Source organism: Streptomyces sp. NBC_01237 (assembly GCF_035917275.1).
GTDB lineage: Bacteria > Actinomycetota > Actinomycetes > Streptomycetales > Streptomycetaceae > Streptomyces.
Genome location: NZ_CP108508.1, coordinates 6,991,906 through 7,049,232, shown reverse-complemented (window position 1 = coordinate 7,049,232; position 57,327 = coordinate 6,991,906). Strand labels below are relative to the sequence as shown.

Here is a 57,327-nt window from a genome sequence, read left to right as displayed (position 1 = left end):
CGGTCTCGGCCCGCTCGCCCGGGTGGTCGAAGTGCCCCGCCCGCAGAACCACGAGTTCGCGCGGCCCGGCCAGTGCGTTGTGCACCGCGAACTGTCCGGGTGGGGGCACCGATGGATCGAACAGGGCGGCACCCACATGTACGGGGATCGTGAGGTGCCGGGCCGCCGTCGCGGCGTCGAAGTACGCGAGGACATCCAGCACCGAGGGTTCCTCGGCGAGCCGCGTACGCACCGACTCACCGCTGCCCGTGCAGGGAAGCGTCACCCGGAGCGGATGGTTTCCGAAGGTCGGCACGGTCAGGCCGGCGGCGTGGAAACGGTCGTCCCAGGGGAGTGCCAGCGCCCCGATGCCGCCGCCGAAACTCGTGCCCAGGTACGTCAGCCGTCCGGCAGCCTCCGGCACCAGTTGCCGCAGTGCGGTGGCCGCGCACCAGACGTCCGCCACGCATCCGCCGATGAGGTACGACTCCCTGGCGCCGATGCCGTGCAGGACGTGCCCCGCCGACTTGGAGGGAACGCCGGGCAGCAGGCTCCGCGTCCCGAGCCCGCGCAGACAGGGCCAGATGGTCGCGGTCTCCGGCGGGCACTGCCAGGGGTCCGGGGCCTCCCGGCCTCCGTATCCATGGGTCGCCACACAGCCCTGGGTGACGGGTCCGTCGGCGGGGACGGTCAGCCACCCGCCGATGCGGACGCCGTCGGCGGACGTGTACGTGACGTCGGCGATCCGCATGCCGTTCACCGTGGCCCAGGGCCCCTCGATCCGGGGCGCCGTGCCGATACGCAGCGCACTCGCATGGCGCTCTCGCCAGAAGTCGGCGAAGTCGTCCGGGCCCGGCGGCGCCTTCACCGCGAGGAGGCTCCGCAGGTCGTAGCCGTGGGCAGGATCGAAGGGAAAATCGTGGGGCAGCGAGCCGAGTTCGCCGGTGTCCGTCGTGAGTGGATGGGTGGACAAGATCTCTCCTTGTTCGATGTGCGAAGTGACCAGCACGTCTACCGGAAGGGCTCGCGGCGCGACGCGCCCTGACCTGTCGGCGCCGAACCCCCTACCGGGCCCGACCCGCCGACTCGACGGGTCGCGTCCCGCTGGGCGGTGTGGTCACGGGCGGCTGGTCCGATGCGAACGGCGCCGGTCGCTACAGGGCGGCGGTGCGGCGGAGGGCGGGACGACGCAGGTCCGTCGTTCGCTCTCCCGGTGCAGGCAGGACGGGCGCGGCCGTCGGCCCGCCGTGCGGCGAATCCGTCGCCGCCCATCGGCCCGAGGACTTCGCGGCGCCCGCCGGCGGAATCCCCGTCGTGATCTCCGTCGCCCGCGAGACCATACGGTGATCGACCCGCGCCTTGCAATAAGGAGACGCAGCGGCTGAGACACGTGGTTTCGAGGCTGCGTCGACGTCGGCGCGCTTCCCGCTCCGTCCTTGCACTCCTCCGCGTAGACCTCGTACCCGGTGGCGAGCAGCGGGCCCGGAGAGAGCCTTGTTCTCGGCGAGGGCATGCGCGCGGGCCCGGTCGGTGCACGTGCGGACCTCTCCGTGAGGTACCGGCGCCGTCCGCGAGGATCGCGTCGGCGGCCCGCGCCCTTCCTCGTTGGCCTAGAGTGCCGGGGTGCCTTCGTACAGCATTGGCCAGGCCGCGGAGCTGCTGGCTGTCAGTCCGGAAACCGTTCGCCGATGGGCGGACGGCGGTCACCTCGTGATGGACCGGGGCGGGTCGGGCAACCGGATGATCGACGGGGTCAGCCTGGCGGGTTTCGCCACGGAGCGGGCGGCGGGTCTGCATCCGGTGCCCGGTGGGGTTCTGACGTCCGTGCGGAATTCGTTCGCCGGCATCGTCACCGCGGTGACGGTCGACGACATCGTGGCTCAGGTGGAGATCCAGTCGGGGCCGCACCGGCTGGTATCACTGATCAGCCGCGAGTCCGTGGAGGAACTCGGCCTGGAAGTAGGGGTCCTGGCGACGGCACGGGTCAAGTCGACGAACGTGCACATCGACCGCCCGGGAAGCCAGGGCTGAGCCGCGTCCGACGCGGTCAACGGCAGAGCAGGGCCGCTCGCAGGTCGAGTTTGTGGTCGAGGCGCGACAGGTCGCGGCCGGTGAGCGTCTCGATACGCCGGACCCGGTAGTGGACGGTGTTGACGTGCAGGTGGAGGGCTTCGGCGGTGCGGGCCCAGGAGCCGTTGTGGGCCAGGAAGACTTCGAGGGTTTCCAGGAGCATGCGCTGCGAGGCGCCGTCACCGTCGACGAGCGGGCCCAGGGTGCGGGCGCTGAAGACCTCGCGTACGGACAGCGGCACTCCGGCGAGCAGGGCGTGCAGGGTGGTGAGGTCGTCCACGGAGGCCGGCGCGGTCGCCGCGGGTGCGGTCTCGTGGGCCGCGGCCCACGCGTACCGGGCCTGCGCGAGGCTGCCGCGCAGGCCCCCGGGCTCCGCGGCGACCGCTCCCACGCCGCCGTGGAGTGGGGCGGCGGGGTGGCAGGAGCGCAGGAGCGGCCACACGGCCTGGAGCCGGTCCCCTTCCGTGCCGGGTTCGCCCTGGACGACCGCCACGGCTTCGCCCCCCTCGGACGCACCCACGGCGAAGGGGCGGTCAGGAGTGTGGCGCAGCGCCTCGGACAGGGCGTCCACCGCTGCGCGGGCGTCGTCGTCGTGCGCCGAGCGCGCCGTGATGACGTGGTACGGACCCTGGGCGGGCAGGCCGCAGCCCAGAAGTGCGCGGCTCAGTGACGTGGCATCCGTCCCCGGGGCGTCGATCGACGAGATGAGGGCGCGGGCCCTTTCGCGTGCCGCCTCCTCGCCGCGCGTACCGCGGTGCTGGTGCTGGGCGAGGACGTCGGCCATCTCGTGCAGGACGCGCGGCGGGGCCCCTTCGGTGTCGAGCAGGTGGAGGTGTCGGACCGCGTAGGGGGAGCCGTCCGTTTCGACGCGCAGCGTGACTCCGGTGGAACTCCGCAGGCGCTCCACGCCCTGTTCCGCCGTCAGGGGCACGGTGGACGAGGTGCGCGCGAGGGTTCGGCCGGTGGCGCTGAGGACGTAGCAGGCCGGGGTTCCCAGGTGGGCGAAGGCGCGGTCGAGCAGGGTGTCCAGGTCCGCGTCGGCTTCCAGGAGGGAGCTGAGTTCCCTGCGTACGTTCTCGGGCAGCGCGTGGTGGTGGGCGGGGCGACGGCTGAGGTCGCCCCACTGTCTGAGGTAGACCGCCTCGGTGATGGCCCGGAAGCCGGTGTGCGCGGGTACGGCGATGAGCGCGACGCCGCGTGCTCGGCAGGAGTCGGTGAGGACGTCGGGGACGGTGCCGTGCGTCTCCTCGCCGGCGAGGAGGGCCGCGACCCCGGCCGACTGAAGCGCCGCGACGAACCGGTCCGCCTTCTCGGGGCGGTCGGTGGGGTTCCACCAGACCAGGCCGCTGAGGACGACCTCGCCCCGCTGGAGAAAGCGCGTGGGGTCCTCCAGGTCGGTGGCGGTGACCCCGCTGATCTCCCGGGCCAGGAGCCGGCTGTCGCCCCACACCAGAGTGAGGTCGAGAGCGTCGAGCTGGAGGAGATTTTCGACGTGCATGGTCTTGCTCCTTGCGCGGCTGACGAGCTGCACCCGTCATCTCACATTCACGAGGCGAATACGAGTCGAGTCATCGTAAATGCCAGGTGATGCAAGCGATACATCTCTTGGGTGATCCTCCAGCGCGGGAGGCGGCGGCTTGTCCTTTCTCGTGTTCCGCACCAGTCGTGCGCGGGGTCGCCCTCTTGCTTCACTGAGCCCGTCGGTGGCCGAAGACGCAACGGCCGGAGCGGAGTGCACGATGGATCTCCATACAGTGCGGGATGTACGCGATGCCCGGATCCCCGCACCCTGGCGGCCTGGCGATGCCTGGCTCGCGGGCGGCACCTATCTGTTCTCCGAGCCTCAGCCGCACCTGCGGCGACTGGTGGATCTGAGCCGGATGGGCTGGGAGCCGGTCCGGCGCCTCCCCGACGGTTCGGTGGAGATCGCCGCGACCTGCACCGTCGCGGAGCTGTCCCGCTTCGGACGCGGGTGCGGAGCACGGGCGGCTCCGCTGTTCGAGCAGTGCTGCCGCGCGTTCCTGGCCTCGTTCAAGATCTGGAACATGGCCACGGTCGGCGGGAACCTCTGCAACGGCCTGCCGGCCGGTCCGATGATCTCGCTCACCGCCGCGCTCGACGGCGAGTGCCTGCTCCAGGCGCAGGACGGTTCGCTCCGCCGTCCGCGGGTGGTGGACTTCGTCGTCGGTGCCGGGCTGAAGGACCTGGGCGAGGGTGAGTTGCTGCGCTCCGTCACGCTGCCCGCCCGTGCCATGGCCTCGCGCACCGCCTTCCGCCAGGCGTCCCTGTACGGTCTGGGCCGGTCCGGCGCTCTGGTCATCGGGGTGCTCGACCCGGTGGACGGCTCGCTGTCCGTGACGGTGACCGCGGCCACGGTTCGCCCCTTCCGCCTCTGGTTCCCGTTGCCACCGGACGCGCGGGAACTGAGAAACGCCCTCGAAGGGGCCGTCGGGGACGCCGACTGGTACGACGACATCCACGGACTGCCCGCCTGGCGGCGCCACATGGCCTTCCGCCTGGCCGAGGAGATCCGCCGCGAGCTGACCACGAGGGGCGACCGATGAGCTTCGGGATCCACGTCAATGAGCGGCCTTTCGACGCCGAACCGCGACCGGGCCAGTGCCTGCGGACCTATCTGCGCGAGCGCGGCTGGTTCGGTGTGAAGAAGGGGTGCGACGCGGGCGACTGCGGGGCCTGCACGGTTCATGTGGACGGCAGGCCCGTGCACAGCTGCCTCTTCCCCGCCCTCCGCGCCGCGGGCCGGTCGGTGACCACCGTCGAAGGTCTGGCCACCGACGGTGAACTCCACCCGGTGCAGCAGAAGTTCCTCGATGCCCAGGGGTTCCAGTGCGGCTTCTGCACGGCCGGATATCTGATGACCACCGCGGCGCTGGACGACGAACAGCTCGGTGACCTGCCGCGTGCCTTCAAGGGGAATCTCTGCCGCTGCACCGGATACCGCGCCATCGAGGACGCCGTACGCGGTGTGAAGCACGTCGAGGCTCCGTGCGCGGGTGCCGCGGTGGGCCGGAACCTTCCCGCGCCCGCGGGCCCGCAGGTGGTCACGGGAACGGCCCGGTACACCTTCGACATCGACGTACCCGGTCTGCTGCACATGAAGCTGCTGCGCTCCCCGCACCCGCACGCCCGGATCACCGCCATCGACACGGCCGCCGCGCTGCGCGTACCGGGGGTGCATCTGGTCCTCACCCACCACGACGCCCCTGAACGGCACTATTCGAGTGCCCGGCACGAGCACCCCACCGAGGACCCGGACGACACCCGGCTCCTCGACGACACCGTGCGCCATGCCGGCCAGCGGGTGGCCGCGGTCGTCGCCGACAGCGAGGCGGCGGCGGAGGAAGCCTGCCGGCGCGTCGAGGTGACGTACGAGGTGCTGCCCGCGGTCCTCGACCCGGAGGAGGCGATGCTTCCCGGTGCACCGGTCGTGCACGCCAAGGACGCCGGAACCGCACGTATCTCCCGGCCGCAGAACAACGTCGTGGGTGAGGTGCACGGGGAGACCGGGTCGGTGGAGGAGGGCTTCGCCGAGGCGGACGTGGTGTACGAGGAGACGTTCCGTACCCAGCGGGTCCAGCACGCGAGCCTGGAGACGCACGGCGCCGTGGCCTGGTTCGAGGAGACGGACGAGGGGGCCGAGCGCATCGTCGTGCGCTCCAGCACACAGACGCCCTTCCTCACCCGCCGGGCCCTGTGCACCCTGTTCGATCTGCCCATGGAGCAGGTCCGTGTGCTGGCGGGGAGGGTGGGCGGTGGTTTCGGCGGCAAGCAGGAAATGATCGTCGAGGACATCGTCGTACTCGCCGCGATGCGTCTGCACCGGCCCGTGAAACTCGAGTACACCCGTGCCGAGCAGTTCTACGGGGCCACCACCCGGCACCCGTTCACCGTCCGGGTGAAGGCCGGTGCCCGGAAGAACGGCACCCTGACCGCGATCCAGCTGCGCGTGGTCTCCAACACCGGGGCGTACGGCAATCACGGCCCGGCGGTGATGTTCCACAGTGTCGGTGAGTCGCTGGCCGTCTACCGCGCTCCGCACAAGAAGGCCGACGGGTATTCCGTCTACACCCATGCGGTACCGGCGGGCGCCTTTCGTGGATACGGGCTCGGACAGGTCGTCTTCGCCATGGAGTCGGTGATGGACGAACTGGCCCGGCTGCTCGGCATGGACCCTCTGGCGTTCCGGGAGCGCAACATCATCGGTCCCGGCGAGGCCATGACCGGTCCGGGCGGCGAGGAGGAGGACCTGCACATCGCCAGCTACGGACTCGACCAGTGCCTGGCCGTCGTGCGCGACGCGCGGAGGGAGTCCGCACAACCGGCGCCCCCTGGCTGGCTCGTGGGTGAGGGGACAGCACTGTCCATGATCGCGACCGGGCCGCCCGGGGGCCACATCGCCGATGCCCGGATCGGTCTCCGGGCGGACGGTACCTACGACCTGGCCGTGGGAACCGCGGAGTTCGGCAACGGCACCACCACCGTCCACCGCCAGATCGCGGCCGGAGAGCTGGCGGCCACGGTCGACCGGATCACCGTGCGCCAGTCCGACACCGACGTCGTGAAGCACGACACCGGGGCGTTCGGATCGACGGGAACCGTGGTGGCCGGCAAAGCGACCCTCCGCGCCTCCCGGGCCCTCGCCGCGAAGATCCTGGACTTCGCGGCGGAGCACCTCGGTGCGGCCCGCGAGGAGTGCCGCCTCGACGAGGACGCTGTCGAGTGCCGTCGTCGGCGCGTCCTGCTGAAGGAGCTGTACGCGGCGGCCCGGACGGCCGGACAGGAACTCGCGGCGGACGGCCATTTCGGCGGTACGCCGCGTTCCGTCGCCTTCAACGCGCAGTGGTTCCGGCTGGCCGTGGACCCCGGGACCGGGGAGATCAGGGTGCTGCGCAGTGTGCACGCGGCGGACGCGGGCAAGGTGATGAACCCCATGCAGTGCCGGGGACAGATCGAGGGCGGCATCGCGCAGGCGCTGGGCGCCACACTCTTCGAGAACGTCCGTCTGAACGATCGCGGCGAAGTCACCACCACCGCGTTCCGCCAGTACCGGCTCCCCCAGTACGCCGACATCCCCCGTACCGAGGTGCACTTCATGGAGACCTCCGACGCGATCGGTCCGCTCGGGGCGAAGTCGATGAGCGAGAGCCCCTTCAACCCGGTCGCACCGGCGTTCGCCAACGCTCTGCGCGACGCCACCGGCATCCGGTTCACCGAACTTCCCCTGACCCGCGACCGTGTCTGGCTCGCCCTGGACCGACGCGCGGGGACGGCCGCCGGCTGATCCCCCGGCGGGCTGCGGGCACGGTGGGCGGGCTGCGGGCTCGCGGGCTCGCGGGCTGCCAGATATGAAGGGAATCCCCTGTGTCGATTCCCAGAAGCCAGGTAAAGGAGGTGGATGTCCTCGCATGCACGATTCCGTCGAACAGCTGCGGGGCATACCTTCTGACAGCCGCCCCGCGGGCCGTTCGACTGGGGGATCCCATGAGCCGACTCAGTGCGCAGTCCCGTACTCCCCCGGCGCGCTTCGCCTCGTTGACCGTGCTCGGGGAGGTCGTCCGGCCGGCGACGCTGACGGTGGGTGATCTACGGGCCGGATGGGAGCAGCACCGGGCCGAGGTGGTCTTCGACTGCGCCACCGGCGGCCCGCGGCGGCACCGGTTCGAAGGGCCCCTGCTGCGTGAGGTGGTCCTTGACGCGCAGCCGCTGTTCGATGTCCGTCGGCGCAAGGACCGTTCCCGCTTCGTACTCGCGGTGTCCGGTGGGGACGGGCACCGCACGGTGCTGGCCTGGGCGGAGATCGACGCCGATTTCGGCAACGCCCCGGTCCTCCTGGCCACCCGGATGGACGGCGAGGATCTCGACGTGGCCGGGAGCCAGTTGGTGGTGCCCGTCGACCGGTGCGGGGCGCGGTACGTCAGTGCCATCACCCGTGTGCTGGTCGGCGTGTGGCCCGAGCCGGGGCGGAAGGCGCGGCCCGGCTGAGGTTCGGCGGGCTGCCGAGCCCGCTCAGGGCCGATGAAGGGCGCATCGAATTTGTACGGAATTGCCAGCTATTTTCTGGTCTGCATTTTCCTGGAGAGCCCTCGGGCACCGCTTTCGGATCATCCTCCAGGTGGCGGCGCATTTACCATGGAGGTTCGCATTAAGCTTTGTAAATACGAGCTAAGTTCCTCTAACGTGTCGCACATGCAGTCCTACACCATCGGGCAGGCCGCTCGTCTGCTCGGCGTCAGCCCCGACACAGCCCGCCGCTGGGCGGATGCCGGACGGGTCGCGACCCACCGCGAGGAGAGCGGTCGCCGCCTCATCGACGGCCGGGACCTGGCCGCGTTCTCCATCGAAGTCGCCCAGGCGGGCACCGGTGAGGACGACGCGTCCTACACCTCGGCCCGCAACGCCTTTCCCGGCATCGTCACCGCCGTGAAACTCGGCGACGTCGCGGCCCAGGTGGAGATCCAGGCCGGCCCGCACCGCCTCGTCTCGCTCCTGACCCGGGAAGCGGTCGAAGAGCTGGGGCTGGAGGTCGGCATGCAGGCCACCGCCCGCGTCAAGTCGACCAGCGTGCACATCGATCGCACCTGATCCACTGCTCCACCCAGCGGCGTCGCCCGTCCCCGGCGCGGCTCACCATCATCCGCTCGGGCGGCACCGGCCGACCGCGTCCCCAAGGAGTCCCACCCTCATGTCCCTCACCTTCACCGGGCGGCGTACCGCGGCCGCGATCCTCACGGCCGCTCTCCTCGTTCCGCTGGCCGCCTGCGGCAGCGACGACGACAAGAAGGACTCGGGCGACAAGGCCACCTCCTCGGGCGCGCCGAAGGCCGACCTGACGGTTCTGGCCGCCTCCTCGCTCACCGATGTCTTCAAGACGGCCGGTGCGGCCTACGAGAAGGAACACCCCGGCACGAAGGTGACGTTCTCCTTCGCCGGTTCGCAGGAGCTCGCCGCCCAGGTCAAGCAGGGCGCACCTGCCGACGCTCTGGTCACCGCGGACACCAAGACGATGGACGGGCTGAAGTCCGACACCGGAGCGCCGACCGTCATCGCCAAGAACCGCCTGGTGATCGCCACGGGCAAGGGCAACCCGGAGAAGGTCGAGAACCTCAAGGACCTCGCGGACCCGAAGCTGAAGGTGGTTCTCGCCGCGCCCGAGGTTCCGGTCGGGCGCTACAGCCAGCAGATCCTGGACGCACAGAAGATCGACGTGAAGCCGGTCTCCCAGGAGCCCAACGTCCGCGCCGTCCTCAGCAAGGTCGAACTCGGCGAGGCCGACGCCGGTCTCGTCTACAGGACGGACGCCGCCACGGCCACCGACAAGGTCGAGGCGATCGACATCCCGGACGCGCAGAACGCCGTCGCCTCCTACCCGGCCGCGACGCTGAAGACCTCGAAGCACAGCGAGGCCGCGACCGCGTTCGTGGCGTGGCTGTCCACCCCCGAGGCCCAGAAGATCCTCGCCGCCGCCGGCTTCCAGAAGCCGTAACAGGCCACCGACCCGTGCGGGCGGCCCGGTTCGGGGGCCGGGCCGCCCGCACGGCACTTCGAGCATCAGGGACCTTCGATGAGACGCCTTCGCCACCGCGCCACCGGCCCCCGCGCACCGATGGCCCTGGCGATCCCCGCGCTGCTGGCCATCGCCTTCCTGCTGCTGCCGCTGATCGGGATCCTCGCCCGCACCTCATGGGCCGACCTGGGCGCTCACCTCACGAGCCCCGGGACGACCGAGGCGCTGAAGCTCTCCCTGATCGTCTCGGCCTGGGCACTGGGCCTCTCCCTCGTCCTCGGTGTTCCCCTGGCCTGGCTGCTGGCCCGGGTCGACTTCCCCGGCAAGGCGTTCGTCCGGACCCTCGTGCTGCTGCCCATGGTGCTGCCGCCCACCGTCGGCGGTGTCGCCCTCCTGCTGGCCTTCGGCCGCCGCGGGCTGCTCGGGCCGTGGCTGGAGGACGCGTTCGGCATCACGCTGCCCTTCCACACCTCCGGCGCCGTCCTCGCCGCGACGTTCGTCGCGATGCCGTTCCTGATCATCAGCCTCGAAGGAGCACTCGGCGGGCTGCGCCCCCGTTACGAGGAGACCGCGGCCTCCCTGGGAGCTTCGCCGGTACGGGTGTTCCTCACCGTCACCCTGCCGATGGTCGCCCCCGGGCTCGCCGCGGGCGCCGCCCTCACCTGGGCGCGCGCACTCGGTGAGTTCGGCGCGACCATCACCTTCGCGGGCAATCTCCCCGGCACCACCCAGACGCTGCCCCTCCAGGTCTACCTGCTGCTCCAGGACGACCCGGAAGCCGCCACGTCGGTCTCCCTGTTCCTCCTCGCCATCGCCATGGTCGTCCTCATCGCCCTGCGCGGACGCTGGACCGGCACCCCGGACAGGGCCGCCGCCCGGCCGCACGTTCCGGCGGACGAATCCGGCTCCGCCCCGCAGGACACATACGCCACCGCGGCGGTCGCGCCCCACCTCGACGGCGACGGGGGGAGCTGGCCGCTCCACGCCACGGTCACCGGATTCAACGAACTCACCCTCGACGCGGACGCCGGAACCACCATCGCCGTCGTCGGCCCCAACGGCGCCGGCAAGACCACCCTGCTGCGCGCCCTGCTCGGCCTCACCCCGCGCGCCCACGCCGAACTCCGGCTCGGCGACACCGACGTCACCGCGCTCCCCCCGCACCGCAGGGGCGTGGCCTGGGTGCCGCAGGACGGTGCCCTCTTTCCGCACGTGAACGCACTGGCCAACACCGCCTACGGGCTTCGTTCCCACGGTGTCCCGCGCGCCGAGGCCCGTCGCCACGCCCAGGAGTGGCTGGACCGTCTCGGCGTCGGCCATCTCGCGCACCGCAGGCCGACCCAGATCTCCGGGGGCCAGGCCCAGCGCGTCGCACTCGCCCGTGCGCTGGCCGCCCGCCCCCGGCTGCTCGTGCTCGACGAACCGCTCGCCGCCCTCGACCAGACGACCCGCGCCCAGGTGCGGCACACCCTCCGCCGCCATCTCGACGGCTTCGGCGGCGTATGCCTGATCGTCACCCATGACCCCGTGGAAGCGATCGCACTCGCCGACCGGGTCCTGGTCCTGGACGACGGGCGCGCCCTCCAGGACGCCCCGCCCGCCGATGTCGCCCGCCACCCCCGCTCCCCCTGGGTCGCCCGCATGCTCGGCCGCAACGCCTGGCCCGGCACCGCCACCGACAACGGGCTCCGGCTCCGGGGCGGAGGCCGCCTCATCGTCGCCGACCCCCTGCCGGCGGGCACTCCCGCGCTCGCGGTCATCGCCCCGGAAGCCGTCTCCGTACACCGCGACAAGCCCACCGGCAGCCCGCGCAACGTCTGGTCCGGGACCGTACGGGAGATCACCGCCAGCGGGAGCCGGCTCCGGGTCCTGATCGTGTCGGACCGGACACCGGACCTCGTCGCCGAGATCACCCCGCAGTCCGCCGCCGAACTCGGCCTGGCCGACGGAGTGCCGGTGTGGACGAGTGTGAAGGCCACCGAAGTCACCGCCGTGGCCCTCTGATCGGGCCCCCGCACCCCCGAACTCGCCACTGGGTGCGGGCACGGCTGCGCCCGACAGGCATGCGGCTCACCCGCCGATCGGACGGGAGGACACATCCTCCAGGACCGCATCTGTGGGGTTTTCGGTCGATAGAACAAGCATTTGCCATCCGGTTTACGGAACAGCCCTCTCGGATGCAGGATGAACGAGGGTGCGTCCGGTACCCGGAGGCGGAGGGAGCCGTGCATGACCACGGGCTCGAAGTGCGGTGACGGCAGCGCCCGGGACATCCGCGCCGGAGACATCGGCCACGGCTCCACCGGCTCCGGCCGCACCGCCCGCCGACGGCCCGACCCCCGTATCGCCCAGTTCCTCGCCGAGGCCCTGGACGGCGCCGGCCATGTCCTCCACGTCGGTGCGGGAGCCGGGTCCCCCGGGAGCGCCGCCGACACGGTGACAGCGGTCGAACCGTCCGGCCCCCCGCGCGCCCGGCGCCCCGCCCGGCTCACCCGGGCCGTCGATGCCGTCCATGCCGTCGGTGCCGTCGCGGAGAACCTGCCCTTCGCGGACGGGGAGTTCGACGGAGCGATGGCCCTCTTCGGCGTCCACCAGTGGAACGACCCGGGAGCCGGTCTGCGCGAGATCCGGCGCGTCACACACGGCCCGGTCGTCGTCCTGACCCGCGCCCCGGATCTCGTACGCGACTTCTGGCTGTACGGGTACGCGCCCGAGGTCCTCGACATCGAGGCCCGCCGCCACCCTCCCGTCGAGGAGTTGACCGCCGCGCTCGGCGGCACCGGCACCATCCGGACCGTTCCGATTCCGCTGGACTGCACCGACGGCTTCGACGAGGCTTACTACGGCCGGCCCGAGATGCTTCTGGATCCCGCCGCCCGCCAGGGCTGCTCGGCGTGGAGCTTCGTCGACGACGAGGTGCGGGAACGCTTCGACGTGACACTGCGCCGCGACCTGGCCTCCGGGGCCTGGGACCGGCGATTCGGTCACCTGCGCACGCGGCCCGCCTACGACGGTTCGCTCGTCATCGTGCGCGCAACCCGCTAGTGAGGAAGAGGAACAGCACCATGGGAGTACCCGACCGTATGGACGAGCAGTTGCGCGCCCTCGGCCTGGTGGAGGCACAGCGCAAGGCCGAGGCCCTGTTCGCCGAGGTCGAACGACGGGGCCTGGTGGCACCCGGGGCGGGAGAGCGGGAGGTCAGCGACCGGATCCGGGACCTCGCGAACGAGATGTTCGGCACCACGAAGCACTGGCACAAGCGGATCGTCCGATCGGGCCCGAACACGCTGTTCCCGTACAAGGAGAACCCCCCGGACCGGATCATCGGCGAGGACGACATCGCGTTCGCCGACTTCGGACCGATCTTCGAGGAGTACGAGGCGGACTTCGGCCGCACCTTCGTCTTCGGCGACGACCCGGACAAGCACCGGCTCCGCGACGACCTGGCCACCGTCTTCGCCGCGGGCCGGAGCGCCTTCCGGTCGGACCCGCACATCACCGGCCGCCGACTGTACGCCGAAGTGGAGCGCCTGGCCGCCGAGGCGGGCTGGGCCTTGGGCGGATGGCACGCGGGCCACCTGGTGGGCGAGTTCCCCCACGAGATGATCGACGGCGCGAGGACCGACTCCTATGTCACCCCGGACAACGGCCATCCGATCCGGCGCACCGACCGGGCCGGATGGCGCTGCCACTGGATCCTGGAGATCCACCTCATCGACGAAGCGCACGGCTTCGGCGGTTTCTACGAGCAGTTGCTGGACCTGGCGTAGCGGCTGGGCGGCTACTCCTGACCGGAGCAGGGGTCACAGCAGGAGGGGGCGCGTTCGACGCAGATGGTCACGGCGTCGGAGTTGTTCGTCGGGTCGGGGTCCTTCTCGTATGCGGTGGCGGTGGCGGTGTTGGTGATCGAGCCGGGGGCGGTCGCCTTGGCCCGCAGCACGAGGGTGGCGGTGGCGCCGACGGCCAGGTCACCCACCGTCCACTGCCCGGTCGCCGGATCGTAGGTTCCGGAGGAGGACTTGGCGGTCAGGAAGGTGAGGTGGTCGGGGAGCCGGTCGGTGACGGTCACACCGGTAGCCCGGTTCGGCCCGGTGTTCCGCACGGCGATCCGGTAGGTCACGGTCTGTCCCTCGGTGACCGTGGTCGCGTCGGCCGCTTTCACCACGGCCAGGTCGGCAGCCGGATTGACCTCCGTGACCGCGTCGTTGGACGTGGCGGTCAGCGGTTCGGGGGTCGGGCCGAGGCGGTTCTCGTAGGCGGCGGTGGCGCTGTTGATGACCCGCCGGCCACCCGCGCTCCGGCCGATGGTGACCCGGTACTCCACGGTGGTGCCGCCCGGCAGGGTCTCGGTGTTGGGCAGGCTGCCCGCCTGCGTGCCGGAAGCGCCGTTGCCCGGGTGGAAGACCACCTTGTTGCCCTGGGCGTCGAAGGACGCCTGGTCATCGCCGGCCCGGTCGCTCTTCGGCCCGGCGTTGGGACCGTCGACGATGCGCAGGGATCCGGGCACGTACGTCGTACCTGGGGGAATGACATCGGTCAGGACGACCGCTTCGGCCGCGCCTCCGCCCTCGTTCCTGGCCGTGATGCGGTAGGTGAGGACGTCCCCCACCTCCAGCGGTCCCATGGGGATGGCGGTCTTGGTGAGCACCAGATAGGGGGCGGTGCCGAAGAAGACGCCGTCCAGGAAGTTCCCGATGCCCTGGTTTCCGCCGGCGGCGGAGATGGAACGGAACGCGAACCGGGTCAGCGTCTGGCCCGCCGGGACGATATAGGTGCCCGTGTAGTAGCCCCAGGCGCTGTTGCCGTCGGTGAAGCGCCGCTGCTCGACCGCGGAGCCCGGTGTGCCGATGTCCAGTGCCATGGTGTCCTGGCCCTGCCGTCCGCGGTGGTACAGCCTCCAGTACAGCTTCGAGCCGGGCGTGGTCGGCAGGTCCTGGTAGAGCGTGGCGACCTGGCGCGCGTTCAGCTCGGCGAACTGGGAGCCGTGCACGGCCGGCACGCCGTTGAAGCCGGAACGCCACAGCTCGATCATGTGATCGGTCGAGGTGGTGCGCCAGCCCGGTACACGCTTGACTGCCTGCGTCTGTGACGCGTCCGGAAGAATCTCGAAGCCGGTGACGACGGGCTCTTCGAAACTTCCGTTGACCAGTGCGACCCGGAGCGGAGCCGGTGGAGGTGTGGTCACTGAATTCCCCTAGGTTCGGCGGCGGTCGGCATCCTCCGCCGACCGGACCAGGGGTCTGCGCCTCGGCGGAGGGGTAACCACCGAAAGCACAACGCAATTCAAGCGATACGGAAAGCAAATGCCCTTGGGTCCGGGCCAATCCGGCACGGCCGGTTTGCCGGACCCGTCCGCCGGGGCCGACGGCGCCACGTCCGCCCCGGCAGCCATACGCACATCACCCAGAACGCACCGGGCACACCTGTACCTGCCGCCACCCCTCCAACGGCCGAAAAGAGTGTCGCAACCACCCTTGTCCGCCTCCCGTGAGGGTGACGCGCTCCGCAGCGGGTTGACACCCTCGGCGGCCATTCCGCAGACCTCCGGCTCCACCTCCGCCGACGGGGAATCAGGCGTCCTTCTCCTCCGGCACGGTGTAGATGTTCTCCTCGATCCGGTCGATGAGTCCGCCCTCGAACCGGAAGTGCACCACCGCGTGGACCTCACTGCGTGACCCGTCGGCCGTGACCAGGTGGAGCAGGTACTGCAGGAGCACCTCGTCGGCGTCCCGGAACTGACGGACCACGTCGAACCGCAGCGAATCGACCGTGGCCGCGAAGGAACCGAACTGCCGCAGCCGCTCGTCCACCGGCTGCTCACCCTGGCCGTCGTTCTGCCACACGGTGGCCCTGTCGGTGCACATCGCCCGGGCGTCGGCGAAGTCGTACACCTCCAGACGCCGCAGAAACCGTACCGCCGTGCCGCTGATGGTCTGCTCCATATCGAAGTCTCCTTCCCTGTGTCTCGTCGGAATGCGGGGCAGCCGTCAGAGCAGGCCGAGCCGGCGGAGGTCGGTGACGTACTTGCGGATGAGGGCCGGTGACACATGGGGGATGTCCTGGGCGGGACCGATCTTCGCGGCCCGCACGGCGGCGTGGAACCGTTCGGCGGGGATCACCGAGCCCGGGACGCCCTCCTCGGGCCGGGCCAGGGCGTCCAGCAGGGGCAGTAGCGAGTTCCGGCGCTGCTTCTCCGGCAGGGCGCGGATCGCGGCCGCGATGCGGGCGAGCCAGGTGTCGTAGTCGTCGATCCGCTGGATCGGGTGACCTGCCTCGGTGAGCCAGTCCACGAAGGTGTCCAGCGAGATGCCGTCGTCGTGCGGGTTCAGGACGTTGTAGGTCCGGTAGCCCTCGGTGGCCCGCGCGCCGAGCGAGGTGATGGCCTCGGCGGTGAAGTCGACCGGCAGGCCGTCGTAGTGCGCACGCGTCCCGGTCCGGTAGAACGAGCCCGGTGCGATGCCGGTGGCGACCAGGCTGAGCACCAGGCGGGTGAACATGTCGGGCACGTTCAGCTGCCCCTGGTAGGTGCTGTGCGCGAGGATCATGTCCGAGCGGAGGGTCACGACCGGCAGGCCGCACAGGTCGTGTGCCTCCCGGAGCAGGACCTCGCCGGCCCACTTGCTGGTCGCGTACCCGTTGGCGTAACTCCGGTCGATCCGCCGCACCGGGCTGGTGCCGCGGATGTCGGCGTCCTCGTCCAGAGCCCCGGCCGCGGCGCCGGACCGCACGGCGACGGTGGACACATAGGTGACGGGCTTGAGCCGCGTGGTGAGCGCCAGCCGGATCAGTTCGGCCGTGCCGACGACGTTGGGTCCGAACAACTGGTCGTAGGGCAGCACATGGTTGACCAGGGCAGCCGGGTGGACGATCAGGTCCACGGTGTCGGCCAGCGCGTTCCACGCGCCCCCGTCCAGGCCCAGGTGCGGTTCGCCGAGGTCGGCCGCGAGGACCTCCAGGGTCCCGTCGGCCAGCTCCCGGTAGCGCCGGAGCAGTTCGGCGTCGCCGTTGTCGAAGGCCCGCTCAAGCCGTTCCGCCGCGGCGGCCGCGTCGCTTCCGCGTACGACGCAGATCAGCTTGCCGCCCGCGGGCGCCAGCCGCTCCAGCCATTCCAGGCACAGGAACCGGCCGAGATAGCCGTTGGCTCCGGTCAGCAGGACGGTCCGTACGGCACCGTCGGGGCGGGGCAGCGTCGGAGCGGCGGCGAGCGTCGCGGGGTCGACGAACTTCTCCAGGGTGAGGTCACCGGCGCGGACCTCGGAGCTGTTCTCGCCGTGTACGGAGGCGAACGTCGGCCGGGTCGCCCCGGAGGCGCGCTCCGCCTCGATGTATCTCGCCACCTGGGCCAGGTCGTTGGCCGGGCTGATGACCACCCCGACCGGAACCTCGATGCGGAAGATCTCCTTCATGAGGTGGGAGAAGGACAGCGCGGACAGGGAATCCCCGCCCAGGTCGGTGAAGTGCGCGTCGGCGCGCAGGTCCGTGTCCGGGCAGCCCAGCAGTGCCTGGGCTCCCCGGCCGACCGTTTCCAGCACCGGCCGGTCCGGCCCGGACCGGCGCAGCTCGCGCAACTGCGTGACCTGGCCGTCGGCGAGTTCGGCGTACAACCGCTCAAGGGCCTCGCCGTAGCGCTCCTTGAGCCGGGGGCGCAGCAGTTTGTGGCTGTCGGCGAGCAGCCCGTTCCCGGCGCTGAAGGGTTCGGTCTCGATCAGGAAGTCGCGCGGGATCTCGTAGGAGTTGAGCTCGGCCTCCTTGGCGATCAGCTGGAGCGACTCGCTGAGCAGCGGCTTGAGCGACTCGATGTCCTCCCCGCCCCTGGCCAGCACGTCCGGGGTGGGCACCACCACCGCGAGGAGGTGGGCGCGCTCGCTGTTGCCGTACACGAAGATCTGCCGGACGAGGGGGCTGCCGAGAAGGGCGGTCTCCACGCGGGAGACGGCCACGAACTCGCCCTGGGACAGCTTCAGGACGTCCTTGGTGCGGTCGACGTAGGCCAGTCGGTCGGGTCCGAGCTCGGCCATGACGTCGCCGGTGCGGTAGTAGCCGTCCTCGTCGAAGACCGCGGCGGTGATCTCGGGCCGCTTGTAGTACCCGGGGATGATGGCACTTGTCTTGAGCAGCAGTTCCCCGCGCGGGTGCGGCAGGTCCGTGGAGAAGTAGCCCAGTTCCGGGACGTCGGCCAGTTTGTAGTCGATCACCGGCGGGCGCTGCACCACCGAGTCGAGCAGCAGGCCACCGGCTTCGGTGGAACCGAAACCGATGTGGAGGTGGACGTCCAGGCAGGACGCGACGAAGGCCGCGATCTCGGCGGACAGCGGTGCGGTCCCGACCAGTGCCTTGGTGACGCGCCCGCCCAGGAAGTTCTCCCGCAGGTCCGTCTTGACCGCTGTCTCCAGGTCACCCGGCTCGCCGGCCCGCCGGTCCAGTTCGCTCTGGTACTGCTGGAAGAGCATGTCGCACACGCGCGGAACCATGGTCAGTTCCGTGGGGCGGACCAGCGCGATGTCCTCGAACAGGGTGGACAGGTCGCTCCTGGCGGTGAAGTAGCCGACACCGCCCCGGGCGAGCGAGCCCATCAGCGCATAACAGCCGGCCAGGTGGCTCTGCGGCATGTAGTGGATGCAGACCACGGGCCCGTCCGCCGCCCCGTAGGTGAACCCGTACCACGCGGTGCCGACCAGCCGCTGTGTGTACATGGCCCCCTTGGGGGTCCCGGTACTGCCGGAGGTGTAGATGAGCATGGCCAGCGGATCGTCGCCCGGCTCGGCGGTGAACAGGGGAGGTTGTGGCAGCCCGGCTCCGTCCTCGGTCACGGCGGCCAGCGTGTCGATGACCACCTGACTGCCGGCTTCGGCCAGGCGACGCCGGGCGGACGCGAAGGCGTCGCGCTGGTCCTCGACGTCGGGGTGGTAGTCGAAGACGAGCAGGCGCTCGATCGCGGTTCCCTCGATCACGGCTTCGACAGCGGTGTCCAGGCGCTCGATGCTCGCGGCGAGGACGCGCGGCTCGGTCTCCGCGATGATCGGCCGCAGTTGGGACAGCGGCGCGCTGGGCTGCAGGGGCACGGACACGACGCCCAGGTGGATGCACGCCAGGCTGAGCGTCGCGTAGTCGATGCTGGTGAAGCCGAGGATGCAGATCCGGTCACCCGCGGCCAGCGGATAGTCCGGGTCGTGGTACCACTTGCCGGCGACCGCGCGGACGCGTGCCCACAGCTCGCGGAAGCTGACGGTGTCGAACCTCGGGAGCAGACGCGCCGTCGAGGGTTCCCGGGCGCGCTCGCCGAGGGCCGGCCGGTCCCCGTAGCCCTCCATGACGGTCGCCATGACCTCGGCGAGCCCCTTGTCCGGATCACGCACCGCCGCGGTGATCGCGTCCAGTGGTACGGCCATGAACAGCCCTCCGTAGCGTCCCAGTGATGTCGGCGCGCCACGCATATGGACGTCGCCGAGCCGATAGCAGATACATCGCATGTGCCGACCGAGTGTGAAGCCGTATGCCGTCGCTCACGGAGACCACGGTGTCGACGCGCGCCGCGTCGGCACCGTGGCCCGTGGAACTCCTGAGGGGGTCCCGCTACCAGGTGACCGGCAGCGCGGCCACCCCGCGGATGAGGCGTTCGGTCCGCCACGACATCTGGTCGACCGGCACCGCGAGGCGCAGGCCGGGCAGGCGGCGGATCAGGGTCTCCAGCACGATGCGCAGCTCCATCCTGGCCAACTGGGCGCCGAGGCAGTGGTGCACACCGTGCCCGAAGGTGAGGTGCGGAACGGCCCCCCGGTGGAAGTCGATCTCCTCGGGGTGGTCGAACACCTCGGGGTCCCGGTTGGCCAGTCCCAGCTCGGCGACCACCGCGTCGCCGGCGCGGACGATCTGCCCGCTCAGTTCCACGTCCTCGGTGGCGATGCGGGTGAAGCCCGCGGTCGCGCTGATCGGGATGATCCGGGAGAGTTCCTCCACCGCGTCCGGTATCAAGCCGGGATCGTCGACGAGGTCCTGCCAGAGGTGGGGGTTGGTCAGCAGCGTGTAGACGAAGTTGCCGAGCTGGTTGGCGGTGGCCTCCTGCCCGGCGGACAGCAGGCTGACCCCGAGGCTGACCAGGTCATCCTCGGCGAGCAGGTCCTTTTCCTCCCGTACGGTGACCAGCTCGCCGAGCAGGTCGTCGGTGGGGTCGGCGCGGCGGACGGCGATCAGACCGGCGAGGTATTCGTTGAGATGGCCCCGGGCCTGCGCGGACTGCGCCGGGTCGGACAGCATCAGCAGGCCGTCGACCCAGTCGTTGAACCGGTCGCGGTCGGCGACGGGTACACCGAGCAGTTCGCAGATCACCGTGATCGGCAGCGGCCAGGTCAGTGTCCTGGTGAGATCGGCGGACGGTCCTGCGGCGATCATGGTGTCGACCAGGCCGTCCACGATCTGCTGGGCGCGCGGGCGCAGCGCTTCGATACGGCGCACGGTGAACGCGTTGGCCACCCGGCGCCGCAGCCTGCTGTGCTCCGGCGGGTCCATGCTCAGCATGGAGGTGCTGGGCAGACCGACGGCCACCGTGCGGGGCACATGATCGCCCACGGCGGCGGCCCGGCTGAACCGGGGGTCGGCCAGTACCACCTTGACGTCCGCGTGCCGCGTGACCAGCCAGGCGTCGCCGCCGAAGGGCAGGCTCACGCGCAGTACCGGCTGCTCGGCACAGATCTCGGCCAGCTTCGGGTCCACGTCGAGTCGGTCGATCGGACCGAACGGGTAGGCCCGAACCCCTTCCCCTGTCGCGGTCATCGTGTCAGTCCTTCCAGTCCTGGCAAACGGATACCGATGAATGCGTGGTGATGGTCCAACGGTGTTCGTGGTTCTGGTGGTTCGTCCAAGGGCTGTCCCGTCATCCCTGGTGGATCGGCGCGCGGCGTCGGATGCGGTGCGTCGCAGGGCGGAGGGAGGTCCGCATACGGGTTGCATGCGGGCGTTCCGACAACGCCGCGAGGTGCCGTAGCCGCCGTCGCGCGCCCGCCAGGGATTTCGGGACAGTCCTCGGGGCGACCGCTTCGCCGCAGGTCACAGGGCGGCGATCCGCCCGCCGTCGATGACGAGGGTGCTGCCGGTGATCCACGAGGCGCGCGGGGAGACGAGGAAGCCGACCGCGTCGGCGATGTCCTGCGCCTGGCCGAGCCGGCCGAGCGGAATTTCATCGGCCCAATCGGCCGCATCCGCATCCGCGTCGCTGCCGAGATAATCAACAATCCTGTCGCGCGCCTCGTCCGCTCCCGGTGTCATCACATTCCCCAGGGAGAGCGCGACGACACGGATGCCTTGCGGCGCCAACTCGACCGCGAGGCCTTTGCTGTATGTCTCGAGTGCGGACTTGGCGGCAGCGTAATGCAGGATCATCGGGTAGGAGGAAATCGTGGCGATGGACGAGACATGTACGACGACCCCGCCCCCACTCGCACGCATGGAGGGAACGAGTGCGGAATTGATCCGGACGGCGGCGAGAAAATTGATGTCCATCGTGTACTGCCAGTCGTTCTCGATGTCCAGCGCGCTCTGGAAGGCGCGACACCCACCCGCGTTGTTGACGATGATGTCCACTCCGCCGAGCGTGTCCAGCGCGGCTTCCGCGAACGCGCGCACACCGTCGGGAGTACTGAGGTCGGCTTTCACGAACGTGGCTTCGGACGGGGTGTCTTCCGTGGCGTTACGGGCGGAGGTGACAACGCTGGCGCCGGCGTCGAGCAAGTTCTGCACGATGGCCGCACCGATCCCGCGGCTTCCGCCGGTGACCACGACCCGCTTGCCTTCCACATCTTCGGGAATCTGTGCGGCAAGGCGATTCTGACTCATTCCGAATTCCCCCCTTTCCTGTCCCAACAACCCTGTCCGCGACATTGACCGGCAAGAAGAAACAATTCTCGGTTGCGTTTCAGAATGGGAGTTCATTCCAGTCGATCATGGCGACGCGGAATCACTTGAACCACTATCAATGATCTCGCTGACATGGTCAAGCTGATTATGTCGATGCATTGGATCGCCTCATGCGATCCATGGCCGATCGACACCTCCGCCCCATCATTGGCGACTGGACGTGACGATCAGCAGGGCCGATAATCATGAACTACCGATGTGCGGCCACAACGTTTTCCGCAGAGCGGAAGGCGATTTGCCAGTTGGGGAAAATGGCGCACTCGGAATGTTTATGAAAGTTGTGCCGACAACTCGGGAGGAACAATGGCCAGCCTGGGCGAGCCGTTCACCGTGGGCGATCTCATGCTTCCCAACCGAATCGTGATGGCCCCGATGACCAGAATGCAGTCCCCCGGCGGCGTGCCGGGCCCGGACGTCGCGGAGTACTACGCCCGCCGGGCGGCCAACCAGGTCGGGCTGATCATCACCGAGGGCACCTACGTCAACCGCGCCGCCGCCGGTGCGTACGCGGACGTTCCCCACTTCTACGGTGAGGAGCCCCTCGCCGGCTGGGCGCACGTGGTGCGGCGGGTGCACCAGTCCGGCGGCAAGATCATTCCGCAGCTGTGGCACACCGGAGTGGTGCGCACCGTCGCCGAGCCGCCCGCCGAGGGGCCGTCCGGTCTCGGGCTGGACGGTGCCCCGACGGGGAGAGCCATGACCCAGAAGGACATCGACGACACGGTGGCCGCCTTCGCGGAGGCCGCCGCGGCCGCCGAGCGACTAGGGTTCGACGGCATCGAACTGCACGGTGCGCACGGCTACTTGATCGACGACTTCCTGTGGAGCGGTACCAATCGGCGTACGGACCGCTACGGCGGCGCCGCGGCCTCCCGCGCCCGCTTCGGCTCCGAGATCGTGCAGGCGATCCGTGCCGTCGTCAGTCCGGGATTCCCGGTCTTCTTCCGGCTCTCCCAGTGGAAGGTCGGCAGATACGAGGCCCGGACCGCGGAAAGTCCGGACGAGCTGGCGCAGTTGCTGACCCCGCTGGCCGAGGCCGGTGTCGACGCGTTCCACGCCTCCACACGCCGCTACTGGCAGCCCGAGTTCGACGGCAGCGGCCTCAACCTGGCCGGCTGGGTGCGCAAGCTCAGCGGCAAGGCCACCGTGACGGTCGGCTCGGTCGGCCTGAACCAGCAGTACGGCGAGGGCGACTTCACCCAGGGCTTCACCACGAAGGCGGGTGTGACCGGCATCGACGAGCTGGTGGCCCGTCTGGGGCGCGACGAGTTCGACCTCGTCGCGGTGGGCAGGACGCTGCTGGCCAACCCGGACTGGGCGGTGAAGACGCTGCGAGGCGAGCCGGCCCCGACCGCGCCCTACGACCCGGCCGTGCTCAAGACCCTGGTCTGACGGCCGCCCTCGTACGGACAGTGCCCGATACCGACGCCGGGTTCGTCATGATGACGGAGGACGAACCCGGCTCGGTGGCGCCGGCGGCTCATGGCCGAAGGCGCCTTCCAGGGAAACGCGGCAGCGACCGCGCTACTCCCCGAGGGCTGTCCCGTAATCCCCGGCGGGCGCTGATCCACCAGGGATTACGGGACAGCCCCTACTGCGCACCCAGCTCGTTCTCGATGACCGAATGCCACTCGCCGATCATGCGTTGCGCCGTGGCTTCGTCGAATACGTTCGCGTCGTATTTGAGAAACACCTTGTACCCTTCGCCCTCCCGATAGAACTCCATCGAAAGCACATACTCTCCGGCGTAGGGCAGGTCGTCGAACATCCGCAGGTCCAACTCGCCCCGGCCGGCCGGGGCATCGTTGGTGAGCAGGTCGGCGCCGTCGAAGTTCTGGAACAGGAAGTTGGTCAGCACCAGCGGTTCGTGCTCCGCTCCCAGCGCGCGGGTGATCTCCAGCAGTGGATAGGCGCCGTGCTCGATACCGGCGACCATCTTGCGCTGCATGGATCTGAGCAGCTCGGGAAAGGCGCCGGTGGCCTCGCAGCGGATGGGCAGGCAGTTCACGAACTGGCCGACCACGTCCTTGAACCGCTCCTCGTAGCGGGCGGCCGCGGTCAGGCCGAGGATCAGGTCGCTCTGTCCGGTCAGCCGGTGCAGGAACCGCGCGTGCGTCGCGAACAGCACGGTGGCGACGCTGACCCGGTGTTCCCTCGCCCTGTCGGCGAGTGCGGTGACCAGCGTCGGCGACAGCTTGATCATCGCCACGTCCACACGAGGCATGCGCTTCGGGTCGAACGGACGGTCGTACGGCAGCGCGGGCGCCGTACGCGGCCCTGCCAGCTCACGGACCCAGTAGTCCCGGTGCCGCTGCGCTCCTCGGCCGCCGAGCATCGCCTCCTCCCAGACGACGAAGTCGCCGTAGGTGGCCCGGCTCAGGCTTCCCCCGCCCCGGTAGGCGTCCTTGAGCGTGCGGATCAGGACCGCTGTCGACGTCCCGTCCATCAGGATGTGGTGCACGGTGATCATCAGAAGGCGACGCTGCCCGGCAAGGGAAACCAGGTGCGTCCGGACCAGCGGGCCGGTGGCCAGGTCGAACGGGACGTCGACCAGTGCCCGCAACTCGGCCAGTTGCCCGACGCGTGAGGTGGCCACGAGGTCGACCCGGTCGAACGACGGGCCCCGGGCCGGGTCGATGTCCATGTACGGCACGCCGTCCCGCTCGCCGAAGACCGCGCTCAGCACGGGGTGGATCTCCGTCTGGGCGCGGATGGCCCGCTCCAGGGCCGCCTCGTCCAGGCTGCCGTGGATCTCGAAGAGGATCGGGAGGTTGAAGGCGGTCGGCTCCGACCAGCGCTGCTGGTCCCGGTACATGGTCAGTTGACCGCGCGAGAGGTTCCACCGTTCGCCCTCCGTGCCCGTGAGCAGGCGGGGGCGCGGGCCGTCGACGGATGCGCTGTCACGGGGCGGGGCGACGGAGAGGGCGTCGCCGGACTCCTCGCGCGGGGCGTCGGTGAGCCGGAGGGCGAACGGGTACGTCGGCAGCGGCACGACCCGGCGTGGCGCGCCCCGGTGCAGGCGCTCCCAGTCCACCTCGACGCCCGACGCCCACAGTGCCGCGAGGCTGGACAGCCTCCCGGCGGCGATCCACCGCTGCACCAGCAGTTCCGGCAGCGCGCTGCCGCCGGTGATCTGCGCGAGCAGACCGCCGGAAGCCTCCACGGTGCCCCGGCGTCCCCGGCCCGTACGCAGGCTGGTCCGCAGTTCCGCGGTCGACGACACCACGACCGCGTACCGCTCGGTCATCGCCGTCCGTCCGGCCTGGAGCGTGAAGGCCAGGTCGGCGAGGTCGGTGTCGGGGTGACGGTCGAGGAACCCGGCCAGCCGGTCGACGGACGCCGTGAGCTGTTCGGGCGTGCTCGCGGAGAGGACGACGACCTGCTCGGCACCGCTCTTCGTACCGTAAGTGGGCTGCACGGGAGACTCCTCGACGGTCACATGGATTTCTTCTCGACGGTTACGCCGAAGGGTCTTCCGGTTCACACGAGGGAATGCACTTCGTGGCCGGTCGAGACCGTCGATCTCAGCACTTCGAAGAAGGCCCTGCCGCGGCTGCTCAGCGTCAGATCGGGCATCATGGCCACACCGAGGGACACGGAGGGAATGTCCCCGGCGATCTCGACCGCCCGCACCCTTCCGCCGCCCAACGTCATCGTGTGCGAAGCGCGTTGGTACATGAGAGCGAACCCGGAACCCTCGGCGACCAGCCCGCGCATCGTCTCCATGCTCGTGGTCGTCATCACCTGCGGCATGGAGACGCCGGCACGAGCGAACATCATCTCGAAATGCTGGAGTACGGCCGGAGCGTTCAGAGCGATCAGCGGACGGGCGGCCAATTCACTCAACCCGATGAAGCCTGCCCTGCCCATCGGATCGCTGTCGGCGACCAGGGCGTGCACGGGCAGATCGGCCAGCGGGTGAAACCTGGCGCCGACGGACAAGAAGTCATACGTCACCGCCAGTTCGCATCGGCCGTCCTGCAAGAACTCCAGGAGCCGGTCCGCGGATTCCTCGTAGACGTTCAACTGCAGTGCGACATGCCGCTCCTTGGTCGTGCGGTGGACCAGGGGCAGCAGAAAGGGGGCGATCGAGGAGAAGAATCCGACGTCGAGCCGGCCGGCGGTATCGCTCGCCAGGGCGTCACCCTGGGCCTTGAGGCTCAGGGCCTGCCCCAGCAACGCACGCGCCTCGCCCAGGAGGTGCCGACCGCTGGGAGTGAGGGTGACCCCGCGGGCGTGATGGCGAAGAAGCAGCTGCACACCGAGCTGGCGTTCCAGCCTCATCACCGCCGACGAAACCGTTGACTGTGACGCACACAGCTTCTCCGCGGCCTCCGATATGTTGCCGAGTTCAGCGGATACAACAAAATATCGCAGTTGCGTAAGACTGAAGCCCAGGCGATCGGTCACCGTGCACTTCCGAAGACCTTTTCCCGGGGTCCGGCCATTCGTCTGTCAGACGCGGCGGAGCTGTTGTCCGAATACGGGTCGATGGCGTCCCGACCGGCAGGAACGGTATCGGTCACCGCGACCAGCTCTCGCATCGGGCGCACCGGACATGCCCCGGCCCCGGAAACATTACAGGCGCGCGAACAATGGGCATATGGACGATGGCCATGATGACAACTCTCCTCAGCCCCGGTCGGCGACGAGCAGAAAGTCGGGAACCCCTCCACCTTAGAGTGATCGCGTTTTTGGACGTGCCCCACTATTTGGACAATCGTCAGGTGGCCAAAGGGATTCGTCGGCGAGGACGGACGGGGCGCCGCCGGGTGGCTGTCGTGGAAGCGTCGGGAAGACCATTTCCATGGGCCGCTGCGTGGGAGAAGAACGGGCTCACCACTGGCGTTGTCAGCGCTACGCACCACACCTCGGTGCTTCACCGGGCATCCGTTCAGGTGTCGGAAGTACGGTCGGCCGGACCACCGTCGGTGTCATTCCGGCCAGCGGCGCCGCGCGCCGACGGTGGGCCGGGTGTCCGGTAACCGCCCGGAGCGCCCTCGGTACTCCCCGAGGCGCCACGTCGGGCGCCGGGCATCAGGTGGCGCCCCGGATACTCCGGGGCGCCACCGAGCGTGGGTACGGCGTGCGGGGCTGCCCGCCCCCTCGGGACCGGGCGTTGAACGCCAGGACCTCAGGGTGCCCGGTGTCGGGGGCCTCAGGTGCCCGGTTTCGGGGCTTCAGGTGCCCGGTGTCGGGGCTCAGGCGTCGATCGGGCAGTCTTCAATCGGGGTTACAGGCGTCAGGCGTGCGTCAGCAGTGCCTCCAGTGCCGCCGCCGTGTCCGGGTGGCGGCCCGCGAGGACCGCGCCGTCCGACGACGGGCCGGGGGCCGAGGTGTCCCACGTTCCGTCGCAGCCGAGCAGTTCCGCCACGCTGTCGCAGGTCGCGGGGTGGGCGGCGAGCAGCACGGCGCGGCTGCCCCCGGCGGGCGCCTGTGGCGGTGCTGCCGCGTCCGGCAGGGCCTGCCACGGCGGCACCCATGCGTCCAGTGCCGCGAGCCGGCCCGGAAAGACCCGTCCGGCCTCACGGATCAGCAGCGGGGCGAGCTCGGACCCGTCCGCACGCAGCGTGCCGATCAGGGTCGGCAGCCAGGGCAGCAGCACCGGGTCCGGCAGCCGTGCGAACGCGTTCGACACCGCCTCCACGACGAAGTCGGCCAGCTGCGGCACCGGGTCCAGCGCGTGCAGGAATCCGCTGAGGTAGCGCGGATAGACCTGCACCACCAAGGGGTCGGCCAGCAATGCGTCACACCGTGCGCGCAGTTCCGTACGGGAGAGCTGCCCGAGCTGCACCTGCGCCGCCCACAGCAGCGCCACCTTCGGCGGTTCCTGCGGATGCGACTGTGCGAAGGCCAGCTCCAGCTGGGTACGGTCGCAGCCGAGCGACAGCGCCAGGCTCTCCATGCTGAACAGGAAGCCCAGCATCGCGGCGACCTGCCGGGCGGTCGCCTCCTCGTCGGTGAACGCGGTCGGCAACAGGGTGCAGTAGTGCGCGTACCCCGTTTTGGCGAACGACTCGATCCATGAGGGAAGCACCGGACGGCTGATCCGGTAGTACGCCAGCAGCCTGCGCACCCGGCGCAGCACCTCCGGCGCCCCGTCGACGCTGCGTTCGGTGGCCAGCACCTCCAGGGCACGGGTGCCCAGCTCATCGGCGAGACGGCCGCCGCGCAGATGGAGCACCGCGTCCTCGACGGCCTCAAGGACGGTGGCGGTGGTCGCGTTCGGGGCGTAGGCGGTGCGCCGGAGGCGCTGCTCCAGGACCTGCTCGATGCTGACGCCTTCGTACCCGAGCTCGATGAGCGCCCGTTGGTGCGTGCCCAGCGCCAGGTCCCAGGACTCCTGGATCGAGCGCTTGCCGAGGTCCCGCTCCCCCATGATCGGCCGGGCGGCGCCGTCCGGCATGAGGCGGCGCAGCATCCAGAGCACGTCGGAGCAGTGCTCCAGTTCCGGCCGGGCGGACATGTCCAGCAACGCCCGCCGCACACCGCGCTGCTGGAGCTTCAGATTCAGCGGCTCCAGCCGGTCGTGCACGTCGCGGGCCAGCGGCGGCAGGGAGTCGTAGCCGACCTGGCCGACCCGGTCGCCGCCCATCAGGATCTCCACCAGGCGGCGCACGTCGCGCCGGCCGGGCACGGTCTCCTTCTCGATGCAGGTGATCGCCGCGTCCTGGAAGTCGTACGGCGTGGGCCTGGCCCGGTCCCGCATCCCGGCCAGCAGGATCGACGTCTCGAACACGGCGATCGCGTCGGCGGTGGAGGCGAGATAGCCGTTGCGGCGCGCGGAGCGCACGATCTCGACCGACCAGCCGAGCAGTTCGGCCTCGTCCAGCCGGTCGAGTGCGGGTGGGCGTCGCAGGAAACCGGAGAGCTTGTCCGTGGAGATGTCCGGCGCCGCGCCGGGGACGGCCGGAGCGGCCGCCTTCCGAGGCTTCGCCGGCTTCTTGGTGCCCGCCTGTCCCGCCAGCCGGAACGGCTTCACCCCGGTGCGCTTGAGGTTCATCGCCCACTGGGTGGCGGCGATCGACACGGAGCCTGCGGCGAGGCCGAACTGGGCCTCGATCGCCGCGTGGCTGGACGGGATCAGACCGTGCTGCCAGGTGGTGGCGCTGGGCGGGCTGATCTCGAAGCCGCCGGTGCCGTGGACGCCGAACTCCGCCACGCGGCTGGAGGCGTGGAACGCGCCGCAGACGTAGAGGCAGTCCGCGGGGTCGGTGCCGGACGCGGCGAGGTGTTCGCGCATCCGGGTCCACATGTAGCGCTCCCGGTCCTCGTCCACGCGGACCCGTTCGGGGTCCCCGGGCGCCAGACGCCGGAAGAGGCTGCCGATCAGCAGCATGACCTGTCGGTAGGTGTCGTGGTCGCTGTCCCCGAGCGGCAGCTCGACGTACTGGTGCCACCACTCCGACCAGTGCCGCACCCTGCCGCGGTGCAGCAGGTGCGTCTCCAGTTCGGCGAATCGGGGCCGCAGGTCGCCGATCTCCACGCCGACCGCGTCGCCGTGGAGCGCCGCCTCCTCCTCGGCGGGCGGCGCGTCCGGGTCGGCGGGCCGGGCGGACCGCGTCCCGCGCGTCTGCCACTGGAACACATGGTCCGAGGAACGGTCGACGAGGACCAGCTCGACGCCCGGTGTGTCCAGCGCGTAGGCGATCGCCTGGTACTCGGCCGACGCCTCGGTGATCGGTGCGACGACGGACAGCGGGGCCCATTCGGCCGGGAAGCCGTCGATCTCGCTGGCGAACGCCTGTACCGCCACCGGGAGTCTGCAGTTGCGCAGCTCGGACAGGAGCGGCGCCATGTCCTCGCAGAGCTCCAGGTAGACGACCTTGGGCCGCTTCTCCCGCAGCCGCCTGGCCATCGCCGTCGCGGATGCCGGCGAGTGGTGGCAGACGGGGAAGATCTCCAGCGGTTCGCGCACCGCCCGGTCGACGTCGTCGACCAGGCCGAGGAGGATGCCCTCCAGCGCGTCGGGGCCGTCGGCGAACTCCGCGGCGGCTTCCTGGAGCTGCGACCGCAACGCCTCGAAAGTCGCCCCCTCGCTCACAGGACTCACGGGGCTCACGGGGCTCACGGGGCTCACGGGGCTCACGGGGCTCACGACAGGGTGGCGATCGCGTCGCGGCCGCCTTCGAGGAACTCCGGCCAGGAGCCGCCCTCCGCCTTGCTGCGCGGTTCGACGACGCCGTGCAGGTACTTGTTGAGGATGGCCAGGTCCTCGGGTTCGCGCCGCGCCAGCGAGCCGACGAGCGACGCGGCGAGGGTGCGGGCCGTCAGCTCGCGCTCACCGAAGAAGTTGCTGTGCAGGATCGCGTCCTCCAGCACACCGATCTGCTCGGCGCTCGACAACGCGGACTCCAGCTTCTCGTCGTCGCTGCCGGCCGCGGCGGCCGAGGCCCGCAGATCGGCGAAGCTCTGCAACAGCACGTCGAGCAGGGTCGGCGGCACGTCCAGTTCGATCTCGTGCCGGCGCAGCAGCTCCTCGGTGCGGAAGCGGACGATCTCCGCCTCGCTCTTCTTGTTCGTCACCACCGGGATGCGGACGAAGTTGAAGCGTCGCTTGAGCGCGGAGGAGAGGTCGTTGACACCCCGGTCGCGGCTGTTGGCCGTGGCGATGACGGAGAAGCCGGGCTTGGCGAAGACGATGTTGTCGCTGTCCATCTCCGGGACCGAGATGTACTTCTCCGACAGGATCGAGATCAGCGCGTCCTGGACGTCGCTGGTGGAACGGGTCAGTTCCTCGAAGCGGCCGATCGCGCCGGACTCCATGGCGGTCATGATCGGCGACGGGATCATCGACTCCCGCGACTGGCCCTTGGCGATCACCATGGACACGTTCCACGAGTACTTGATGTGGTCCTCCGTGGTGCCCGCCGTGCCCTGCACGACGAGGGTGGAGTCGCGGCAGATCGCGGCCGCCAGCAGCTCGGCCAGCCAGCTCTTGCCGGTTCCCGGGTCACCTATGAGCAGCAGACCGCGATCGGAGGCCAGGGTGACGATGGCCCGCTCGACGAGGCTGCGGTCGCCGTACCACTTCTGGGGAATCTCCCGGTCGAGGCCGTCGGAGCGCTCGGAACCCAGGATGAACAGACGGACCATCTTGGGCGACAGACGCCAGGAGAAGGGCTTCGGGCCGTCGTCAAGGGACTCCAGCCACTGCAGCTCCTCGGCGTACTTGATCTCGGCGGGGGCGCGCAACAGGTCGGACATGTCTGGGCCTTTCGAGGTTCTTCGGTCTGAGTTCGGGTTGCTGGGCTCCGAGTTCGGAGCGCCGGGTGAGCGGGTACGTACGCTCGTGAGGTGCGGACGCCCTACGTGAGAAACGTCTTGAGTTCGTGGACGAGCTTGCGGATGTGGCCGGAGAGCACCGGCGTCCCCTGGTCCTTGAAGCGCTCCCGGAACCACGGGTTGACGCTGGCGCGGCCCGAGCTGGTCACCGAGCCGACGGGGATGAACTTGGCGCCCGAGCGGTGGATGGCGGCCATGCTTTCGAACAGCGGCTCGGTCTGCCACTCGTAGAAGTCGGAGATCCACACCACGACGGTGTTGCGTGGTTCGGCGATCTTCGGCTGGGCCAGCGCCATGGCGACCGTGCCGTCGGTCCCGCCCCCGAGGTTGGTGCGCAGCAGCGTCTCGAAGGGGTCGTGCACCCATGGTGTGAGGTCGAGCGCCTGGGTGTCGTAGGCGATCAGGTGGACGTCCACCTTGGGCAGACCGGCGAAGATCGAGGCCAGGATGGTGCAGTTGACCATCGAGTCGACCATGGAGCCCGACTGGTCGACCACGACGATCAGCCGCTGGGGCGTCGTCCTGCGTACGGTGTGACGGTAGAAGAGACGGTCGACGTAGAGCCGTTCCTCCTCGGGGTCCCAGTTGGTGAGGTTCTTCCAGATCGTGCGGTCGAGGTCCAGATTGCGGAACACCCGCTTGGGCGGGACCGACCGGTCCAGGGCTCCGACCGTGGCCTTCTCCACCTGCGTGCGCAGCACCTCCGCGACCTCGTCGACGAAGCGCCGGATCAGGGCCTTGGCATTGGTCAGTGCCACACCGGACAGGTTGTCCTTGTCGCGCAGCAGCTGCTCGATCAGCGACATGCTCGGGGTCAGCCGAGCGGCGAGCCGGGGGTCTGCCAGCACCTCCCGCAGCCGCATCCGCTTGACGAGGTCGGCTTCGATGGAGCCCAGCTCCGGGCCGATCTCCGGGATCAGCCGGCTCAGGTCGGGCGTCGTGCCGCGTCCGCCGGAACCGGTCGGGGAGACGCCCGGACCCGACGCCCCTGCGGCCCGGCCGCCGCGCAGTTCGCCGGGCCTGCAACCGAGGGCGCGCTCCAGCCAGCCCGCGTCGGACTGCCAGCGGGACAGCTGTCCGGCGGTCACGGTGCCCGTACGCGGCTGGTAGACGTTGAGCAGCACCTTCGAGACGAGCGCGGCACGCCGCACCTCGGCGGCTCGGTCCCGTCCGTCTCCGCCGCTGACGCCGTCGCCGTCGTCGTCACCGCCGTCGGTCCCGGCCTCAGCGGTCTCAGCGGTCCCGGCTCCGTCGTCGGATCCGGGCACCATCAGGCCGTCGAACTCGGCGGTCAGCTCCGGGTGGCGCTGTACGACCGAATCGATGGATGCCTGCGGATCCAGCAGAGCGGGCGGCAGTCCGATGTCCTCGATGACGGCGAGGCTCGCCGACTCCAGCGTCGCCTGCTCCTCCGGGTCGAAGAGCCGGGCGAGCAGACGCCAGTACATGACCTGACGGCGATTGTCCTGGGAGGTCTCCCCAGGGATCCGGTCGGTCATTTCCGCAACAGCCTTCCGGCGCGCTCGCGCAGCACCGCCGCGGCATCGGTGGCGGCCTTCTCCGCCTTGACCCCGGCCTTGTCCGCCGTACCCCCGGCCCAGGCCCCGGCGTGGAGCGCGGCAGCCTTCTTCCGTACGGTGCTCTCGACGGCGAGCGGCTGGACACTGAACGTGCCCGCGTCCCAGCGGAGCAGGCCGATGCACGCGTTCGACTTGGCTACGGCTTCCGGGGTCAGCGGTCCGGCGGTCGGAACCCGGTCGCCGTCGACGGACAGGTCGTGCCCGGCGAGCGTGAACGTCAGAGTGCCGTCGTCATCCTCCCGGGCGGTGTAGCCCTCCAGGAAGACGGGTTCGGCGATGCGCGCCGGGTGCCGGTCCAGGGGCGCGGTCGGCGAAGCGGTCGCGGTGGACAGGGCCACACGGGCGGTGGCGAAGGCGTCGGCGGGCTCCCCCGGGCGGGCGTGCTCGTCGCTCCAGATCAGGTCGCCCTCCGCGGTGACCGGCATGCCGGTCAGGTCCATCGAGCGGCCCTCGCCGACGGCGGCCAGGAGTGACATGCGCGGGCGCAGCAGCTGCCAGAGACCGGCTCCGACCACCGTGTCCGGCTTCGGCACCGACACGCTCGCACGTACCAGGCGGGGTGCGGAACCGTCCGCCGGCTCGAACACCGCGTACACCTGGGCCTGCACCGCGGTCGGATGTTCCTGTGTGTCGACGCCGAGGGGCAGGAGGCGGCCGGTGGCCACACCCGTCGTGGGCACGCCGGCCGCGCCGGGCAGCGTCAGCAGCATGCCGCGCGACCACAGGTCGGCCCAGCGGCGTACGGGAATCCGTTCGAGGGACGCGCCGGGGCAGGACGCGGCCAGCTCGGCGGCGAAGCCGTCGAGGAGCGTCGCCGGCCGGCGCAGGGCCGCGTCCGGAAGCATCGCGGAGACGATCTCCGCCGAACCGGCGACCAGGTCGTGGTCGATGCCCCGCCATCCGCAGCGCGCCAGTTCGGACAGCCACGCCCTTGCGGCGGTGAGCAGGTTCGCCGCCTGTTGTCCTTCGGGGGCCCGGACGTCCTCGTCCGTGCGGACCCGGCCGGTCGCCTCGTCGACGCGGCACATCAGCGCGTCGTGGACGGAGCCGAGCAGTGCCGTACGGACGGCGGCGAGGGCGACGAAGTGGTCCTCGCCCGCCGCTCCGGCCATGGCCTTCCCGGCCGCTTCGGCGACCCTGGCGGCCAGCGGGGTCCCGGCGACGGCACGGGCGAGCGCGGTCGGGCCGGCCTCCCCGCCGGACTGCGGGCGGAGCAGCCCGGCGACAAGGGCCCGGTCGAAGGCGTCGACGGCCTCCATGGCCTCGTCCAGCCCGTCAACGGTCCCGGTCAGCAGGTCGGTACGCATCACGCCACCGCCCTGGTCGGGGGGAACCACTGCATCTCGGGCAACGGCGCGGTGTCCGGCGCGAGCTCCAGGTAGGCCAGGTGCCGCAGGAACCGGCTGAAGACGGCGGCGGACGCGCCGGAATCCCCCATCGGCGGACGAGCGGCGCTCATGCCCGCCGTGATGACGGGTCCGCTCAGCTCCTCGTCGGCGGTCTCCACCTTGAGGTAGCGGGCGACGCGTGCGGCCCCGTACTGGAGCACCGCCTCGTTGAGCATGGCCCGGATGTGGTTGCAGAACGCGCCCCGCGCCCCACCGCAGGGCCGGTTGTTGTTGGTGCTGCAGGCGAACGCGTAGGTCCCGGCGGCGACCGACGAGACGTAGACCCGTCCGATGTCCGAGCCGCTGGACACCACACCCTGCACCCGTCCGTCGGCCAGTTCGACGAACGGGACCTTGGCGAGCTTGCGCGGCCGTGCGGGTGGTATCACCCGTGCCGTGCTCGACCTCTCCCAATCAGACAACGCGCCATCTCCTCATACGCCAAAGGGGGTTCCGCGCCAGAACGGCGGGACACGGAGCAACCTACGTGCGACCACTGACAACGCCCGTTCCCCGCCTCCACGGCCGCACCGGGAGAGCCTTCGCCCGGTGCGGAACGAGCAGGGGACGGGCAGGGGACGGGCAGGGATCGGACAAGGGAAGGGCAAGGGCGCCGGGGGCCGGGTCGGAGCCGGGCATGAAGGAGCCGGGCGGCATCATGGGGGCATGATCACCATTCATCTCAGGTACGAGATCGACGCCGACAGGCTTGAGGACTTCGAGGAGTACGGTCGCCGCTGGGTGGGGCTCGTCAACCGCCTCGGCGGGACGCACCACGGCTACTTCCTGCCGAGCGAGGGCGACAGCGACATCGCCTACGCCCTCTTCTCCTTTCCCAGCCTCGCCAGGTACGAGAAGTACCGCGAGGACAGCATGTCCGACCCCGAGTGCCAGGAGGCTTTCGAACTGGCGCGCAGAACCCGCTGCATCAAGCGGTACGAGCGCCGCTTCCTCCGGCCGCTCGACGGCTCGCCCCCGGCCGCGGGCGCCGACGCGAACTGACCGTGCCGAGCGGCCCCGACGTCACTTCGCCGTCACACAGAAGGGGTGCCCGGCCGGGTCGGTGAAGACCCGCCACCGGTCGGCGTCCGGCTGGTGCTCGGGTTTTCCCGCGCCCAACTCCAGCAGTACGGACTCGGCTTCGTCCAGGTCATCGACCGCGAAGTCGAAGTGGAACTGTTGCGGAGCGTCCTGGCCGGGCCGCTGCGGAGGCCGGTAGCCGTCCACCCGTTGGAAGCCGATGAAGAGGCCGTCCTCGCGCGTGAGACCGGCGAAGTCCTCGTGGGAATCGGGGTGCAGCCCGAACCCGGTGGCCTGCCGGTAGAACGCGGCCAGTGCCGGGGGGTCGGGGCAGTCGAGGGTGATCGCGGTCAGTTTCATCTGCATGCCGCGATTCTCCCCTCCCCGTCCGACAGCACGCCGCCGACGACCATGACCGCCGCCGATCCGCACCACGGGTGCACCCCCCTGGGCCCGCGGACCCGACGCGGGCCCGACCCGGGTCTCACCGGGCCTCGCCCCGTGCTCGATGAGGGCCCGACGAGGCCCGATCCGGACTCGTACGCGAGAGACGTCATTGACATGGACAGGCCGAGGCCGGTTCTCTTGCGGCGAGACGCACGCTCCCTTGAGAACGCTGGAGGACCCCGCCGTGCTCCCCACGCGCACGTCATACGTCGGCAGAGCGGCCCTGACGGTCTCGCTGCTCACCCTGCTGACCACGGGCATCCCGCCCGCCACGGCCCAGGCCGCACCCCGGGAGACATCTTGGGCCGTCCGCCTGGAGACGGCCCGGGACGCGGACCGGCCGGCCGCCCGGGAGGCCGGCCAGGTGTGCAACACGTACTGCGACACCCGCGACCCCCGCCTCGCCGCGGGAGACCGCACCCCGGTCACCGCCTCCCTCCATGGCCGCACCCTCGCGCTCCATCTCTCCGACAACGATGTCATGGGGTGGGGTTCCGTGGAGAACGCCGTTCCTGGCGACCAGGTCTGGCTGGACCGGTCCTTCGACGGCGGCCGGTCGTGGGCCTCCGGGAGCAGGCTCGGTGCGACCGCCGTCCCGCAAGGGGCGGCCGGGTGGCGCACCTTGATGTACAACGTGGACCAGTGGGACACCGGCGGGATCGGCGCGCTGCGGGCCTGCGGCAAGGCCGGCGACCGGGCCGGGATCGCCTGCACCGGCTGGGCCAGGACCGACTGGAACGCATGGAGCGCGAGCACGGCGGCGGCGACCGCGCTGATGATGGGGTACGACCGCGACTCCGGGAAGTTCGCCGGCTGGTGGACATCGGCGACCTCCCTCACCTCCCTGATCGACAACATCCGTATCAGCGGCATGCCGAGCTACCGCTACGCGATCTCGGAGACGTACGGGAAGCTGATCGACGAGGAGGACGGCGACTTCACCAACTCCTATCTGGACGACACCGGTTGGTGGGGTCTGGCCTGGGTGGCGGCGTACGACCTGACGGGCGACGCGCGGTATCTGCGGACCGCCCGCACGGACGCCGACCACATGCACGACTACTGGACCTCCACGTGCGGCGGCGGGGTGCAGTGGGCCACCGACAAGCCCTACAAGAACGCCGTCACCAACGAGCTCTACCTCCAGCTCAACGCCGCCCTGCACAACCGGATCGACGGGGACAGCACGTATCTCCGGCGGGCCGAGGACGAGTGGGCCTGGTTCCGGAGGAGCGGCATGATCAACTCGGGCGGAACCGTCAACGACGGCCTCGACTCCGCCTGCGCGAACAACGGCGACACCACCTGGACCTACAACCAGGGAGTGATCCTGGCCGGTCTCGCGGAACTGCACCGCGCGACGGGTGACGACGCGCTGCTGGACAGTGCCCGCGCCCTGGCCGGCTCCTCCACCTCGTCGGGCCATCTCAACCCCGGCGGGACCCTGCACGAGCCGTACGAGCCCGACGGCACCGGGTGCACGTCCGACGGCGACTCCTTCAAGGGCGCCTACGCCCGTGGGCTCGGCATCCTCAACACCTATCTGCCGGACCACCCCTACAGCGCCTACCTCGACCGTCAGGCCGCCACCCTCCGGGCGAGGAACAGTAACCCGCTCGCCCAGTACGGCCCGCACTGGGCCGGTCCCTTCACCCTGACCGGCAACGGCTGTCAGCACAGCGCCCTGGACCTGCTCAACGCCGCCCAGGAGAGCTGAAGCCGGCCCTCCACCGCCGCCCCTGTGCGTACGCGCACGACGCGGCGGGCCCACGGCATCCACCCGTTCGACCACCCCACGGCACATTCCCGCCCGGACGAATCCGAGGACCCACACCATGACCGACAGGCGACGACCGACGGGCCGAAGGGCCCGGACACTGTTCAAGGGCGCGGCCACCGCGCTGTCCGCGGCCGTGCTGGTGCTGGCCTCACCCGCACTGGCCCACGCCGCTCCGCCCCCGGCACTGCCCGGCAACGCGGGGGAGGCCGAACTGCGGTTCCAGCCGGCCTTCGACTACGACAGGGACGGGTGTTACGCGAGCCCGGCCATCGGACCCGACGGCACCATCGCACCCGGTCTGAAGATCGGCGGGGACGTCAACGGCAACTGCCGTGACCTCTCCGACCTGGAGAACAGCAACAGCTACTCCCGGGAGAAGTGCAACAACGGCTGGTGCGCCTACATGTACGCGCTCTACTTCGAGAAGGACCAGGTCTCGCTCGGCGGGGGCAGCGCCGGTCACCGCCACGACTGGGAGCACGTCGTGGTCTGGGTCCGGGGCGACCAGGTCGAGTACGTGTCCACCTCGGCCCACGGCGGGTTCGCGGTCCACCCCCGCTCGGAGGTGTTGTTCGAGGGCTCGCACCCGAAGGTCGTCTACCACAAGGACGGGGGGAGCACCCACTGCTTCCGGACCGCCGCCGCCCACGACGACCCGCCGGAGAACCATCGGGGCACATGGCAGTACCCCACGCTCGTCGGCTGGAACGGCTACCCCGGGGGACTGCGCGACAAGCTCGCCGCAGCGGACTTCGGCAGCGCTCTCCTCGGCATCAAGGACGGCCAGTTCAACGGGCACCTGGCGCGTGCGAAGCCGTCCGGCATCCCCTTCGACCCGGAGGGCTGAGCCGGCCCCTGGGGTCCCGGCGCAGCGCGGACGCGGTCACCCGCTCGATGAGCGGGTGACCGCGGAACCGCCTGTGGTGCGCGGAGTCCTAGAAGTCGTCGGCGCCGTTGCGCAGCTCGTACGTCCAGTAGCCGGTCTTCGCGACGGCGTCGTCGACGGCGATGCCGCCCTTGGGCGCGGTCACGGTCTTGCTGCCCTCGGCGGGGCCGTCGGCGGCGAAGAGGTTCACATAGAAGGAGGTGACGGCGTGGTTCTGCTCGTCGACGCCTCCGTTGTTGATCCGCACGGCCGCGTAGGCCGGGGCGCCGGGCTCCAGCACGATGGGGGTGCCCGGCTTGCTCTTGGCGACCGGCGGGACGTCCTTGGAGGTCTGGGGAAGGTCACCGAACGCGACCAGCGGGTACTGGAGCAGGGTGCAGGTCTTGCCCGAGGTGTTCTTCGCCGTCAGCGTGATGTGCGTGGTGGGCACGCCGTCCTGCTTGGCCGCGGTGACCTTCACGTCGTTGGCGGTGCAGGCGGGGGCCGTGACACCGGCCTTCTTCTTGGCGCCCGCCTGCGTGGCACCGGCGGTGGCACCGGCGGTGCCCGAACCGGAGGTGCCCGAGCCCGCGGTGCTCGAACCGGTCGTTCCCGCGCCCTCGGTACCCGATCCGGTGGTGCCCGTGCCCGCTTCGCCCTCGGCGGCCTCGGCGGCCTTCGGTGCCGAGACGGGCGCGGCGCCGTCCTTCTTGCCGCTGTCGTCGCCACCGCAGGCGGTGAGCGCCATGCTGAGGGCGGCGACGGCGGTCGCGGCGAGAACGGCAGGGCGGCGGATGGAGGTACGCATGTGGGGCTCCCCGTGAGATGCGGTGGGTCTGTGGTCGATGTCCGTTGCCGGGCATCCGGTCCGTGGTCTGGTCACAGCTTGCGGCCCCGCCCTGCCGTTCCGCTGACGTACCGCTGACGTACCGCTGACGCCCCTGGATCAGCCGTCGGACCCTCACCGGGGAGGCCGCAAGCGCTTGCTCAAATCCTTCAAATCCCAACACCCGTACACAGAAGCCGAGATCAATCACGAATGGGATGCCGCGGCCATGCCTCCGATGTGTCTGAACTTCACGAGAACTCCAGCGAAATGGCACCTGTGTGGATATCGTGCACCGAGCGATGGCGCATCCGTCAGTCCATGGGATCGGCGGATGCGCCGCGTTTCTGGGGTGCGACCGTGACTGGGGGGTCCATGGGGCATGTCGAAATACCCGAAACCGATACATCCGGACCGGTAGGGCTCCGGGGCGCGCCGCGCCCCCGCACCGCCGCGTCCCGGACACGCACCGTGGCACCGGAGCAGTTGTGGCGGGCCCCGACCGTGCGGCGCGGCCTTTCGGTCCCGGCCAGGGCCGGGAAGGGGGCGGGACGGCGTCCGTCCCTGCTCGCCCTGACCGAGGCCCTGGCGCTCGCCGTGCCGGCCTGGCTGCTCCTGCGCGCGGGTGACCAGTCGGGGCCGCTGGGCGCCGCGGTCATGGGCGGGCTGGTCTGGGCCGGGCTGCGGGCCTGCCGCGGCCGGTACGCGGACCGGCCGCGCGCCGAGCCGGGCGGGGCGCTGAGCGTGCCCGGCGACTGGCTGCTGCTCATCGGTGCGCTCGCCGTGCTGCGTACGGTGACGGGTGGCTCGGTGGACCCGGCGACGGAGATCGTGGCGCTGGCACCGGGACTGGGGCTGACCGCCCTCGTCACGGGTCTGCGGCCGCTACGGCGGACCGCGCGGCAGGCACGGCGGGTCCTGCTGGTCGGCGAGGCGACGGGGGTCGACCGGGCGGTGCGGCTGCTCACCTCCCGTACCGGCCACGGGTATGACGTGGTGGCCGCGATACCCGTGGGTCCGGTGGCACTGGAGCACGACGTACAGGTCACCGGGCGGCTGGCCTCGTGCCCGGCGGACGACGACGTGTCGACGGTGCTGGGCGGGGCCTTCGCCCACGAGGCGGATCTGGTGCTGGTGGCTCCCGGGCCCCGGATGACCGGGGACCGGCTGCGGCGGCTGGGGTGGGGGCTGCACGACGGGGGCATAGCCCTGTGTGTGCTCTCGGAGCTCTCCGGTGTCGCGGCGGGTCGGGTCAGGCCCGTCGCGGTCGCCGGCCTGACGCTGCTGCACATCTCGCCGCCGCTGCGGCGCGGCCCGCAGGCGGCGGTGAAGGTGCTGCTGGACCGGTGCGGCGCGCTGTTCGGGCTGTTGTTACTGGCCCCGCTGATGCTGGCGGTGGCGCTGAGTGTGCGGGTGTCGTCGCGCGGCCCGGTGTTCCACCGCCAGGTCCGCCAGGGCCAGCACAACCAGCCGTTCACCATGTGGAAGTTCCGCACGATGGTGGCGGACGCGGAGAGCCGCAAGGCGCAGCTCGTCGCGTCCGACGAGGGCGCGGGGCCGATGTTCAAGGTGCGCCGCGATCCGCGGGTGACACCGATCGGCCGGGCGCTGCGCCGCACGTCCGTCGATGAACTCCCCCAGCTGATCAATGTGTTGATGGGACACATGTCCCTGGTGGGGCCCCGCCCGCCACTGCCGGAGGAGGCGTCCCGCTACGACGAGCGGGAACACCGGCGGCTCGCGGTCAAACCGGGTCTCACGGGGCTGTGGCAGGTCAGCGGACGATCGGACCTGTCCTGGCAGGAGACCGTCTCGCTGGACCTCTGGTACGTGGACAACTGGTCGGTGGCCACGGACATGGGGCTTCTCGCCCGTACGGTGCGCGCCGTCACCGACGGCCGCGGGGCCTACTGAGAGCGGGCGGGCATGCCGATGCGGGAGCGAGGGCCGGGTGGACGGTCAGGCCGGGGGGGCGGACCGGCCGAGCCACCAGGCGTACGTGCGGGCGATGCCGTCCTTCAGCGGGATCTGCGGTGTGAAGCCGATCGAGGACAGCCGGGAGACGTCGAGGAGTTTGCGCGGGGTCCCGTCCGGCTTCGAGACGTCCCAGGCGATCCGTCCTTGATACCCCGTCACCTCCCGGACCGTTTCGGCGAGTTCCCGGATGGTGAGGTCCTGGCCGCAGCCGATGTTGACGGGTTCGTCGCTGTCGTAGCTCTCCAGCAGCCGTACGCAGGCGGCGGCGAGGTCGTCGACGTGGAGGAACTCGCGGCGGGGGCTTCCGGAGCCCCACAGGGTGACCTCGGGCGCGTTGTCCCGCTTCGCCTCGTGGAAGCGGCGGATCAGTGCGGGCAGGACGTGCGAGGTCTCCAGGTCGAAGTTGTCGCCGGGCCCGTAGAGATTGGTGGGCATGGCGCTGATGTACGCGGCGCCGTACTGCCTCCGGTACGCCTGGATCTGGGTGATTCCGGCGATCTTGGCCAGGGCGTACGCCTCGTTGGTCGGCTCCAGCGGGCCGGTGAGCAGCGCGTCCTCGCGGATCGGCTGGGGGGCGTGCTTGGGGTAGATGCAGGAGGACCCGAGGAACAGCAGCCGCCCGGTCCCGGCGGTGTGCGCTCCGGCGATCACGCTGAGCTGGATGCGGAGGTTGTCCTCCAGGAACTGCACCGGAGAAGTGCTGTTGGCCATGATCCCGCCGACCTTGGCGGCGGCCAGGACGACGGCGTCCGGCCGGCTGTCGCGCAGATACGCCTCGGTCGGCGCCGCCTCGCGCAGATCGAGCAGTTCGCGGCCGCGGGTGAGCACCTCATGGCCTTCGGCGGTGAGGCGGCGCACCAGTGCCGAGCCGACGAGACCGCGGTGACCCGCCACGAATATGCGGGAGCCGGGGCGCAGTAGGGGGCGGACGGGTTCCTGGGGAGGGCCGGGGAGATCGGTCGTCATGGCTCGGATTGTGCCAGCGGCCGCACCTCGCCGAGACCTTTTGCCGCAGAACATTCCAAAGTCCGAAATTTCGATGACCGACTCGCCCCTCGGGCGAACACAGAAGGGGGAGCCGTGGCGAAGACCGCGTTCATCACCGGCGTGACCGGCCAGGACGGTTCGTATCTGGCCGAGTTGCTGCTCGACAAGGGGTACACGGTCCACGGGCTGATACGTCGCTCGTCGAGCTTCAACACCGAGCGGATCGATCACATCTACCAGGGCCCCGAGGAGGCGGACCGCTCGTTCGTGCTGCATCACGCCGATCTGGCGGACGGCGTCGCGCTGGTGAATCTGCTGCGCGACATCCGGCCCGACGAGGTCTACAACCTCGGTGCGCAGTCGCACGTCCGGGTCTCGTTCGACGCCCCGCTGTACACCGGCGATGTCACCGGGCTCGGCGCCGTCCGGCTGCTGGAGGCGGTCCGGGCCAGCGGCATCGAGACCCGGATCTACCAGGCGTCGTCCTCCGAGATGTTCGGCGCCAGCCCGCCGCCGCAGAACGAGCACACCCCGTTCCATCCGCGCAGCCCGTACAGCGTCGCCAAGGCGTACGCATACTGGGCTACGGTCAACTACCGTGAGGCGTATGGAATGTTCGCGGTCAACGGCATTCTGTTCAACCATGAGTCCCCGCGCCGCGGCGAGACCTTCGTGACCCGGAAGATCACGCGCGGGGTCGCCCGGATCAGGGCCGGTCTCCAGGACCGGCTCCACCTGGGCAATCTCGACGCGGTACGGGACTGGGGGTACGCCCCCGAGTATGTGGACGCCATGTGGCGGATGCTCCAGTGCGACACCCCGGACGACTATGTGGTGGCCACCGGCGAGGGGGTCAGCGTCCGGCAGTTCCTGGAATTCGCCTTCGAGCACGCGGGCCTGGACTGGCGGGAGCATGTGCGCCACGACCCGAAGTACGAGCGCCCGAGCGAGGTCGACGCACTGATCGGGGACGCGTCCAAGGCGGAGGAACTGCTCGGCTGGAAGCCCGTCGTGAGGTCGCGGGAGCTGGCCCGGATCATGGTGGACGCGGACATCCGGCAGCTGAGCGACCAGCTCACCGGGGCCGCCGTGCGGGTGGACCGGTGAGAGGGCCGGGCGCCACCGCCGGCCGCACCACGATGCCCCTCCCCGGCGCCCGGACCGGGCCACGCACCGCCATGCCCCTCCCCGGCGCCAGGACCGGGCCGCCACTCCCCCACAGCACCCGGCCGGCGCCCGCCGCGTCCGTGCCGGGGACCCACACCGGCGCGACCTCGGACCCCACCGGTCACCCGGTGGAGCCGAACGCGTCCGCACCGGGCGGGGCCCTGGGCCCCGCCCACTCACTCGCCCTCACCGGCAGCGGAACGGACCGTCTCCGCGTCCGGCCGGGCGAGGCAGGAACCGCGGCCCGAGTGCCGCAGCTCGTTCTCACCTTCGGAGCTGAATGATGAACGGAAGTACGGGGCGAAGCCCTGGGAGACGCGGCCGAGTGCGGGCCGCCGCCATCGCCCTCTGCCTGCTGGCCGCAGTCCTGACCACGAACGCGGTCACCGCCTCCCGGACGGCCGCGCTGACCCCGCCGGTGTCGATCACCGCGGACGATCTCACCACCTGGCAGACCAACGGGATCGTCTGGACGATGGCCGCGAGGGACGGTGTCGTGTACGCGGGCGGCACCTTCTCCACCGTGCGTCCGCCGGAGGCCGCGCCGGGCACCGCCGAACGGCCGGCCGTCAACTTCGCGGCGTTCGACGCGGCGACCGGGGAGCCGACCGGCTGCACCCTCTCGTTCACGCAGTCGTCGGGGACCGCGACCGTACGGGCGCTGACTCTCTCGCCGGACGGCGCAACCCTGTACGCGGGGGGCCAGTTCGGTGCGGTGAACGGCGTCGGGGTCAGCAACATCGCGGCGATCGACACCGCGACCTGCACCCCGCGCGACGATTTCAAGATCTCCGTCTCGGCGACCGTGCGGGCGCTCGCCGTCACCGACGGGACCGTCTATCTGGGCGGGGACTTCAACAGCGTGGGCGGTCAGACCCGGAACAAGTTCGCCGCCGTCACCACGGGCGCGGATCTGCTGCCGTTCAAGGCGAACGCGGACGAGGTGGCACGGGCGGTCGAGGTGACCCCGGACGGCCGGCACGTGCTGCTCGGCGGGGACTTCTTCACCGTCAACGGCACCAAGTCGCACGCCCTGGCCGTGGTCGACGCCACCACCGGCGCGCTGACCAAGAGCTATCCCGGTTTCATCCCGGACACCTCCACGGTCCAGGACCTGACGACCGACGCCACCGGCTTCTACACGGCCAACGAAGGCACCGGCGGCGGTGTCTTCGACGGCAGGATCGCGATCGACCTGGACGACTTCCAGCAGCGGTGGCGCGACACCTGCCTCGGGGCGACACAGGCGCTGCTGATCCACTCGGGCGTGCTGTACAGCGGCAGTCACGCCCACGACTGCTCCAGCATGGGCGAGTTCCCGGACCAGGAGCGCAAGCACCTGCTGGCCCAGTCGGTCGACGACCCCAAGCTGCTGCCGTGGTTCCCGGACACGAACGACGGCATCGGGGAGCCGGTGGGGCCCCGGTCGATGTCCCAGACGGACAGCGGAGGCCGCCACTACCTCTGGGTCGGCGGGGAGTTCACCACGGTCAACGGCTCGCCCCAGCAGGGGCTGACCCGGTTCTCCGACGGGGCGGACACCGGAGCGCCCTGGGTGCCCAACGTCAGTCTCTCCACGGTCACTCCGGACCGGATCACCGTCAACTGGCAGACCAGCTTCGACACCGACGACGGCCAGCTGACCTACCGGATCTACAAGGACGGGGCGAGCACCCCCGTACACACCACGACGGGCTACTCGCTGTTCTGGGACCGGCCGCAGCTCACCTGGGCGGACACCGATGTGGCGGCGGGCGAGACCCACTCGTACCGGATCACCGCGAGCGACGGCACCAACACGAGCGCCAAGTCCCCGGCGCAGTCGGCCACCGTGGCGACCGCCACGCACCGCTACCCGGCGCGGGTGCTGGCGGACGGGGCCTCGCTGTACTGGCGCTACGACGAGGGCTCCGCGACCTTCGCCGCCGACACGGGCAGCGCGCTGAGCAACGGGTTCCTGCGCAACGGTCCGGCCTACCGGCAGACCCCGGCCGCCATCTCCGGTGACTCCACGGCGATCGGCTTCAACGGCCTCGACGAGTACGTGTACGGCAACAAGCGCTACGCGCAGCCCACCCGCTTCTCCGCGGAGACCTGGATCAAGACCACCACCACCCGCGGCGGGAAGATCATCGGGTTCGCGAACAAGATCATGCAGAACAGCACCACGTTCGACAAGCACGTCTACATGCGCAACGACGGGCGGCTGGTCTTCGGCGTACGCAGCGGGAGCATCCGCACCGTCACCACGACCGGTGCGTACAACGACGGCAAGTGGCACCATGTCGTGGCCACCCAGGGCACCGGCGGCATGGCGCTGTACGTCGACGGGCAGCTGCGCGCGTCGAACTTGCTGTACACGGCCAACGAGAGCTACCCGGGTTACTGGCGGGTCGGCGGCGACAACCTGTCCGGCTGGCCGAACCGTCCGACCAGCAACTACTTCGCCGGTCAGATCGACGAGACCGCCGTCTACCCGACCGCGCTGAGCGCTTCGCAGGTCAGCGCGCACTACGCCCTGAGGAATGGCTGATGCGGTATCCGTTCCTGGCCGGTGCCGCCGTCGTCGTGATGACGGCGGCACTGGCCGCCTGCGGCTCGTCCGCCGACGGGAACGGTTCGAAGGCCGCGGGTGCCAGGAGCCCCGCGGCCTCCGGGCCCGCCGCCACCGGACCGTCCGCCGCGGACCCGGCCGCCGAACCGGGGTCCGGTCCCGGCGCCGGACCGACGAGCGAGGCGCCGAAGGTGCCCGCCGACCGGATCACCCCGGCCACCGGCTCCTTCACCGAGGAGCAGAAGGGGTATCTGGTGAACCGGGTCCCCCGGGGCATGGACCCGGCCGCCGTGCTCCAGACCGGGCAGGAGACCTGCGGCCGGATCGGCTATCTGGTCAAGGCCGACCGGGAGACCGCCGTCGGCGCGATCGTGACCGGAGAGGTCCCGGACGCGAAGCCCGCCATCGCCCATCTGTGCACCCAGCACCGCGCGTTGGTGGAGGAGGCCGCCCGCGGCTACCCGGACGGCGTGCACAGTGGCAAGATCCTGCGGCCGGGCCGCTACCACTCCGTCTCCCCCACCGACAGCTGCTCCTGGCAGATCGCCGGGGCGGACGGCAAGGACCTGGGGTCGGGCACCTCCGGCTCCGGGAAGCGGGTGGAGATCACCCTCCCGAAGACGGCCCGCACCTTCACCTCCACAGGCTGCTACGCCTGGCTGCCCGAAGGAGAGACCGGATGACCAGACTGCCGATCGCCGTGGCGATCCCCACGAAGAACGAGGGCCTGAACATCGCCGAGGCGGTGAAGTCGGTGCTCGGCCACTTCGAGGCGGTCGTCGTCGTGGACTCCCACAGCACCGACGACACGGCGAAGATCGCCGAGGAGTGCGGGGCCGAGGTGATCACCTACACCTGGGACGGAGGGCATCCGCGCAAGAAGCAGTGGTGCCTGGACCATGTCCGCACGGACCTGGACTGGATTCTCCTGCTGGACGGCGACGAACGGCTCAGCCCCGGTCTGCTGGCGGAACTGCGGGAGATCTTCGCCGATCCGGCGGCACCGAAACCCGCGGCATATGACATACCACTGGGCTACTGGTTCTCCGGGAAGCGGCTGAAGCACGGCTACACCATCCGCAAGCGGTCCCTGACCGACCGCACCCGCTGCCACTATCCGGAGGTCGGGGACCTCGACGCGCCCGGGATCGGGGAGGTCGAGGGCCACTACCAGCCGGTCGCCCCGACCGCGGGCTCACTCCGCAGTCCCATCGAGCACCAGGACCTCGATCCGGTCACCGCCTGGTTCGAGCGGCACAACCGGTACTCCGACTGGGAGGCATGGCTGGAGCACCACCCCGACGTCAAGGAGCAGGTGCGGAAGGTCAAGTCCCGGCAGGGGCAGCTCTTCCACAAGGCGCCGTTCAAGCCGCTGGTGTCGTTCGCGTACATGTACCTCTACCGGCGGGGCTTCATGGACGGGCGGGCGGGCTTCGACTTCGCACTGGCGATGAGCTTCTACCGCTGGCAGATCGCGCTCAAGTCACGGGAGAACCACTCGGGTTGAGCTGTGCCCGGTGCCGGCCGGGCCGCACGCACCGGTCCAGGCCGGTGGAGCCGGGTGCGGTCAGCCGGCCCTCCGGCGGACCACGTCCTCGTAGGTCCGCCGGAGAGCGGCGGTCACGACGCCGATGGTGAAGTCCTCACCGACCAGCTCCCAGGCCGCCTTTCCCGCCGCCTCGTTGGCGCCGGGCTCCAGGAGGGCGAGGATCGCCGCGGCGACCTTCTCCGCGTTGGCCGCGTCCTCGCCCACCCGGCTGTCGATCACCCGGCCGGCCCCCGCTCGTGCCACATCGGGGCCGAGGCCGCAGGTGCGGGTGATGACGACGGGTGTACCGACGGACATGGCTTCGAGCACGGAGACCCCGAGCGGTTCCTCGATCGACGGCAGCACATAGACGTCCGCCTCCCGCCCGGCGGCGAGGACCTCCTCGTGGCCGAGCGGTCCGACATGGTCCAGGGAGTCCGACACCCCGAGCCTGCGGGCCAGTTCCAGGGTTCCGGGAAGGGCGCCGGTGTCCGGTCCCGCCAGCACGAAGCGCGCGTCGGGATACGCCGCCAGGACGGTCGGCATCGCACCGACGAAGTCCTCCGGCCGCTTGCGTTCCTGGATCCGGGCGAGGAAGAGGACGGTCGGGGGCCGGTCCGGGTCGCGTGCGGGCTTGCGCTCCTGCGGGCGCACCCCGTTGACCAGCCGTACGGTGCGGGTGAGCGGGACGGGCGCGGCGACGGCGTTCACATCGAGGCGCTCGGTCTCCGTCAGATGCAGTACGGCATCGGCGCGGCGCAGTACCGTCCGCACCCCCAGCAGATCGGTGAGCCGGGCGACCCTGTTCTCGGTCGGGTCGACCATGCCGTGTGTCTGGAGGACCAGCGGGGTGCGGGTGGCCAGGGCGAGCAGGGCGGCGGGCAGGGTCACCAGGTCGCGCATCAGATGGATGTGCACGAGGTCGGCGCCCCGCATCATGCGGCGGGCGGCCAGCAGCAGCGCGCCGGAGGTGATGCCGCTGACCTCGAACCTGGGCAGCAGATGACGGGCCCGGAAGAGGTGGACGGGAACTCCCTCGACCTCGCGCGGCAGTTCGCCGTCGCCGAAGCCGTCGCCCAGGGCCATGATGCGGGCGTCGTCGCCGTCCGCGCGCTGGATCTTCGACAGGTTGAGCGCCACCCGGGTCGGGCCGCCGAAGGCGTGGTCCGGGGTGTGCAGTGTGACGACGTGCAGGATCTTCACCAGGGTTCCCTCGACCTCGGCCGACTGTTCACAGACTAGTCATCGCATCCTCCCAAGTGGGCTGATTCGTTAGAGTGTTCACCGGTCCACGGAACGGGGGACGCATGACGTCCGTGCAGGAACCGGCGCCGTCCGCACCCGTGCGCGGCGGTGGTCCGGGGCCGCTCCAGCCCCCGGCCCGGCCGATGGCATGGGCGATGCTGTCGCGGGCGCTCGCCGTGCCGCTGATCCTGGGTCTGGTGTGCTTCCTGCCCGCCGTGATCGCCGCGCAGCCCGGCACGGGGGTCCGGGACAGCGGCTACTGGCTCCAGCTCGCGCTGACCTGTTACGCGGGCGCCCGCCTCGCCACCATGATCCTGTCCACCCGGCGACGGCTGCTCCAGGGCGTCTTCTGGATGTTCGTGTACATCGCGATGGGTGTGGCGCCTTTCGCCCAGGCGGTGATCGGGCAGACGCCGACCCCGCTGGTCGGACCCCGCTCGGATCTGGTGACGGCCGTCGCGATGATCCTCGTGGGCTGTGCCGCGTTCGATCTGGGGGCCCTGCTGGCCTCCCGGCGGCCGCTGCGGCGCCGCACCGGCGGGCGCGGCACGACGGGCCCGGCCACCGCGCACCCGGTGCGGCTGCGACTGCTGGTGCTGCTCGCCTTCGCGGCGAGCGCGTACTACGTGCTGAAGCTCGGCGGGCCCGCCGTCTTCTTCTCCAGCCGTCAGGAGATCAGCGCGTCCGTCGCGGCCAGCGGGGTCGCGTCCACGGAGTCGAATGTGGGATCGGCCTTTCTGAAGGGCTTCGGTACGGTCCCCGCGCTGCTGGCGCTGCTCTTCTACACACGGCGCCTGGTGACCTCGCGCCGGGCCCGCCGCTCACCGTCGACGGTGCTGGTGTGGGCGGGTCTGGCGCTGCTCAACATCGTCGTGAACAACCCGGTCTCCAACGCCCGTTACTGGTTCCTGACGGTTCTGGTCTCCCTGCTGTTCACCGCGTTCCCGAGCAGCGCCGCGATGTACCGCTCGGTGCTCGCGACGGGCGTCGTCGGGGCCCTGGTGCTGTTCCCGTACGCGGACCGGTTCCGGTACGACGACGAGGGGTACCGGCCCGTCCAGTCGGCGTCCGTCTTCGAGCCGCTGGCCACCAAGGACTACGACCAGACGGTGATGTTCGCCAACACCATCTCGTGGGTCGACACGCGCGGCCACACCTACGGCCGTCAACTGGCCGGCTCCGGACTGTTCTTCGTGCCCAGGGCGGTGTGGAGCGGCAAGCCGGAGGACACCGGGGTCCGGGTCGGGCAGTGGATGGGTATGAACATGACCAATCTGTCGGCCCCGCTGTGGACGGAGTTCTGGGTGGACTTCGGTCCGGCCGGGATGGCCGGTGGTCTGGCCCTGATCGGCTACGCGGCAGCCCGCACCGACCGCAGGTACGCGCTGGCCGTCTCCCGGGACGGGCCGGGGCCCGGCAGCGTCCTGGCGATCGCGGCGCCGCTCATCGCCGGTTACACCTTCATCCTGCTGCGCGGGCCGCTGCTCCAGTCCGTGGGCAAGCTCGCCATCGCCGCGCTGTGCCTGCTGCTGGTGAGCGGTTTCAGGGACCGGAAGGGACGGGGTCCGCACTGACGGCCGCTTCCGGTGCGGGGTTCCGGCGGCGCAGCCGGGACACCCGCGTCCAGGTGGCGGCGGCCTTGCAGACCGATCCCAGGCACAGGCCCCAGGCGGCGCCGGGCACCCCGGCGAGCAGATAGCCGCCGGTCAGGAAGGCGACGGCGGCCAGCGAGAACACCACCTGGATGGCGAGGGTGGTCCGGGGGTCGAGCATCCGCAGGGCCAGCAGCCCACAGGTGCCCACCGCCATCGCCGCGTACTGGCTGCCGGTCGCGGGAAGCAGCGCCGAGGCCGCGGGCCAGGTGTCGCCCAGCAGTTGACGGCCGGCGGCGTCGGGCAGCAGGGCGAGCACGGTGGCCCAGGCGGCGGCGGTCGCGGCCAGGACCGCGGCGAGTACGGCGGTGGCCCGTACCCTGCGGCGCTCGTCCCCGACCCGGCCGAGCAGCGGGGGGCCGAAGCCGGTGGCCGAGGTGAACAGCACGTTCAGCGGTCCGAACAGGGTGGTCGCCCCGCGCAGCGCGCCCACCAGCAGGGGGTTGCCGACCGTGCCGAGAGCGAGGACGGAGAGCTGGCCGGTCGCGTTGCCCACCCCGAACTCCACGACGAAGCGGCGGCCGAGGTGGCCGCGTCGCAGCAGGGGGCGCAGGCTCAGCGGGGTCCCGGCCACCTCGCGGTGGAGCAGTGCGGCGGAGAGCAGGAGGGCGGGCAGCGCGGACAGCCCCCAGACGGCGATCAGCCGGGCGGCCCCGGCGCCGTACGGCTGTGTGGACAGCGCGGCCAGCACACAGCCGAGCCGGAGCAGATCGGCCGTCAGCGCGAGGTGGGGCTGCTGGAGGGCGGAGAAGGCGTAGCGCACGGCGTCCTGGCCGAGGACCACGGGCAGCACGACGCCCAGCATCAGCAGGGCGCGGGCGGTGTCGCCGGGCAGGAAGAGGCAGACCGCGGCGAGAAGCGCGCCGAGCGCCGCCGCGGCGAGCAGGGTGAGGACGACGGCCGAGCGGCAGGCACCGCGGATCTCGTCGCTCCGGCCGCGTTCGAGTACGAGGGGCTGTCCGGTGTGGGCGCCGGAGATGCCGAGCAGCACGGTGAAGACGAGGTACACCGCGGAGAAGCGGGCGAAGTCGGTCGTGGTGGAGAGCCGGGCGGCCGCCACCAGTACCAGGATGTTGGTCAGGGCCGCCACGCCTTGGTCCGCGACCGAGCAGACGATCGCGGTACGCGTCCTCACGGGCGCCCGTGAGGGGGCTTTCATGAACGCCCGGCGGGCAGGTCGTAGGCGCGCAGGCCGAGGGTCTCGGTGGGGTCGCCGGTGGACGCGGGTCCGGCGACGGGAGCGCCCGGACCGCCGCCGGTGCGGCGGCGTGCGGACTTCTGCCGCTTGGCGCGCCGCGTGCGGGCGAGTTGGCCGCGGGCGGGGTGGTGCAGCAGGGCGCCGAGCACGGAGCCGCCGGACGCGCCGATGATCTCGCGGATGCGTTCCAGGTCGCTGCGGTGCACCTCGCGCGGGTCGCAGACGACCATGACGCCCTCCACCCGGTCCACCAGGGCGACCGCGTCGGCGTACGACAGGACGGGGGGGGCGAGGACGATGACCACGGCTCCGGGCCGGTCGGCCTCGGCGACGATACGGCCGACGGGCGCGGAGGTCAGGGCGCGCGGCACGTTGTCCACCTTGGCCCCGGCCACCAGGGCGAAGGCGCCGGAGCCGGGGACGTCGACGTTGGCGCGGCTGCCCGCGGGCCAGGCGCCGCCGCCCTCGTGGGCCCAGCGGGGCCGGGCGCCGTGGGCCGCCAGGTCCAGTTGGCGGGCCAGCGACGGGGTGCGCAGATCGGCCTCGACGAGGAGCACGTCGCGGCCCATCTCGGCGAAGGCGGCGGCCAGGTTGACCGCCGCCGCTGCCGCTGCCGTGTTGTCGTCGCGGGGCGCGGTGACCAGCAGACGGCGGCTCTGGGCGAACGCCGGGTCGTAGGCGAGCCGGAACGCCACCGCCCGGTACTCCTCGGCGAGCCTGCTGCCGCCGCGGCCGATCGCGAGCAGGGAGCCCGTGGCCGTGCGTTCGCGGGGCAGGGTGCCGAGCAGCGGGGCGCCGAGGGAGCGGACGAGTTCGCGGGTGGAGCGGACGGCCGGGTCGAAGACGAGACGCACCCAGGAGAGCAGCAGGCCGAGCGCGAGGCCGAGGACGCCGCCGAGTCCGAGCAGCAGCGGCAGACCGGCTCCGGTCGGCCGCGTCGGGGCGACGGGCTTCTTGTTGAGATAGCCGGGGGTGGTGTCCAGGGCCTTCAACTCGGAAATTTTCCGGGTGAGTTCGGAGATGGAGACGATGAGGCTTGCGCGGGCGCTGCTCACGTCGTCGGCTTCGTCCGCCCCGATCTGCTGCTCCAGCAGATCGCGCTTGTCCTCCAGCGGTTCGAGCTGGGCCCGGTAGCCGATGGCCATGTTCGCGATGCTCTCCTCGGTGCGCGCCTTGCGGTGGGCGAGGTAGGCGTTGGCGAGGGCCTCGGCGCGGACGCCGGCCTGGGCGGGGGTGCTGCCGGTGTAGGAGAAGCGGAGCGTGAGGGTGTTGGGCGGGTTGGTGACCTGGAGGCCGGCGAGCAGTTGCCCGGGGAGGACAGGGTCGCCCTGCTCGGCCAGGGTCTGTGCGGCCAGGGTGCCGACGGTGTCACTGACGGCGTTCTGCCGCTCGGAGCCGATGTTGATGCCCTTGTCCGCCGAGGCGCCGGTGGCGAAGGGGTCGGCGGTGGCGGTACGGACCTGGACCTCGCCCGTGGCGGTGTAGGTGTCCTCACCGGCGAGGGCCAGGTAGCCGCCGCCCAGGAGGCCGACGACGACACCGGCGGCCAGCAGCGAGCGGTAGCGCAGGAGCTGGCGGAACTGGTCGCGCAGCAGCGCCGGTTCGTCCTGTTCCTCCAGGGCTCGGATCGAATGCGTCATCGGGGCGGGCTCCCTTGTGCGTTCCCTGAAGCGTTTCCGTGCGCGTCGTGCCGTACGTCGCCGAGGAGCTCGGCCAGCAGGGCGTCGAAGCGGGCCAGTCCCGCCTCCCGGCTCAGGTGGTGGGTGACATAGCGCGGTCCGTGGGCGCCGAGCGCGTCCGCCGTGGCGGGGTCCCCCGCGAGCTTGCGTACGGCGGCCAGCAGGGCGTCCGGGTCCTCGGGGCCGACGAGCACCCCGGCACCCGAGCGGCGCACCTCGTCCGCGGTGCCGCCCCCGTCGGCGACGGAGGCGACGACCGGGCGCCCCGAGACGAAGTAGGAGGTGAGTTTGGACGGGACGCTCATATCGAGGACCGAGGCACGCTGGGTCACCGCGAGGACATCGGCGGCGGCGAGGACGTCGGTGAACTCCCCGGCTCCGGCAGGCGGCAGGAAGTCGAGGTTGGCCAGCCCCGCGGCGCGGGCGCGCAGCGCGTCGCGCTGGTTGCCGTCGCCCATCAGCACGACCCGGACGTCCGGTGCCCGGCGCGCCGCGTCGACCAGCACTTCAAGCCCCTGCTTGAGGCCCATGTTGCCGGAGTGCAGCAGGACCGGGGTGCCCTCGGCCCAGCCCAGCCGGGCCCGGGTGGCCGCCCGGTCGGCGGTCGGAACCCGCACATGGGTCCAGTTGGGCACCGTCCGGATGCGGGCGGGGTCCACACCGAGCGCCCTGACGCCGGGGACGAAGCTCTCGTGGATGACCCCGACGAGTGCCGCGCCGCGCAGGGCGTAGCGCTCGGCGGCAGCGGCGACCGAGGCGGCCCGGCCGCCTCCCCGGATACCGCTCTGCGCGGCCGCCGCGCCCATCAGGTCCTGGACGACGGGGAGGTAGGGGACGCCGTGGCGGTGGGCGATCCGGGCGCCGATGACACCGCCCGCGAGGCTCGGCATCTGGGCGATCACGGCGTCCGGCCGTCCGGGCGGCGGCGCGAGGAGCCCGTGCCCGAGGACACTGGCCTCGAACGCCGCCCTGCGCAGCGCCGTCTGACGGGAGGGCACATAGTGTCTTCGGCGGTGGACGACGACGCCCTCACGGCTCTCCGTGGCCCGCCACACACCCCGGTAGCGGGCGTCGAGGCGCCACGACGGGTAGTGCGGCATGCCGGTGAGCACCTGGAGCCGGGCGCCGGAGGCGGCCCAGTGCTCGGCGAGCTGGGTGGCGTACGGGCCGATGCCCGTGAGCTCCGGTGCGTAGTTGGTCGAGACCACCAGAAGACGGCGGTTCTCGAACGGCCTGTGCTGGTCGCCAGCGGACATCACACGATCGCCTTCCCCCCGGAACAGCATCCGCCCCCCTCGGGGAACAGCCCACAGCTGAGCTTATCCGTTCACGCGTTGCGCAAGTGTTCTTCACAGTATGGTCGTTGGACATCACCACACATCACGTTCACCGTGGGGGGAGAGAACGGATGGTGCAGCACCGAGTCGGTTACGCGCCGGGGGTGTACGACCTGTTCCACGTCGGACACCTGAACATCCTTCGCCACGCCCGTAGTCAGTGCGACTACCTGGTCGCGGGGGTCGTCTCGGACGAGATGGCCGCCCTCGCCAAGGGCCACAAGCCGGTGATCCCGCTGCCCGAACGTCTGGAGATCGTACGCAGCGTCCGCTACGTGGACGCCGCGTTCGTCGAGACGGTGCCGGACAAGGTCGAGACCTGGCAGCAGGTCCGGTTCGACGTCATCTTCAAGGGCGACGACTGGCGGGGCACGGCGAAGGGGAAGCGGCTGGAGCGGGACTTCGCCGAAGTGGGCGTGGAGGTCGTCTACTTCCCGTACACCGTGCACACCTCCAGCACCCAGTTGCGGCGCGCGCTGGATGTCCTGGTCAGTCAGCCCGGAGCGCTCTCAGCTCCCTGAACCACTTGACGAGGAACGCCACCAGGAACACGGCGTGCACGACGGCGAGCGCGGCGTACCCGGCCCGGAACACCCCGGGTGCGCCGAGCAGCAGGAACACCAGGCAGAACACCCCGTAGTCCGCGGGCAGGAGCGCCACGGCCCGCACCCGGGACACCGGTGCGGCGCCACCGGCCGGGGCCGGCCGGGCGGCGGCCCGGCCCAGCTGTTCGCGCAGCAGTCCGGCGCAGAAGGTGAGCACCGCGACGAACAGGAAGCCCAGCGGCAGCAACAGCCACTCCACTGCGGGCAGTTCACCGAAACGGTAGAAGGAGATCAGTACCGCGGTGTGGACGAGGATCATCTTCGCGCAGTCCACGACGTGGTCCAGCCACTCACCGTCGGGTCCGCCCTTCCCGGTGAGCCGGGCGAGCTGCCCGTCGGCCGAGTCGAAGGCGAAGCCGGTCACCAGCCCCGCCCAGACGGCGAGTCCGAGCCCCCACGAGGGTTCGACCAGGGCGGCCGAGGCAATGGCCGCGAAGGTGAACAACGCGCTGATCGACGTCACTTGATTGGGCGTCAGTCCCGCCCGATGGGCCCCCGCCGCGAGTACCCGCCCCGCCGGCCGGTTCACGTACCGCGAATAGAGCGAGACGCCCTTGGCCGTCTTCTGTGCGCCGCGCAATTCGCGCAGCACTGTACCCGTGCTTCCCATACGCCCCCCAGCGTCCGGCATTGCCCGCATCATGGCACGTACCCGCCCCCTTGTGGGGTGGAGCCGGGATCTCCCCCGGACCGGCCCGCACATGGGCCGGCCTGTCCTACTCCGGAGGTAATCGACCCCACCCGGACCCCCGCGTCATGGTGTGCCCGACGCCCCGGAGCACCGGAGCGGTACGGCAGAGGCCCGCCGGGGCCCGGCGAGAGGACCGGCACCATGACCGCACACGAGGACGCCGTTCAGCGCTACTTCACCGCCTGGAACACGACCGGGCCCGAGGAGCTGGAGAAGGCGGTGGCCGCCGCGTTCACCGAGGACGCCACCTACACCGACCCCCTGGCCGATGTCCGGGGGCACGACGGTCTGGTGGCCGCGATCAGCGGCGCGCATCAGCAGTTCCCCGGCTTCGGCTTTCGGCTGACCGGCACTCCGGACGCGCATCACGACCTCGTCCGCTTCACCTGGGACCTGGTCTCCGGGGCGGACGGCTCGGCGCCCGCCGCCGGGTTCGATGTGATCAGGCTGGACGGGGACGGGCGGATCAGCTCGGTCAGCGGCTTCCTGGACCGCGTGCCGGGAGCATGAACCCGCGGGGCCCGCGCGTGGGCCCCGCGGACCGGCGCGCCACCCCACGGACCTGGCACGGCGCGGCACGGCGCGACCGCAGGCGCACGGACTCAGGGGTTCACGGTCCCTCTCCTCCGTCACTTCTCCCGGGTCAACTGCTCGTCCAGCTCGTCGAAGAGCAGCTCGCTGTGGTCGACCTGCCCGGTCCGGTACGCGGACCGGGCCACCAGATGCGCGGCCACCGGACCCGTCAGCATCTGGAAGAAGCCGATCAGGGCGAGGGTCGCCAGGTCCATTCCGCTGCGCAGCCGCAGCGCCACCCCGGCCAGTACCAGCAGCATCCCGAGCGTCTGCGGTTTGGTCGCGGCGTGGCTGCGTGCCAGGACGTCCGGCAGCCGCAGCATGCCGATCACCCCGAGCAGACAGATCAGCGCGCCGACCAGGAGCAGCGCGGCACCGGCCGTGTCGACGATCCGGAGCCAGACGTTCATCGCCGGCCCTCCTCACTGCCGGGGGCGGGCGGGGGTACCGGGCGCGACAGCGGCCGGTCGCGTACGGCGATGAAGCGGGCGATGCCCACCGAACCGGTGAAGCCGAGGAATGCCAGGACCAGCATGATCGGGAAGTAGAACGTATCCCGGGCGAAGGCCGACTTGGCGCCGAGTCCCGCGATGATCAGGGCGGCGCACACATCCAGCGAGATCGCCCGGTCGAGCATGGAGGGGCCGCGCCAGATCCGGATCAGCAGCAGCGCCCCGGCGACGACGATGATCACGACGGCTGCGGTCAGCAGGACCCGGTCGACGGTCTCGGGTGCGCTCATGGGGCGTCCCTCCTGCTGTCCTGGGGCGGTGGGGCCGGGGGCGGCGCGGCCACCCGGGCGATCTCGTCGCGGGTGCCGAACGCCCGTACGGTCAGTTCCTCCAGCCGCCACACCGAACGCCGGGCCGCTTCGAGCTCCTCCGGCCGGTCCGCGTCCAGGACGTGCAGAAAGACCGTGGCGGTGGCGCGGCGCACCTCGACGATCGCGCCGCCCGGCACATTGGAGACGGCGACGGCGGTCGCGGCGAGCATCAGATCGCCGCGGCAGCGCAGCGGTACGCCGATGACCGCGGCCCGGTGCGGGCGCCCGGCGAAGATCTGCCGGGTGACCCTCACGCCCGAGGTGTACATGTCGTAGAAGAGGTATCCGACGAGCCGCAGGATGCCCCACGGATGCAGCCGCAGTCCCAGGTCGACGCGGGGCAGCGGGAAGGCCAGGCAGACGGCGACCGCGACGACCACGCCCGTCAGTACGTTGGCCCAGCTCAGCGTGGACCAGAGCAGTACCCAGATCAGGGTGAGCCAGGCGATCAGCGGCAGGTCGAGCACCCGTCCGCGGCGGTCGCCGAGCTCGCAGCTGAAGGGCGGCAGGTCGGCGTTGCGGAACGACAGGGTGAGGATGCGTCTCACCGGCCGAGCACCTCCTCGATGTAGGGCGTCCGCTTCAGGAGTTCGGCGGCCGAGCGGTCGGTGTACTCGGTGAGGGGGCCCGCGAACA

47 protein-coding genes (2 of these 47 cut by a window edge) are annotated in these 57,327 nt (G+C 70.9%); 21 read left to right on the top strand and 26 right to left on the bottom strand.

Going from position 1 to position 57,327, the window contains the following annotated elements; all coding sequences use genetic code 11:
- Nucleotides 1–952, bottom strand: the 5' portion of a protein-coding gene (locus tag OG251_RS31360) for an acetylxylan esterase (RefSeq protein WP_326680255.1). It extends 71 nt beyond the left edge of the window; the window shows 952 of its 1,023 coding nt (coding positions 1–952); the start codon lies at nucleotides 950–952; its stop codon lies beyond the left edge, outside the window.
- Between the two features lie 650 nt (nucleotides 953–1,602).
- Between OG251_RS31360 and OG251_RS31355 the strand changes: the two genes are divergently transcribed.
- Nucleotides 1,603–2,010, top strand: coding sequence for a TOBE domain-containing protein (locus OG251_RS31355; protein WP_266812883.1), 408 nt, complete (start codon nucleotides 1,603–1,605; stop codon nucleotides 2,008–2,010).
- A gap of 16 nt (nucleotides 2,011–2,026) precedes the next feature.
- On the opposite strand, the gene OG251_RS31350 is transcribed toward OG251_RS31355, so the two are convergent.
- Nucleotides 2,027–3,547, bottom strand: a complete 1,521-nt coding sequence (locus OG251_RS31350; protein ID WP_326680254.1) for a PucR family transcriptional regulator — start codon at nucleotides 3,545–3,547, stop codon at nucleotides 2,027–2,029.
- A gap of 241 nt (nucleotides 3,548–3,788) precedes the next feature.
- On the opposite strand from OG251_RS31350, the gene OG251_RS31345 reads away from it, so the two are divergent.
- From OG251_RS31345 to OG251_RS31310, 8 genes are all read left to right on the top strand, one after another.
- Nucleotides 3,789–4,613: an FAD binding domain-containing protein gene (locus OG251_RS31345; protein WP_326680253.1), complete on the top strand. Its 825-nt coding sequence runs from the start codon at nucleotides 3,789–3,791 to the stop codon at nucleotides 4,611–4,613.
- Nucleotides 4,610–7,351 (top strand): molybdopterin-dependent oxidoreductase, encoded by a 2,742-nt coding sequence (locus OG251_RS31340; protein WP_326680252.1) that lies wholly within the window; start codon nucleotides 4,610–4,612, stop codon nucleotides 7,349–7,351. Before OG251_RS31345 ends, OG251_RS31340 begins: the two co-directional genes overlap by 4 nt.
- Before the next feature lie 200 nt (nucleotides 7,352–7,551).
- On the top strand, nucleotides 7,552–8,052 hold the full coding sequence (locus OG251_RS31335; protein ID WP_326680251.1) for a molybdopterin-dependent oxidoreductase: 501 nt from the start codon (nucleotides 7,552–7,554) through the stop codon (nucleotides 8,050–8,052).
- 204 nt (nucleotides 8,053–8,256) lie between these two features.
- On the top strand, nucleotides 8,257–8,652 hold the full coding sequence (locus OG251_RS31330) for a TOBE domain-containing protein (RefSeq protein ID WP_326680250.1): 396 nt from the start codon (nucleotides 8,257–8,259) through the stop codon (nucleotides 8,650–8,652).
- Between the two features lie 100 nt (nucleotides 8,653–8,752).
- Nucleotides 8,753–9,553 (top strand): molybdate ABC transporter substrate-binding protein, encoded by an 801-nt coding sequence (modA, locus tag OG251_RS31325; RefSeq protein ID WP_326680249.1) that lies wholly within the window; start codon nucleotides 8,753–8,755, stop codon nucleotides 9,551–9,553.
- A gap of 78 nt (nucleotides 9,554–9,631) precedes the next feature.
- Nucleotides 9,632–11,578: an ABC transporter permease gene (locus tag OG251_RS31320; protein WP_326680248.1), complete on the top strand. Its 1,947-nt coding sequence runs from the start codon at nucleotides 9,632–9,634 to the stop codon at nucleotides 11,576–11,578.
- A 225-nt stretch (nucleotides 11,579–11,803) separates the two neighbouring features.
- Complete coding sequence (locus OG251_RS31315; RefSeq protein ID WP_326680247.1) at nucleotides 11,804–12,619, top strand: class I SAM-dependent methyltransferase; 816 nt, start codon at nucleotides 11,804–11,806, stop codon at nucleotides 12,617–12,619.
- A gap of 20 nt (nucleotides 12,620–12,639) precedes the next feature.
- Nucleotides 12,640–13,344: a M24 family metallopeptidase gene (locus OG251_RS31310; protein ID WP_326680246.1), complete on the top strand. Its 705-nt coding sequence runs from the start codon at nucleotides 12,640–12,642 to the stop codon at nucleotides 13,342–13,344.
- An 11-nt stretch (nucleotides 13,345–13,355) separates the two neighbouring features.
- On the opposite strand, the gene OG251_RS31305 is transcribed toward OG251_RS31310, so the two are convergent.
- From OG251_RS31305 to OG251_RS31285, 5 genes are all read right to left on the bottom strand, one after another.
- A complete protein-coding gene (locus OG251_RS31305; protein WP_326680245.1) occupies nucleotides 13,356–14,759 on the bottom strand; it encodes a DUF7507 domain-containing protein in 1,404 nt (467 codons plus the stop codon).
- A gap of 385 nt (nucleotides 14,760–15,144) precedes the next feature.
- A complete protein-coding gene (locus tag OG251_RS31300) occupies nucleotides 15,145–15,516 on the bottom strand; it encodes a nuclear transport factor 2 family protein (RefSeq protein ID WP_326680244.1) in 372 nt (123 codons plus the stop codon).
- Nucleotides 15,517–15,561: 45 nt separating this feature from the next.
- Nucleotides 15,562–18,963, bottom strand: a complete 3,402-nt coding sequence (gene car / locus OG251_RS31295; protein WP_326680243.1) for a carboxylic acid reductase — start codon at nucleotides 18,961–18,963, stop codon at nucleotides 15,562–15,564.
- A gap of 184 nt (nucleotides 18,964–19,147) precedes the next feature.
- Nucleotides 19,148–20,344, bottom strand: a complete 1,197-nt coding sequence (locus OG251_RS31290) for a cytochrome P450 (protein WP_326680242.1) — start codon at nucleotides 20,342–20,344, stop codon at nucleotides 19,148–19,150.
- A 273-nt stretch (nucleotides 20,345–20,617) separates the two neighbouring features.
- Nucleotides 20,618–21,403 carry an SDR family oxidoreductase gene (locus OG251_RS31285; RefSeq protein ID WP_326680241.1) on the bottom strand — a complete coding sequence of 262 codons (786 nt, stop codon included), beginning with the start codon at nucleotides 21,401–21,403 and terminating at the stop codon, nucleotides 20,618–20,620.
- Nucleotides 21,404–21,787: 384 nt separating this feature from the next.
- Here OG251_RS31285 and OG251_RS31280 point away from each other — a divergent pair, with 384 nt between their 5' ends.
- On the top strand, nucleotides 21,788–22,876 hold the full coding sequence (locus OG251_RS31280; RefSeq protein WP_326680240.1) for an NADH:flavin oxidoreductase: 1,089 nt from the start codon (nucleotides 21,788–21,790) through the stop codon (nucleotides 22,874–22,876).
- A gap of 199 nt (nucleotides 22,877–23,075) precedes the next feature.
- Here the strand turns inward: OG251_RS31280 and OG251_RS31275 are convergent, their stop codons facing one another.
- The 7 genes from OG251_RS31275 to OG251_RS31245 form a co-directional block, all read right to left on the bottom strand.
- Nucleotides 23,076–24,902 carry a condensation domain-containing protein gene (locus OG251_RS31275; protein WP_326680239.1) on the bottom strand — a complete coding sequence of 609 codons (1,827 nt, stop codon included), beginning with the start codon at nucleotides 24,900–24,902 and terminating at the stop codon, nucleotides 23,076–23,078.
- A gap of 62 nt (nucleotides 24,903–24,964) precedes the next feature.
- The gene (locus OG251_RS31270; protein WP_326680238.1) at nucleotides 24,965–25,894 is read right to left on the bottom strand and encodes a LysR family transcriptional regulator; all 930 of its coding nucleotides are present in this window, start codon (nucleotides 25,892–25,894) and stop codon (nucleotides 24,965–24,967) included.
- 832 nt (nucleotides 25,895–26,726) lie between these two features.
- The gene (locus OG251_RS31265) at nucleotides 26,727–29,537 is read right to left on the bottom strand and encodes a hypothetical protein (RefSeq protein ID WP_326680237.1); all 2,811 of its coding nucleotides are present in this window, start codon (nucleotides 29,535–29,537) and stop codon (nucleotides 26,727–26,729) included.
- 41 nt (nucleotides 29,538–29,578) lie between these two features.
- On the bottom strand, nucleotides 29,579–30,691 hold the full coding sequence (locus tag OG251_RS31260; RefSeq protein WP_326680236.1) for an ATP-binding protein: 1,113 nt from the start codon (nucleotides 30,689–30,691) through the stop codon (nucleotides 29,579–29,581).
- Nucleotides 30,692–30,792: 101 nt separating this feature from the next.
- Entirely contained in the window at nucleotides 30,793–32,268 is a 1,476-nt protein-coding gene (locus OG251_RS31255; protein WP_326680235.1) for a vWA domain-containing protein, read from the bottom strand.
- Nucleotides 32,265–33,656, bottom strand: a complete 1,392-nt coding sequence (locus OG251_RS31250) for a hypothetical protein (RefSeq protein ID WP_326680234.1) — start codon at nucleotides 33,654–33,656, stop codon at nucleotides 32,265–32,267. The genes OG251_RS31255 and OG251_RS31250 overlap by 4 nt, the downstream gene beginning before the upstream one ends.
- The gene (locus tag OG251_RS31245) at nucleotides 33,656–34,159 is read right to left on the bottom strand and encodes a hypothetical protein (protein ID WP_326680233.1); all 504 of its coding nucleotides are present in this window, start codon (nucleotides 34,157–34,159) and stop codon (nucleotides 33,656–33,658) included. Before OG251_RS31245 ends, OG251_RS31250 begins: the two co-directional genes overlap by 1 nt.
- Before the next feature lie 244 nt (nucleotides 34,160–34,403).
- Here OG251_RS31245 and OG251_RS31240 point away from each other — a divergent pair, with 244 nt between their 5' ends.
- Entirely contained in the window at nucleotides 34,404–34,739 is a 336-nt protein-coding gene (locus OG251_RS31240) for an NIPSNAP family protein (protein ID WP_326680232.1), read from the top strand.
- Nucleotides 34,740–34,760: 21 nt separating this feature from the next.
- Here the strand turns inward: OG251_RS31240 and OG251_RS31235 are convergent, their stop codons facing one another.
- Nucleotides 34,761–35,117: a VOC family protein gene (locus tag OG251_RS31235; protein ID WP_442818438.1), complete on the bottom strand. Its 357-nt coding sequence runs from the start codon at nucleotides 35,115–35,117 to the stop codon at nucleotides 34,761–34,763.
- A gap of 400 nt (nucleotides 35,118–35,517) precedes the next feature.
- Here OG251_RS31235 and OG251_RS31230 point away from each other — a divergent pair, with 400 nt between their 5' ends.
- Together OG251_RS31230 and OG251_RS31225 are read left to right on the top strand one after the other, a co-directional pair.
- Nucleotides 35,518–36,921, top strand: coding sequence for a glycoside hydrolase family 76 protein (locus tag OG251_RS31230; RefSeq protein WP_326681475.1), 1,404 nt, complete (start codon nucleotides 35,518–35,520; stop codon nucleotides 36,919–36,921).
- 118 nt (nucleotides 36,922–37,039) lie between these two features.
- A complete protein-coding gene (locus tag OG251_RS31225) occupies nucleotides 37,040–37,831 on the top strand; it encodes an NPP1 family protein (protein WP_326680230.1) in 792 nt (263 codons plus the stop codon).
- A gap of 88 nt (nucleotides 37,832–37,919) precedes the next feature.
- Here OG251_RS31225 and OG251_RS31220 read toward each other — a convergent pair whose 3' ends face one another.
- The gene (locus tag OG251_RS31220) at nucleotides 37,920–38,657 is read right to left on the bottom strand and encodes a DUF4232 domain-containing protein (RefSeq protein WP_326680229.1); all 738 of its coding nucleotides are present in this window, start codon (nucleotides 38,655–38,657) and stop codon (nucleotides 37,920–37,922) included.
- Nucleotides 38,658–39,050: 393 nt separating this feature from the next.
- Here OG251_RS31220 and OG251_RS31215 point away from each other — a divergent pair, with 393 nt between their 5' ends.
- Nucleotides 39,051–40,589 (top strand): sugar transferase, encoded by a 1,539-nt coding sequence (locus tag OG251_RS31215; RefSeq protein ID WP_326680228.1) that lies wholly within the window; start codon nucleotides 39,051–39,053, stop codon nucleotides 40,587–40,589.
- A 45-nt stretch (nucleotides 40,590–40,634) separates the two neighbouring features.
- Here OG251_RS31215 and OG251_RS31210 read toward each other — a convergent pair whose 3' ends face one another.
- Nucleotides 40,635–41,618: a GDP-L-fucose synthase family protein gene (locus tag OG251_RS31210; RefSeq protein ID WP_326680227.1), complete on the bottom strand. Its 984-nt coding sequence runs from the start codon at nucleotides 41,616–41,618 to the stop codon at nucleotides 40,635–40,637.
- A gap of 114 nt (nucleotides 41,619–41,732) precedes the next feature.
- On the opposite strand from OG251_RS31210, the gene gmd reads away from it, so the two are divergent.
- The 4 genes from gmd to OG251_RS31190 all read left to right on the top strand — a co-directional run bounded on the left by gmd (nucleotide 41,733) and on the right by OG251_RS31190 (nucleotide 46,867).
- Nucleotides 41,733–42,746, top strand: coding sequence for a GDP-mannose 4,6-dehydratase (gmd, locus tag OG251_RS31205; RefSeq protein WP_326680226.1), 1,014 nt, complete (start codon nucleotides 41,733–41,735; stop codon nucleotides 42,744–42,746).
- A 340-nt stretch (nucleotides 42,747–43,086) separates the two neighbouring features.
- Nucleotides 43,087–45,339 (top strand): LamG domain-containing protein, encoded by a 2,253-nt coding sequence (locus OG251_RS31200; protein ID WP_326680225.1) that lies wholly within the window; start codon nucleotides 43,087–43,089, stop codon nucleotides 45,337–45,339.
- Nucleotides 45,339–46,043, top strand: coding sequence for a hypothetical protein (locus OG251_RS31195; RefSeq protein ID WP_326680224.1), 705 nt, complete (start codon nucleotides 45,339–45,341; stop codon nucleotides 46,041–46,043). Before OG251_RS31200 ends, OG251_RS31195 begins: the two co-directional genes overlap by 1 nt.
- Entirely contained in the window at nucleotides 46,040–46,867 is an 828-nt protein-coding gene (locus tag OG251_RS31190; protein ID WP_326680223.1) for a glycosyltransferase family 2 protein, read from the top strand. Before OG251_RS31195 ends, OG251_RS31190 begins: the two co-directional genes overlap by 4 nt.
- Nucleotides 46,868–46,927: 60 nt before the next feature.
- Here OG251_RS31190 and OG251_RS31185 read toward each other — a convergent pair whose 3' ends face one another.
- Entirely contained in the window at nucleotides 46,928–48,091 is a 1,164-nt protein-coding gene (locus tag OG251_RS31185) for a glycosyltransferase (protein ID WP_326680222.1), read from the bottom strand.
- Nucleotides 48,092–48,195: 104 nt separating this feature from the next.
- Here OG251_RS31185 and OG251_RS31180 point away from each other — a divergent pair, with 104 nt between their 5' ends.
- Nucleotides 48,196–49,707 carry a hypothetical protein gene (locus OG251_RS31180; protein ID WP_326680221.1) on the top strand — a complete coding sequence of 504 codons (1,512 nt, stop codon included), beginning with the start codon at nucleotides 48,196–48,198 and terminating at the stop codon, nucleotides 49,705–49,707.
- Here the strand turns inward: OG251_RS31180 and OG251_RS31175 are convergent.
- From OG251_RS31175 to OG251_RS31165, 3 genes are read right to left on the bottom strand one after another with little or no spacing between them, the layout of a single operon-like run.
- The gene (locus OG251_RS31175) at nucleotides 49,676–50,920 is read right to left on the bottom strand and encodes a hypothetical protein (RefSeq protein WP_326680220.1); all 1,245 of its coding nucleotides are present in this window, start codon (nucleotides 50,918–50,920) and stop codon (nucleotides 49,676–49,678) included. The genes OG251_RS31180 and OG251_RS31175 overlap by 32 nt on opposite strands.
- A 20-nt stretch (nucleotides 50,921–50,940) precedes the next feature.
- A complete protein-coding gene (locus OG251_RS31170; RefSeq protein ID WP_326680219.1) occupies nucleotides 50,941–52,623 on the bottom strand; it encodes a lipopolysaccharide biosynthesis protein in 1,683 nt (560 codons plus the stop codon).
- Complete coding sequence (locus OG251_RS31165) at nucleotides 52,620–53,918, bottom strand: glycosyltransferase (RefSeq protein ID WP_326680218.1); 1,299 nt, start codon at nucleotides 53,916–53,918, stop codon at nucleotides 52,620–52,622. The genes OG251_RS31170 and OG251_RS31165 overlap by 4 nt, the downstream gene beginning before the upstream one ends.
- 152 nt (nucleotides 53,919–54,070) lie before the next feature.
- Between OG251_RS31165 and OG251_RS31160 the strand changes: the two genes are divergently transcribed.
- Entirely contained in the window at nucleotides 54,071–54,520 is a 450-nt protein-coding gene (locus OG251_RS31160; protein ID WP_326680217.1) for an adenylyltransferase/cytidyltransferase family protein, read from the top strand.
- Here the strand turns inward: OG251_RS31160 and OG251_RS31155 are convergent.
- The gene (locus OG251_RS31155) at nucleotides 54,489–55,214 is read right to left on the bottom strand and encodes a CDP-alcohol phosphatidyltransferase family protein (protein WP_326680216.1); all 726 of its coding nucleotides are present in this window, start codon (nucleotides 55,212–55,214) and stop codon (nucleotides 54,489–54,491) included. The genes OG251_RS31160 and OG251_RS31155 overlap by 32 nt on opposite strands.
- Nucleotides 55,215–55,436: 222 nt before the next feature.
- Here OG251_RS31155 and OG251_RS31150 point away from each other — a divergent pair, with 222 nt between their 5' ends.
- Nucleotides 55,437–55,805, top strand: a complete 369-nt coding sequence (locus OG251_RS31150; RefSeq protein WP_073720860.1) for a nuclear transport factor 2 family protein — start codon at nucleotides 55,437–55,439, stop codon at nucleotides 55,803–55,805.
- A 119-nt stretch (nucleotides 55,806–55,924) separates the two neighbouring features.
- Here OG251_RS31150 and mnhG read toward each other — a convergent pair whose 3' ends face one another.
- The 4 genes in view from mnhG to OG251_RS31130 are tightly spaced (each overlapping or abutting the next) and all read right to left on the bottom strand, a layout consistent with a single transcriptional unit that may run on beyond the window.
- Nucleotides 55,925–56,278: a monovalent cation/H(+) antiporter subunit G gene (mnhG, locus tag OG251_RS31145; RefSeq protein ID WP_326680215.1), complete on the bottom strand. Its 354-nt coding sequence runs from the start codon at nucleotides 56,276–56,278 to the stop codon at nucleotides 55,925–55,927.
- The gene (locus OG251_RS31140; protein ID WP_326680214.1) at nucleotides 56,275–56,610 is read right to left on the bottom strand and encodes a monovalent cation/H+ antiporter complex subunit F; all 336 of its coding nucleotides are present in this window, start codon (nucleotides 56,608–56,610) and stop codon (nucleotides 56,275–56,277) included. Before OG251_RS31140 ends, mnhG begins: the two co-directional genes overlap by 4 nt.
- A complete protein-coding gene (locus OG251_RS31135) occupies nucleotides 56,607–57,239 on the bottom strand; it encodes a Na+/H+ antiporter subunit E (protein ID WP_326680213.1) in 633 nt (210 codons plus the stop codon). The genes OG251_RS31140 and OG251_RS31135 overlap by 4 nt, the downstream gene beginning before the upstream one ends.
- Nucleotides 57,236–57,327 carry the end of a Na+/H+ antiporter subunit D gene (locus tag OG251_RS31130; RefSeq protein ID WP_326680212.1) on the bottom strand. 1,564 nt of this gene lie beyond the right edge of the window, so 92 of the gene's 1,656 nt are visible here — the last part of the coding sequence; its start codon lies off the right edge, out of view; it ends in the stop codon at nucleotides 57,236–57,238. Before OG251_RS31130 ends, OG251_RS31135 begins: the two co-directional genes overlap by 4 nt.

Bases quoted from the DNA above. Each gene is read 5' to 3' on its own strand.
- OG251_RS31350 (WP_326680254.1), bottom strand. From the start codon at position 3,547: ATGCACGTCGAAAATCTCCTCCAGCTCGACGCTCTCGACCTCACTCTG.
- OG251_RS31345 (WP_326680253.1), top strand. From the start codon at position 3,789: ATGGATCTCCATACAGTGCGGGATGTACGCGATGCCCGGATCCCCGCA.
- OG251_RS31340 (WP_326680252.1), top strand. From the start codon at position 4,610: ATGAGCTTCGGGATCCACGTCAATGAGCGGCCTTTCGACGCCGAACCG.
- OG251_RS31335 (WP_326680251.1), top strand. From the start codon at position 7,552: ATGAGCCGACTCAGTGCGCAGTCCCGTACTCCCCCGGCGCGCTTCGCC.
- OG251_RS31330 (WP_326680250.1), top strand. From the start codon at position 8,257: ATGCAGTCCTACACCATCGGGCAGGCCGCTCGTCTGCTCGGCGTCAGC.
- modA (WP_326680249.1), top strand. From the start codon at position 8,753: ATGTCCCTCACCTTCACCGGGCGGCGTACCGCGGCCGCGATCCTCACG.
- OG251_RS31320 (WP_326680248.1), top strand. From the start codon at position 9,632: ATGAGACGCCTTCGCCACCGCGCCACCGGCCCCCGCGCACCGATGGCC.
- OG251_RS31315 (WP_326680247.1), top strand. From the start codon at position 11,804: ATGACCACGGGCTCGAAGTGCGGTGACGGCAGCGCCCGGGACATCCGC.
- OG251_RS31310 (WP_326680246.1), top strand. From the start codon at position 12,640: ATGGGAGTACCCGACCGTATGGACGAGCAGTTGCGCGCCCTCGGCCTG.
- OG251_RS31300 (WP_326680244.1), bottom strand. From the start codon at position 15,516: ATGGAGCAGACCATCAGCGGCACGGCGGTACGGTTTCTGCGGCGTCTG.
- car (WP_326680243.1), bottom strand. From the start codon at position 18,963: ATGGCCGTACCACTGGACGCGATCACCGCGGCGGTGCGTGATCCGGAC.
- OG251_RS31290 (WP_326680242.1), bottom strand. From the start codon at position 20,344: ATGACCGCGACAGGGGAAGGGGTTCGGGCCTACCCGTTCGGTCCGATC.
- OG251_RS31285 (WP_326680241.1), bottom strand. From the start codon at position 21,403: ATGAGTCAGAATCGCCTTGCCGCACAGATTCCCGAAGATGTGGAAGGC.
- OG251_RS31280 (WP_326680240.1), top strand. From the start codon at position 21,788: ATGGCCAGCCTGGGCGAGCCGTTCACCGTGGGCGATCTCATGCTTCCC.
- OG251_RS31260 (WP_326680236.1), bottom strand. From the start codon at position 30,691: ATGTCCGACCTGTTGCGCGCCCCCGCCGAGATCAAGTACGCCGAGGAG.
- OG251_RS31255 (WP_326680235.1), bottom strand. From the start codon at position 32,268: ATGACCGACCGGATCCCTGGGGAGACCTCCCAGGACAATCGCCGTCAG.
- OG251_RS31250 (WP_326680234.1), bottom strand. From the start codon at position 33,656: ATGCGTACCGACCTGCTGACCGGGACCGTTGACGGGCTGGACGAGGCC.
- OG251_RS31240 (WP_326680232.1), top strand. From the start codon at position 34,404: ATGATCACCATTCATCTCAGGTACGAGATCGACGCCGACAGGCTTGAG.
- OG251_RS31235 (WP_442818438.1), bottom strand. From the start codon at position 35,117: ATGAAACTGACCGCGATCACCCTCGACTGCCCCGACCCCCCGGCACTG.
- OG251_RS31225 (WP_326680230.1), top strand. From the start codon at position 37,040: ATGACCGACAGGCGACGACCGACGGGCCGAAGGGCCCGGACACTGTTC.
- OG251_RS31220 (WP_326680229.1), bottom strand. From the start codon at position 38,657: ATGCGTACCTCCATCCGCCGCCCTGCCGTTCTCGCCGCGACCGCCGTC.
- OG251_RS31215 (WP_326680228.1), top strand. From the start codon at position 39,051: ATGGGGCATGTCGAAATACCCGAAACCGATACATCCGGACCGGTAGGG.
- OG251_RS31210 (WP_326680227.1), bottom strand. From the start codon at position 41,618: ATGACGACCGATCTCCCCGGCCCTCCCCAGGAACCCGTCCGCCCCCTA.
- OG251_RS31200 (WP_326680225.1), top strand. From the start codon at position 43,087: ATGATGAACGGAAGTACGGGGCGAAGCCCTGGGAGACGCGGCCGAGTG.
- OG251_RS31195 (WP_326680224.1), top strand. From the start codon at position 45,339: ATGCGGTATCCGTTCCTGGCCGGTGCCGCCGTCGTCGTGATGACGGCG.
- OG251_RS31190 (WP_326680223.1), top strand. From the start codon at position 46,040: ATGACCAGACTGCCGATCGCCGTGGCGATCCCCACGAAGAACGAGGGC.
- OG251_RS31180 (WP_326680221.1), top strand. From the start codon at position 48,196: ATGACGTCCGTGCAGGAACCGGCGCCGTCCGCACCCGTGCGCGGCGGT.
- OG251_RS31170 (WP_326680219.1), bottom strand. From the start codon at position 52,623: ATGACGCATTCGATCCGAGCCCTGGAGGAACAGGACGAACCGGCGCTG.
- OG251_RS31165 (WP_326680218.1), bottom strand. From the start codon at position 53,918: ATGTCCGCTGGCGACCAGCACAGGCCGTTCGAGAACCGCCGTCTTCTG.
- OG251_RS31160 (WP_326680217.1), top strand. From the start codon at position 54,071: ATGGTGCAGCACCGAGTCGGTTACGCGCCGGGGGTGTACGACCTGTTC.
- OG251_RS31155 (WP_326680216.1), bottom strand. From the start codon at position 55,214: ATGGGAAGCACGGGTACAGTGCTGCGCGAATTGCGCGGCGCACAGAAG.
- OG251_RS31150 (WP_073720860.1), top strand. From the start codon at position 55,437: ATGACCGCACACGAGGACGCCGTTCAGCGCTACTTCACCGCCTGGAAC.
- mnhG (WP_326680215.1), bottom strand. From the start codon at position 56,278: ATGAACGTCTGGCTCCGGATCGTCGACACGGCCGGTGCCGCGCTGCTC.
- OG251_RS31140 (WP_326680214.1), bottom strand. From the start codon at position 56,610: ATGAGCGCACCCGAGACCGTCGACCGGGTCCTGCTGACCGCAGCCGTC.